This window comes from Streptomyces sp. R818 (genome assembly GCF_056172735.1).
This window is the reverse complement of record NZ_JAOCNE010000002.1, coordinates 1-56745: the sequence shown is the minus strand read 5'-3', so window position 1 is coordinate 56745 and position 56745 is coordinate 1. Positions and strand designations below refer to the sequence as shown.

Below are 56745 nucleotides of genomic sequence, written 5' to 3'. Positions count from 1 at the left end.
CACCCCGAGCGCACCCTGCTGCGCTGGACGTGCGCCGGGCATCCGCGCCCCGTCCTGCTGCGGGACGGCCGCGCCGCACAGCTGCCGGACCCCGAGGGCGGGCCGGGGCTCACGCTCGGCGTCCTGTGCGACATGGAGTATGTCGCCGCCACCGCCACCCTGCGGACCGGCGACATCGTGCTCATGTACTCGGACGGGCTGACCGAGCGCCGCGACTCCGACCCCGACGCGGACACCCGGCGCCTCCTCGACGCCGCCGAGGAGTGTCTGGCCGAGGCGGAGCCCGCCGCCGGGCACGCCGCGCTCCAGGACTTCACGGAGCGGCTCGTCACCCGTCTCGACGGGCCGCACCGCACGGACGACGCGACACTGCTCGCCCTGCGCCGCATCGACACCGGCTGAACTATCCCTGGCTGCCGCTGGGTGCCCGGCTCAGGTCGACGACGCAGAAGATGTTGTCGTCGGGGTCGGCGAGGACCACGAAGTCGGGGTCGGGCGGGTAGGAGTCCCAGTCGACGGCGCGGGCGCCGAGCCCGACGAGCCGCTCGACCTCCGCCCGCTGCTCCTCCGGGGAGTCGGCGAACAGGTCCAGGTGGAGCCGCGGGCGGGGCTCGGCGGGCGAGGCGCTGACCATGAGGCCCAGGGCGCGACCGGAACCGTCGGCGTGGTGCAGGGTCCGCCAGGTGTCGCTCGCCCACTCCCCGGTGTCGACCAGGGGCAGCGCCCGCGTCCAGAAGGCCACCGCGCGGGGCAGGTCCGTGACGCCGATGACGGGATATCCGAGTCGCAACATACCGCGAGCCTACGGGGCGGTCCCTCACTGCGCGTCGGGCTGCGGGGAGTCCAGGGAGTCGTTGCGGGTCTCGTAGATGGCGGTCACCTGCACCAGCTGCTCCTCGCTGAGGCCGCGCAGAAGGTCCCTGTCGGTGAGGAGCTCCTCCCGCTCGGCGACGAGCTGCGCGAGGCGCTCGGGGTCGGGGGCGGCGGCGGCGCGCTGCCGCTCGATCCGCTCGGCATAGCGGGCCAGCAGACTGTCCAGCGCGCCCTCGGCCCGCACCAGGGGAGCCGGCAGCTCTTCTTCGTAGGTCACATCCATGTGATCCATCATCACCGGCCGGGCGACGGAAGGGCGAGCACGTCCGACATGCGGCGTATGCGGCGAGCCGGTTCAATGAGGGGCGTGCGTGCCGCCCGTACGGCTGTGCGAGCCGCGGCATGCTGTCCCCCACCCGCCGACCGGCGAGGAGAACATCGTGCCCATCTGCAAGACCCGTGACGGTGTGGAGATCTTCTACAAGGACTGGGGAAGCGGCCGTCCGGTCGTCTTCATCCACGGCTGGCCGCTCAACGGCGACGCCTGGCAGGACCAGCTCAAAGCGGTCGCCGACGCCGGCTTCCGCGGCATCGCGCACGACCGCCGGGGCCACGGCCGCTCGACCCCGGTCTTCGACGGCTACGACTTCGACACCTTCGCCGACGACCTGAACGACCTCATCACCGGCCTCGACCTGCGGGACGTCACCCTGGTCGCGCACTCCATGGGCGGCGGCGAACTCGCCCGCTACATCGGGCGCCACGGCACGTCCCGGATCAGGTCCGCGGTGCTGCTGTCCGCGATCCCGCCGCTCATGGTGCAGGGCCCGGACAACCCGGAAGGCGTCCCGGAGAGCGTCTTCGACGACCTCAAGGCCGGAATCCTGAAGGAACGCTCGCAGTTCTGGAAGGACACCGCCGTCGGCTTCTTCTCCGCCAACCGGCCCGGCAACAAGGTCACCGAAGGCAACAAGGACGCCTTCTGGTACATGGCGATGGCCGAGACCATCGAGGGCGGAGTGGCCTGCGTGGACGCCTTCGCGTACACCGACTTCCACGACGACCTGCGGAAGTTCGACATCCCGCTCCTGGTGGTGCACGGCGACGACGACCAGGTCGTGCCCATCGACGCCACCGGCCGCAAGACCGCCGAGCTGGTGCCCGATGCCCAGCTCAAGGTCTACGAGGGCGGCTCCCACGGCATCGCACTCGTGCCCGGCGACAAGGAGAGGTTCAACAAGGACCTGATCGAGTTCCTCAAGTCCTGATCCGCGCGGTCCTGACCCGCGTCCTCCTGAACCGGGCGGTTCCGAGGCGCACTCCCCTCAACCGGCGTGCGCCTTCTGCCGGTTCCTGCGGCGCGCCTTCAGCAGGGCGGCGCGTTCGGTCTCCGACGTGCCGCCCCAGACCCCGGAGGTCTGCTTCGTGTCCAGGGCCCACTCCAGGCACTGGGCCGTCACCGGGCACCGGTGGCAGATCTCCTTGGCGTCGTGTTCGTCCTGGAGGGCGGGTCCTGAGCCCCCGACCGGGAAGAACAGCTCCGGGTCCTCCCAGACGCACGCCGCCCGGTTCAACCACTCCATCTCGTCCATGTCGCGCCTCCTCATGGGTGTCGGAAGCAGCGCGGGTACCCACAACCCCAGGGACATCAACCGTTCGCGCGCCCGGAATCCGGCGCGGCGTCCGCCGGGTCCTCGAAGGTGACCTCGTCACCCGTGACGACCTGCGCGCCCATGTTCCTGCGCATCATCTCCAGCGCGGCGTCGGCCAGTTCGGGGTGGATGTGGGCGACGGCGTCGGAGACCACCGTCACGTCCAGGTGCCGGATGTGGGCGTCGAGCGCCGAGTACAGCACACACTGCTCGGTGACCTGACCCGTCAGGACGACCTGGCGCACACCCAGTTCCCACAGCAGATACGTCAGCGGGGTCTCGTAGAAGATCGAGTGCCGCGCCTTCACGACGAACAGGGCGTCGTCGTCCGGCCGGATCGGTTCCACCAGCTCCGCGTGCGGTCCCGCGAGCGCCGCGTCGACGAGGGCGCCCTGGTGGGAGCGCCACTGCCCGAAGTTGTCGTTCACGTAGACCACGGGCACGTCCCGCTCCCGCGCCGCGCGGAACAGATCGGCCACCACCGGGACGATCTTGCGGGCCGACGGCAGGAGCGCGTCCGCGTCCGGATGGTCATACGTGTTGATCATGTCGATGACGATGAGCGCACACGGCCGCTTCTCCACCGGTCCTCCGGTCATGGCACGAAACCCTCTTTCCTCGCACTGCGGCCCCTACCAGGCTGGACACACATGTGACGCTCCCGCCACACGGCCACCAGGGCCGGTGACCGCCCCGGGTACCCAGGTGGCGCCCCTGCGATGCATGCGGGCGCACACCGCGTGCGCGGGCCATCGGCGCAGGTCACGATGGAGAAGGCACGGGAAAAGGGTGAGTGCCGTTGACATGTGTGGGAACGCGGGGAGTGCGGGCCCCGCCGGAACGGCCCCAGGGGCCGGGCCCTCGGACCCGTACGCCCGCAGCCGCATCCGCCCGACGACGCCCGCCGACACGGTTCTGGAGCACTCGATGACTACGGCCGACCACGACGCCCCGGTCCTGACCGCCGACGAACTGCGCGAGGTGGACGCCCACTGGCGCGCCGCCAACTACCTGGCCGTGGGCCAGATCTATCTGATGTCCAACCCGCTGCTGCGCGAGCCGCTGCGCCCCGAGCACGTGAAACCGCGCCTGCTCGGCCATTGGGGCACCTCGCCCGGGCTCAACCTCGTGTACACCCACCTGAACCGGGTGATCAAGAAGCGTGAGCTGGAGGCGCTCTGCGTGTGGGGGCCGGGGCACGGCGGCCCGGCCGTGCTCGCGGGCTCCTGGCTGGAGGGCAGCTACAGCGAGATCTACCCGGACGTGGCGCGCGACGCGTCGGGCATGGGCCGGCTGTTCAAACAGTTCTCCTTCCCCGGCGGCGTGCCCAGCCACGTCGCCCCGGAGGTGCCCGGCTCCATCCACGAGGGCGGCGAGCTGGGCTACTCCCTCGCCCACGCCTACGGCGCCGCGTTCGACCACCCGAACCTGCTGGTCGCCTGTGTCGTCGGCGACGGCGAGGCGGAGACAGGACCCCTCGCCGCGTCCTGGCACTCGGGCCGCTTCCTCGACCCCGTCAACGACGGCGCCGTCCTGCCCATCCTGCACCTCAACGGCTACAAGATCGCCAACCCGACGGTCCTCGCCCGGATGCCGCACGACGAGCTCGACGCCCTGCTGCGCGGCTACGGCCACCACCCGCTCTACGTGGAGGGCGACGACCCGGAACGCATCCACCAGGCCCTTGCCGGCGCCCTGGACCAGGCGATCGACCTCATCACCGACCACCAGCGCGCGGCCAGAACGGGTGAGGCGGCGGCGCCCGTCCGCTGGCCCATGATCGTGCTGCGCACTCCCAAGGGCTGGACGGGCCCCGCCGAGGTCGACGGCAAGCCCGTGGAGAACACCTGGCGCGCCCACCAGGTGCCGCTCCCCGAGGTCCGCGAGAACCCGGAGCACCTCGCGCAGCTGGAGAGGTGGCTGCGCTCGTACCGGCCGGACGAGCTGTTCGACGCCGAGGGCCGCCCGAGCGACGCGGTACTGGCCTGTGTGCCGGAGGGTTCGCGGCGCCTCGGCTCGACGACCTACGCCAACGGCGGTCTGCGGCTGCGCGCCCTTCCGCTGGCGCCGCTCGACGACTTCGCCGTGCCCGTCGAGAAGCCCGGCGCCACGCTGCACTCCCCCACCGGGCTCCTCGGCGAGTACCTGGAACGCCTCATGGCGGACACGGCACGGGAGCGGAACTTCCGTCTCGTCGGCCCCGACGAGACGGCCTCCAACCGCTTGCAGGCCGTCTACGGCGCGAGTGGCAAGACCTGGCAGGAAGGCCTGCTGCCGGTCGACGAGAACCTCGACCCGCACGGCCGTGTCATGGAGGTGCTCTCCGAGCACATGTGCCAGGGCTGGCTGGAGGGGTATCTCCTCACCGGGCGGCACGGTCTCTTCTCCTGCTACGAGGCGTTCGTCCACATCGTCGACTCGATGGTCAACCAGCACATCAAGTGGCTGAAGACCTCCCGCGAGCTGCCGTGGCGGGCCCCCGTCGCCTCGCTCAACTACCTGCTCAGCTCACACGTGTGGCGCCAGGACCACAACGGTTTCTCGCACCAGGACCCGGGCTTCATCGACCACGTGCTCAACAAGAGCCCGCAGGTCGTGCAGGTCTTCCTGCCGCCGGACGCCAACACCCTGCTCACGGTCGCCGAGTCCGCGCTGAACAGCCGCGACCATGTCAACGTCATCGTCGCGGGCAAGAACCCGGGGCCCGACTGGCTCCCCCTGGACCAGGCGCGCGCCCACGTCGCGCGCGGCGCCGGGGTGTGGGACTGGGCGGGCACGGAGAGCGGCGAGGGCCCCGACGTGGTGCTGGCCTGCGCGGGCGACATCCCCACCCAGGAGATCCTCGCCGCCGCCGGACTGCTCCGCCGCCACCTGCCCGAGCTGGCCGTGCGCGTCGTCAACGTCGTCGACATGACCACGCTGCTGCCGTCCACGGAGCACCCGAACGGTATGCGCGACGCCGAGTACGAGGGCCTGTTCACCGCCGACAAGCCGGTCATCTTCGGCTACCACGGCTATCCGTGGCTCATCCACCGCCTCACCTACAAGCGGGCGGGCCACGACAACCTCCATGTGCGCGGCTACAAGGAGTCCGGCACCACGACCACGCCCTTCGACATGGTCGTCCGCAACGACCTGGACCGGTACCGCCTGGTCATGGACGTGATCGACCGCGTGCCCGGACTCGCCGTCAAGGCGGCCGCGACCCGGCAGAAGATGGCCGACGCCCGCACCCGGCACCACCGCTGGATCCGCGAGCACGGCACCGACATGCCCGAGGTCACGGAGTGGCAGTGGCCGGGATAGGCAGCGACGGGACGGCGGGGAGGCGGCGCGGCCGGTCGGAGACGGTCGAGGAGAAGGCCGACCGGCAGTGGGCAGAGCTCGTCCAGGAGCTGCGCGTCGCCCTGACCGGTGTGCAGATCCTCCTCGGGTTCCTGCTGACCGTGGTGTTCACGCCGCGCTTCCCCGGCCTGTCCGACACCGACCGCGCCATCTACATCGCCACGGTGATCCTGGGGTCCGCGGCGACAGGGGCCCTGATCGGTCCCGTCGCCGTGCACCGGCAGGTCGCGGGCCGCCGGATCAAGCCGCAGGCGGTGCTCTGGGCCTCCCGGCTCACCTTCACCGGCCTCGTCCTGCTGCTGTGCACGCTGACGTCGGCGCTGCTCCTGATCCTGCGGGTGGCGATGCACGACTCACTCGTCCCGGCGCTCGTGGCGGTGGTCCTCGCCTGGTACCTGCTGTGCTGGTTCGTCCTGCCGGCCTGGGTCCGCAGACGGCACACCGAAGAAGAAGGCACGTAAGAGAACGCGCCAGAGAACGCGCAAGAGAAGGCGCGAGAGTACGCGCAAGAGAACCGATGCGACATGGAGGTGTCCCTCGTGCAGATCGGCTACACGATGATGACCGAACAGGCCGGCCCCCGGGACCTGGTCCGGCACGTCGTGGCGGCGGAGGAGGCCGGCTTCGACTTCTCCGTCACGTCCGACCACTACTCCCCCTGGCTGGCCGAACAGGGCCACTCCCCGTACGCCTGGGCCGTGCTCGGCGCCGCCGCGCAGGCGACCTCGCGGATCCCGCTCATGACGTACGTGACCTGCCCGACGACCCGCTACCACCCCGCGGTGATCGCGCAGAAGGCCGCCACGCTGCAGCTGCTGTCCGAGGGCCGGTTCCGGCTCGGGCTCGGCTCGGGCGAGAACCTCAACGAGCACGTCGTGGGCGGCGGCTGGCCCGCGCCGGGCGTCCGCCTGGAGAAGTTCGAGGAGGCCGTCGGCATCATCCGGGCGCTCTTCGACGGCAAGGAACTCACCCATCGCGGGCGCCACTTCGAGGTCGACCGGGCCCGCCTGTGGGACCTGCCCGACACCCCGCCCCCGATCGGTGTCGCCGTGTCGGGGCCGGTCTCCTGCGCGCTCGCGGGCCGCGTCGCGGACCTGGTCATCGCCACCGAACCGCGCGCTGAGCTGCTCGACGCCTTCGACCGCGCGGGCGGCGCCGGGAAGCCCCGCGTCGGCCAGCTCCCCGTCGCTTACGGCCCCGACCGGGACGCCGCCGTGAAGCGGGCCCACGAGCAGTTCCGCTGGTTCGCGGGCGGCTGGCGGGTCAACGCGGAGCTGCCGCACCCGGTGTCGTTCGCCGGGGCGACCGAGCTGGTCTCCCCCGAGGACGTCGCCAAGTCGATCCCGTGCGGCAACGACGTCCCGGAGTTCGTCGAGGCGCTGCGGCCCTTCGCCGACGCCGGGTTCACCGAGGTCGCCCTCGTCCAGATCGGCGGCGACCACCAGGACTCCTTCTTCCCCTGGGCACAGGACGAACTGCTTCCCGCGCTGCGGGCGGCTCTGTGACGACCGTCCCGTGACCCGCCCCCTCACACCCATCCGCACACACATGCGTACGCGAATCCGTACTCAGATCCAGGAGATGTCCATGACCGACGCCGACCACACCCTCGTCACCGTCAACCTGAGCAACTGCGCGGAGCAGGACGCCCGGCGCGTGCTGTCCTACCTCACCTCGGTCTTCCCCGACCAGGCGCCGACCGACAGCGGGACCGGCTCCGGCGAGCCCACCACGGTGTGGACCGCGCAGCTCGACGTCGGCGCCGGCTCCTCGTCCTCCGGGAACGGCGCAGAGCCGATCGAGGGCGAGGTCACCGTCGGCGCCCAGGGCGTGCCGCACGAGGTCGACGCCGTCCGCAAGGCCCTCGCCGAGGGGTACGACCTCAAGGACGCGGGGTCCGCCTCCGGCGACCAGGAGCTCGACAGCCAGTTCACGCTCACCCCGCGCTGACGCGCACGGCCACCGCGGTCTACCGGGCCCGCCGCTCACGCTCCTCCAGGCGTGCGCGCTGCGGGCCCACCGTGTGTTTCGGGTCCTCCGCCGAGGCGACGCCCGCCCGGAAGATGCCGAACCGGGTGCAGGCCGAGCCCGCGAGCAGCGCGAGGCCCGAGGCGATCGCGGCCGGGCGCCTCCGCCCCAGGACGGCCGCGCCCGCCGCGCCCGTGAGGGTGAGCGCCTGCGCGGTGCGCAGCAGCGTGCCCGCCCTGCCCTGGCGGTAGGTCTCGGCGACCGGGCCGAGCCGCCGCTCGGCCGCCTTCATGGCCGCGGTGTCCGCGAGCGCGGCGAGCACGGCCGCGCACCGTGCGGGCGTGTTCTCGCGCAGAGGAGCGACGACGAGCGCCATGCCGGAGGCCGCCGCCGTCGCCGACGCGGTGAAGAGGTAGGGCAGTTCGCGGTGGGCCCCGTGCCACGCGGGCACGGCGGTGTCGGCCGCGAGGACGGCGGTGTACGAGGCGACCATCGGCCCGAGCAGCGCGGCGGCGCCGGTGGCGACGGCGCCCGCTCTGGGCAGGCGTCCGGTGACGGCGCTGGCCGCGGCGGCTCCGGCGGCGGGCCCGTAGGCGCTCAGCAGCCAGGAGCCCATGCTCATCGGCGAGGTGGGCTTGAAGACGCGGAGCATGTTCACGAAGCGGGCCGGGCGGCCCAGGTCGTGGACGAGGGCCGCGGCCGACAGGGAGATCGTGGCGAGCGAGGAGACCTTCAGGGCGATCTCGGTGCGCCCGCGGCCGGTGCACTGGGCTCCCGCCGCGAACACCGAACCGGCCCCGGCGAGACCGCCGAGGAAGAAGTACCCGGCGATGTCCCGCGCCTCCCACGACGGCGGCTTGATGACCGGGCGCCCGTAGTAGGAGTCGAACTCGGCCTTCGGCACCATCATCTGCTCGCCCTTGCGGCCCTTACGGTCCTTGCGGTCCTTGCGGCCTGTGCGGCGAGAGTCCGTCGTCCGGTCCTGGGTCGTCATCGCTGCCTCCTGGCCGCCATCGCGAAGGACGCCGCGACGCCGCCGAGCAGGGCGAGCGCCGCCCCGCCCGCGTGCTTCCACATCGTCGGCAGGTCACGGGTGGTGACGACGGGGTCGGGTGGCAGTCCGTACACCTCGGGACGGTCCAGGAGCAGGAAGAACGCCCCGTCGCCGCCGACCCCGTCCTCGGGGTCGTTGCCGTACAGGTGTGCCTCCGCGACACCCGCCTTCTGCAGCTCGTCGACGCGGAGCGCCGCCCGTTCGCGGAGTTCGTCGAGCGGGCCGAACTGGATGGAGTCCGTCGGGCACGCCTTGGCGCACGCCGGTTCCTGGCCCGCGCCGAGCCGGTCGTAGCACATGGTGCACTTGAAGACGCGGCCGTCGGTGGGGCGCTGCTCGATGACGCCGTAGGGGCAGGCGGGCACGCAGTAGCCGCAGCCGTTGCACACGTCCTCCTGGACGACGACGGTCCCGAACTCGGTGCGGAACAACGCGCCCGTCGGGCACACGTCGAGGCAGGCGGCGTGTGTGCAGTGTTTGCACACGTCGGAGGACATCAGCCAGCGCATGTCGGAGCCGGTCTTCTGCTGCCCGGAGGCGGGCGACCCGTCCTCCACCAGCGGCAGTTGCGTACGGCCGTCCGGCGACGGCTGCGACGGCTGCGCGGGTTGCGCGGGCTGTTCGATGAACGCGACGTGGCGCCAGGTGGAGGCGCCGAGCGCCTGCGTGTTGTCGTAGGACATGCCGGTCAGCGACAGGCCGTCCTCGGGGATGGCGTTCCACTCCTTGCACGCCACTTCGCAGGCTTTGCAGCCGATGCACACGGAGGTGTCGGTGAAGAAGCCGACCCGCTCCTGTTCCGTCCCGGTGCTCGTGTCCTGGCTCATGCGCGGGTCTCCGTCCCGGTGGTGTCCGTGATGCCCGCACGGCGTCGGTACGCGGCGACCAGGCGCGGCAGTTCGGGTCCGCGGGGGCGGCGGCCCGGCCGGATGTCGGCGGTGAGCGCCTTGTCCTCCTGGATGTGCGCGTTGGGGTCGAGGGTGATGGCCATGAGTTCGTTGGCGGCGTCGCCGGTGACCACGCCGTTGGGGCCCCAGTGGAAGGGCAGGCCGATCTGGTGGACGGTGCGGCCCTGCACGGTCAGCGACTTGATCCGGTCGGTGACCATGACGCGCGCCTCGATGGCGTTGCGCGCGGTGACGATGGTGGCCCAGCCGCCGTGCTCCAGGGAGCGTTCGGCGGCGAGCTGCGGGGACAGCTCGCAGAACAGCTCGGGCTGCAGCTCGGACAGGTACGGGGACCAGCGGCTCATGCCGCCCGCCGTGAAGTGCTCGGTGAGCCGGTGGGTGGTGAGGATGTACGGGTAGACGCCGGCGCCGGGCTCGTCGCCGCTCGGATGGTAGCGGTTGCCCTCGCGCGGGAACGCCTTGCGGACCGGGGAGCGCGGGGTGCTCGGATAGAGCGCGTTGGTGAACGGCGAGTCCTGCGGTTCGTAGTGCGCGGGCAGCGGCCCATCCTCCAGGCCGGCGGGCGCGTACAGCCAGCCCTTGCCGTCGGCCTGCATGATGAACGGGTCGTCGCCGCGCAGCGCGTCAGGACCGCCGGCGTCGTCCTCGGGGACGTGATCCGGGGCGCGGTCGGGTACGAAGTCGGGGATGTCGTAGCCGGTCCAGCGCCCGGCGTCGGCGTCCCACCAGATGTGTGCCTTGCGGTCGCTCCACGGGGTGCCGTCGGGCGCGGCGGAGGCGCGGTTGTAGAGGATGCGCCGGTTGGCGGGCCAGGCCCAGGCCCATTCGGCGGCGACCCAGTCCTGTTCCTGGTGCGGCTTCTTGCGGGCGGCCTGGTTGACGCCGTCGGCGTAGACGCCGCAGTAGATCCAGCAGCCGCAAGCGGTCGAGCCGTCGTCCTTCAGTTCGGTGTACGCGGTGAGCGGGGCGCCGTCGGGGCCGTGGCCGTTGATCTCGGCGAGGACGTGTGCGGCGACCGGCTCCTGGAGCGGGCCCTCGACGGGGTAGTCCCAGGCGAGGTCGCGGACCGGGCGGTCCATCGGGTCGGTGGAGTGGGCGAGGCGCTCCTTGATGCGCCGGCCCAGGTGGTACATGAACCACAGGTCGCTGCGCGCGTCGCCCTCGGGTTCGACGGCCGCGTGGTGCCACTGCACCCAGCGGTTGGTGTTGGTGAAGGAGCCGGACTTCTCGGTGTGCGCGGCGGCGGGGAAGAAGAAGACCTCGGTGCCGATGTCCTCGGTGCGCAGCTCGCCGGTCTCGATCTCCGGGCCGTCCTGCCACCAGGTGGCGGACTCGATGAGGGAGAAGTCGCGGACGACGAGCCAGTCGAGGTTCGCCATGCCCAGGCGCTGCAGCCGGGTGTTGGCCGAGCCGACGGCGGGGTTCTCACCCATCAGGAAGTAGCCCTTGCACTCGCCGTCGAGCTGCGACATCACCGTCTCGTAGGTGGCGTGCGAGCCGGTGAGGCGCGGCAGGTGGTCGAAGCAGAAGTCGTTGTCCGCGGTCGCGGCGTCTCCGTAGTAGGCCTTCAGCAGGGACACGAAGTAGGACCGCATCTCGGCCCAGAAGCCCTTCTCGGTCCGGGACGTCTTGATGAAGTTCTCCAGGCTCATCTCCTTGTGCGCGTGCGGCATCGGGAGGTAGCCGGGGAGCAGGTTGTAGAGGGTGGGGATGTCGCTGGAGCCCTGGATGGAGGCGTGGCCGCGCAGCGCCTGGATGCCACCGCCGGGGCGGCCGATGTTGCCGAGGAGGAGCTGGAGGATGGAGGCGGCGCGGATGTTCTGGGAGCCGGTGGAGTGCTGGGTCCAGCCGACCGCGTAGACGAGGCAACTGGTGCGGTCGCGGCCGGAGTTGGCGGTGAGCGCGTCGCACACGCGGAGAAACGTGTCGCGCGGGACGCCGCACACCTCCTCGACCATCTCGGGTGTGTAGCGGGCGAAGTGCCGCTTGAGGACCTGGTACACGCAGCGCGGATGCTGCAACGTCGGGTCGCTGGGCGCGTCGGGCCTCGTGCGGGCGCCGCCGGAGCCGTGGGTCTCGGAGCGGCCCGCGGACCCGATGCGGTCCTCGTACTGCCGGTCGACGTCGCCGGTCGGCTGCTGGAGCTGGGCGCCCTCGTACTGCCAGCTGTGCGGGTCGTACTGGGGCATGTCCTCGTCGAGCCCGGAGAAGACGCCGTCGAGGTCCTCGGTGTCCTGGAAGTCCTCGCTGACCAACGTAGCCGCGTTGGTGTAGTTGACGACGTACTCGCGGAAGTCCTTCTCCTCGGTCAGGACGTGGTGGATGATCCCGCCGATGAAGGCGATGTCGGTGCCCGCCCGCAGCGGGACGTGGAGGTCGGCGAGAGCGCTCGTCCGGGTGAAGCGGGGGTCGACGTGGATGATGGTCGCGCCGCGCGCCTTGGCCTCCATCACCCACTGGAAGCCGACGGGGTGGGCCTCCGCGTAGTTCGAGCCCTGGATGACGATGCAGTCGGAGTGCTGCTGGTCCTGCATGAACGTGGTGGCGCCGCCGCGGCCGAAGGAGGTGCCGAGCCCGGAGACGGTGGAGCTGTGGCAGACGCGCGCCTGGTTCTCCACCTGGACGACGCCGAGGCCTGTCAGCAACTTCTTGATGAGGTAGTTCTCTTCGTTGTCGAGCGTGGCGCCGCCGAGGCTCGCGATGCCCATGGTGCGGTTGGTGCGGGCGCCGTCCTTCTCCCACTCCCAGGTCTCGCGCCGGGTGCGGATCACTCGTTCGGCCACCATGTCCATGGCGGTCTCGAGGTCGAGCGGTTCCCAGTCGGTGCCGTGCGGGCGCCGGTAGAGCACCTGGTGGTGGCGGGCCGAGCCGGTGGTGAGCTGCAGCGTCGCGGAGCCCTTCGGGCAGAGCCGCCCCCGGCTGACCGGGGAGGCGGGGTCGCCCTCGATCTGGACGACCTTCTCGTCCTTGACGTACACCTGCTGGCCGCAGCCGACGGCGCAGTACGGGCAGATCGACTGCGTCACCCGGTCGGCGCTGTCGGTGCGCGGCCGCAGGTCCGCCGTGTACGGCGACTTGGCGGCGCTCCCCCGGCCGAGGGGGTCGTCACCGGTCAACTGCCGGTAGACGGGCCAGCGGCGGAATCGGTCGGTGACACCCATGCGGACTCCTAGCCGGGGGCGGGATCAGGCGGGCGACTCGTCGGGGTCCGGGTGCTCCGGATGCACGGTGTCCGATCCTTCGGCGCCGCGCCGCCGGGTGCCCGCCTCGTCCGTGTCGGGGACGTCATCGCCGCGCTCCTCGGGGATGTCGAGCCCGTCGTGCGCGTCTTCCTCGCCGGCCTGCTGATCGGGCATGTCCCGGGGGACGGGTGCCTCGTTCCGGTCGTCGAGCCGATGATCAGTCACAGCAGCCTCCATTGTTCGTCACCCGGCACGGGTCCGCACGCGCAGCGCGGACGCTGTACGCGGCGCGGACGCGCACCGGGTACCTGCCCGGCCGGGGCCGAAACGTCACAAGATCCCGGCGGCCGTCACCCCCTCGATAGACTCCGGGTGTGTCAGCCATGGACGAGATCCGTCGCAGCAAATACATCAGCCTCACCACGTACCGGAAGGACGGGACGCCGGTCCCGACACCTGTCTGGCACGTGGTGCGCGACGAGCACACGTTGCTCGTGGTCACACCCGCCGACTCCTGGAAGGTGAAGCGGCTGCGCAACAACAGCGCGGTGACGGTGACCGTGTGCGACCTCCGCGGCCGGACCGCCCCGGACGCCACCCCGGTCCCCGGTACCGCCCGCCTGCTCGACGAGGCGGGTACCGAGGACGCCCAGGCGCTGCTCGCCAAGAGGTACGTGCTCTCCCGGATCGGCAACGGGTTCCTGAAGCTTTTCCGTGTCCGCAGGAAGCCGAACATCGGTATCGCCGTCACCGTGTAGGTACGGGGTCTACTGGCCGACCCTGCCGTCGACGCACTCGCGCAGCAGGTCGGCGTGGCCGCAATGGCGGGCGTACTCCTCGATGCGGTGGACGAGGAGGCTGCGGACCGAGATGCCGTCCTTGCCGAGGCGTGTCCCGAGGTCGGGGTGGGCGGCGAGCGCGGCGTCCGTCGCCGCCTGCTCGCGCTCCAGGTCGGCGAAGGCGGCGTCGACCGCAGACTGTGCGGGGACGACGTCGTCGAAGTCGGCGTCGCGCCGCCCGTACAGCTTGGGGAGCGGGTCGCCGTCGGAGATCCAGTTGCGCCAGTCGCGCTCCACCTCGGCGAGGTGGCGGACGAGGCCGAGCAGCGACATCGTGGAGGGCGGTACCGAACGGCGGGCGAGCTGCTCCGCGTCCAGGCCGTCGCACTTCATGCGGAGGGTCGCGCGGTAGCCGGAGAGATAGTCGTCGAGGGTGGCGGGCTCGCCCTCGGGATCGGGCCCGTCGCTGTCGCGCGGGTCGTCGTCCGGGTCGACCCACATGTCGGGGTACGTGGTCGCGCGGGTCCATCGTGCGGGTTGCTCAGTCATGCGGGCCATGGTCGGCCCCGGGGCCGAGGGCCCGCCACTCGTTTACGCGAAGGGCTTCGCCGCCGGCGTGGACAGCGGGGCGTCGGACACGCCGGCGGCGAAGGTTTCAGGTGCGGGCCGGGATCAGCCCTGCTTGCTTCAGCCTTGCTTCAGCCTTGCTTGATGACGAACTGCGAGCCGGGCTCGGTCAGGATGTCGCCCTGCGCCGAGTTGGTGATGGTCACGTCCTTGAGCGTGGCGCTGCCGCGCGCGCCGGACATGGCCAGGATGCCGGAGCCGTTGTTCGACTTGTCGATGGTCACGTTCGTCACCTGCACATTGGGCATCTCGCCCCCGCCCGTCTTGAACTGGATGCCGTCATAGGTGGAGTCACGGATGTCGGTGTCGCGGATGGTCACACCCGGGATGGGCTGGCCCTGGGCGAACAGGGTGATCGCGCCGAACTCCTGGTCCTCGTTCCAGAAGGCTCCGCCGGTGCGGTACAGGCCGTTGTTGGCGATCAAGGTCGTGCCGGTGAACGGCAGCGGGTCGTGGTCGGTGGCGAGCATGATCCCGGGGTAGTTCATGGTGTCCGAGATCAGGTTGTTCTCGATGGTGTTGCCGTAGCCGCCGTAGATCGCGACGCCGTTGGCCCGCCAGGGCAGCTGGACGGTGTTGTTGCGGAAGTGGTTGTCGTGGCCGACGTCGACGGACGTGTCCTTCACGTACTTGTTGGCCCAGACGGCCATGGCGTCGTCGCCGGTGTTGCGGAAGGTGGAGTTGTAGACGGTCGAGTTGCGGGTGCCGTTGGAGAAGTTGACGCCGTCGGCATACGTGTCGCGGATGCGGACGCCGTTGAACTCGACGCCGTCGCCGGGGTTCCACAGCTCGGGGATGTTGGAGTAGTCGCGGCCGACCCAGGCTGCCACGTTGGCGTGCTCGATCCACACGTTGGTGATTTTCGTGTTCTTGCCGAAGCGGCCGTTGAGCGCGACGCCGCCCTCCGCGTTGCCGTCACCGCCCCGGATGGTGCCGGAGCCGAAGATGGCGATGTCGGAGATCTTGGTGTTGTCGTCGATGTCGAAGCCGAAGTTGCCCTCGTGCGGGTGGTTGATGCCGCCCGCGTCCTGCGGGGCGATGAGGGAGTACAGCTGCGAGTGCCACATGCCGGCGCCCTTGACGGTGACGTCGCGGATGCCGACCTGGTTGTACTGGCCGCGGTTGAGCGGGTCGTCGGTGAGGATCTTCTTCTCCTGGCGCCACTGGCCGGCGGGGATCCACACGCACGGGATCTGTCCGGTCTGGTCGGCGCTGACGGCCCGCTGGATGGCGTCGGCGTCGTCGATGCCGTCGTTGGGCACGGCCCCGTACTGGGTGATGGAGACGCAGTCGGCGGGCTTGGCGGCCGGTGCGGCGACCTGCTCCAGGTCGATCAGGTCGACGATGTAGAAGGCGGCCGTGTCCCCGCTGTCGCGCTGGAGCCGGAACGTGGTGCCCTCGGGGTAGGTGTCGGTGAGCAGCGTGTGGGCCTCGTCGAAGAGGCGCCGCGCGTCGCCGCCGGGACGGTTGGTGAGCCCCTCGGGATCGTCGGTGGTGCCGTAGAGCCAGCTGTGCTTGGACGACAGGTTGAGCTTGCGGACGAAGGTGCCGTTGGCGTAGAGGCTGAGGGTCGCCTCCTGGCCGCCGCCCGCCGCCGCGTCCGGGATCGAGTTGCGCACGACGAGGGAGTTGGTCGGCGTCGTGGAGGTGAACTCGACGTACTGGCCGGTCGAGTTGAGGCGGACCGACTTGCGGCCCGAGGACTCGGTGGCGAAGTTGGTGTGGCCGAAGGTGCGCTTGGCGTCCGTCGTGAGGACGGTGCCGTTGGTCCTGCCGTCCTCGGCCTCGTACTCGGTGTAGGGCACGGCGGCGCCGCGTCCGACGACGAGGGTGCGGGCGTAGGTGTTGTTGTTCTCGTTGGTCTCGGTCAGCTTGTTCGTCGCGTCGGCGGTGGCGGTGAGCGCGCCGCCGCCGTTGGTGGCGGTCCAGGTGCCGCCGATGGCGACGGTGGTGGAGGCGCCCGCGGCGACGGCGTCGGTCGTGCCGGTCAGGGTGGTGCCGCCGACGGTGAGCTGGGTGACGGTCCCGGCCGCCGCCTGGCTCGTGCCCCGGTTGCGGACGGTGACGCCGAAGGAGACCTTCGCGCCGACGGCGGGGTTGGCCGGGTTGGCGGTGATGCCGGTGACTTCGAGGTCCGGGCCCGGCGCCTGGGCGATGACCAGCTTGGAGTCGGCGTTGCGGCTGTTGTTGCTGTTGTCCAGTTCGGCGACGGCGTCCGTCGGGTCCACGACGGCGGAGACGGTGTAGCTGCCCGTCGGGTGGGTGCCGGCCTTGACGGGCACCTTCGCCGAGGCGCCCGCGGCGAGCGCGCCGACGGAGGCGCTGCCCGCGACGGCGCCTTCGAGGCTGACGTCGACCGTGGTGGCGGGGGACGCGGCGGTCCCGGCGTTGCGGACGGTCGCCTCGACGGTGACCGGGTCGGCCTCGGACGGGGAGCTGGGCGACCAGGTCAGCCCGGTGACGGTCAGGTCGGGGGCGGGCGCCGCCGCGCCGACGACCTCGAACTCGGCGATCTGCCCGCCGCCCGCCCCGGTGTTCCCGGAGAACTGCAGGCGTACGTCGGCGTAGCGGCCGGTGACGGGGATCGTGACCGTGTTCTTGTTGGTGGCCGGGTTGAAGGTGTACTGGGCGCTCGCCTTCAGCGACGTGAAGTCGGTGGCGCCCGCCTTGCGGCCGAGGACCTGGAGGGTCTGTGTGCGGGTGCCCCACGCGGCGTTCGGGTTGAGCTTGAGGACGACACCGCTGAGGTCGGCGTCGGCGCCGAGCTTCACGGTCAGGGAGGAGGACTGACCGCTCGCCTCCCAGTAGGTGTCGGTGCTGCCGTCGTTGGCGTTGGGCGCGACGTAGTTCTGGGTGACCGAGGTCGCCTCGATCGGCTTGCGCAGGGCCAGGTTGGTCCCGGCGGGCGGCTCCTGCGGGTCCTCGCCTCCGTCGTCGGGCGCGCCGAGGACCTCGACCTCGGACAACTGGGCGGCGTTCCAGCCGGTGTTGTCACTGACCTGCACCCGCACGTAACGGGTCTCGGCGGTGACGCCCACGGCGACGCTGTTGCCGGAGCCGGGCGCGAAGCTCCGCTTCGCCGCCGCCGACAGCGTGCTGAACGTGCCCCCGTCGGTGCTGCCCTGGACCGCGACGGTCTCGGTGCGGGCCTCCCAGGACGCGGGCAGCTTCAGGACGACGCCGCTGACGTCGACCGCGCGGCCGAGGTCGATCTGCACCCACTGCGGGAACGAGCCGGCCGGCCCCTCCCAGTACGTGGCCTGGTTGCCGTCGGTCAGGTTGGTGGCGGGGTAGCCGTCGTGGGCGCCGCCGGTCGTGACCGGTCTGCCCAGCGCCACGTTCTCGTCGGCCGCCGCGGCGTGGGCCGCGACCGGCACGAGGCCGACGGTCAGCAGCCCCGCCGTCACCGTGCCCGCGAGCCATCGCCATCTATGACGTGCCCCTGACATATGCAGCATGACGCTCCCGTCGTCCAGCTATTGAGTTGCTCTGTCAACTTTTTGCGTTCATTCGGTGGACAGATTCGCGTCACGGGTAAGGGCTGTCAACGGTTACGACAGATTTTGCCGACACGGCGCTGCCGCGGAACTGGCGCGGGGCGCGACACGGGCCCCTAGAGGTTCGGCGCCCGGGAGACAAGGAGAACAAGGTCACACCCGCCCCACCTGCTGCGCGCCCGCCGGTCTGCCCTAGCATCCCGACCATGACGGTCCTGCCTGACGACGGGCTTTCCCTCGCAGCCGAGTTCCCTGACGCGACACATGAGCAGTGGCAGCACCTGGTCGCGGGTGTGCTGCGCAAGTCGGGCAAGGAAGTCACGGCCGACGAGGCGGAAGACGCCCTGTCCACCGCGTTGGAGGACGGGCTGCGCGCCCGCCCCTTGTACACGGCCCACGACACCGCCGCCCCCGCCGGGCTGCCCGGCTTCGCCCCCTTCGTCAGAGGCGGCCGGGCCGAGGGCAACACCGCCGGCGGCTGGGACGTACGCCAGCGCCACACGGTCGCCGACTCCGGCCAGCTCCTCGCGGATCTGGAGAACGGCGTCACCTCCCTGTGGCTGACGACCGGCGACGACACCCTCTTCCCCGTCTCCGCGCTGCCCGCAGCCCTCGACGGCGTCCTGCTCGACCTGGCCCCCGTCGTGCTCGACGCGGGCGCCGAAGTCGACGCCGCCGCACGCGCGTTGCTCGCCCTGTACGAGGAGAAGGGCGTCGCCGCCGACGCGGTCCGGGGCAACCTGGGCGCGGACCCGCTCGGCCACGAGGCCCGCACCGGCGAGACGTACGTCACCGCGCCGGTACGGGACCTCGCCCGGCTGTGCGCGCAGCGGTACCCGGGGCTGCGCGCGCTGACCGTGGACGCGCTCCCCTACCACGAGGCCGGCGCCTCGGCCGCGCAGGAGCTGGGCTGCTCCCTCGCCACCGGAGTCGCCTACCTGCGCGAGCTGACCGACGCGGGCCTGAGCACCGAACAGGCCCTCGCGCAGCTCGAGTTCCGCTACGCGGCGGGCGCCGACCAGTTCCTCACCATCGCCACCTTCCGCGCCGCGCGCCGCCTCTGGGCCCGCGTCGCCGAGGTGTGCGGGGCGCCCCGGGCGGGCGCGCAGGTGCAGCACGCCGTGACCTCGCCGGTGATGATGACGCGCCGCGACCCGTGGGTGAACATGCTGCGCACGACGATCGCGACGCTCGCCGCCGGGGTGGGCGGCGCCGACTCGGTGACGGTGCTCCCCTTCGACCACGCGCTCGGCCTGCCCGACGCGTTCGCCCGGCGCATCGCCCGCAACACCTCCGGCATCCTCATCGAGGAGTCGCATCTCGCCCGCGTCATCGACCCGGCGGGCGGCTCCTGGTACGTGGAGCGGCTGACCGACGAACTCGCCCATGCGGGCTGGGCGTTCTTCCAGGAGATCGAGCGCGCGGGCGGCCAGGCCGCCGCCCTGCGCTCGGGTCTGATCCACGACCGGCTCGCCGCCACCTGGGCCGCGCGGAGCAAGAAGCTCGCCACGCGCCGCGAACCGGTCACGGGGGTCAGCGAGTTCCCGCACCTGGCCGAGAAGCCGGTGGAGCGTGAGCCGGTGCCCGCACCGCAGTCCGGGGGTCTGCCCCGGGTACGCAGGGACGAGGCGTTCGAGGAGCTGCGGGCCCGCTCCGACACGTATCTCGCCGAGACCGGGGCGCGCCCGCGCGTGTATCTGGCCGCGCTCGGCTCCGCCTCCGCGCACACCGCCCGCCTCACCTTCGCGGCCAACCTGTTCCAGGCGGGCGGCGTCGAACCCGTCACCGAGGGCGGGTTCGCGGAGAGCGGCGCCCAGGACGTGTGCCTGTGCTCCAGCGACGCGGTCTACGAGGAACAGGCCGAGGCCGCCGTCCAGGAGCTGCGGGCCGCAGGTGCCCGGCATGTGTTCCTCGCGGGCCGCCCGCACACGTATGCCGGTGTCGACACCTATGTCTACGCTGGCTGTGACGCCGTGGCCGTGCTCACCGCCACGCTCGACCGTTTGGGAGTCTCCTCATGACCGGGCCCCGCATCCCCGACTTCTCCGCGATCGACCTCGGCACCCCGGCGCCCGACACCGGGACCGACGAGTGGAGCGCCGCCGTGAAGGGCGCCGCCGACGGCGCCGACCTGCTGTGGGAGACCCCCGAGGGCATCCCGGTCAAGCCGCTCTACACCGGGCAGGACCTGGAGGGCCTCGACTTCCTGCACACCTACCCGGGCACGGCCCCCTACCTGCGTGGCCCGTACCCGACGATGTACGTGAACCAGCCCTGGACGATCCGGCAGTACGCGGGTTTCTCCACGGCCGAGGAGTCCAACGCCTTCTACCGGCGCAACCTCGCGGCGGGCCAGAAGGGCCTGTCGGTCGCCTTCGACCTGCCGACCCACCGCGGCTACGACAGCGACCACCCGCGTGTGACCGGTGACGTGGGCATGGCGGGCGTGGCCATCGACTCCCTCTACGACATGCGGCAGCTCTTCGACGGCATCCCGCTGGACCGGATGTCGGTGTCGATGACGATGAACGGCGCCGTCCTTCCCGTCCTCGCCCTGTACATCGTGGCGGCGGAGGAGCAGGGCGTACCGCCCGAGAAGCTGGCCGGGACCATCCAGAACGACATCCTCAAGGAGTTCATGGTCCGCAACACCTACATCTATCCGCCGAAGCCGTCGATGCGGATCATCTCCGACATCTTCGCCTTCACCTCGCAGCGGATGCCGCGCTACAACTCGATCTCCATCTCCGGCTACCACATCCAGGAGGCGGGCGCGACGGCCGACCTGGAGCTGGCCTACACGCTGGCCGACGGGGTCGAGTACATCCGCGCGGGGCGCGAGGCGGGGCTCGACGTGGACGCGTTCGCGCCGCGCCTGTCGTTCTTCTGGGCGATCGGCATGAACTTCTTCATGGAGATCGCCAAGCTGCGCGCGGCCCGGCTCCTGTGGGCGAAGCTGGTCAAGCAGTTCGACCCGCGGAACGCCAAGTCCCTGTCGCTGCGCACCCATTCGCAGACGTCGGGCTGGTCGCTGACGGCGCAGGACGTGTTCAACAACGTCACCCGTACGTGTGTGGAAGCGATGGCGGCGACGCAGGGCCACACCCAGTCGCTGCACACCAACGCGCTCGACGAGGCGCTCGCCCTGCCCACCGACTTCTCCGCCCGCATCGCCCGCAACACGCAGCTGCTGCTCCAGCAGGAGTCCGGCACGGCCCGGGTGATCGACCCGTGGGGCGGCAGCGCGTACGTGGAGAAGCTGACGTACGACCTCGCGCGCCGCGCCTGGCAGCACATCCAGGAGGTCGAGCAGGCGGGCGGCATGGCCAAGGCCATCGACGCGGGCATCCCGAAGCTCCGCATCGAGGAGGCGGCGGCCCGCACCCAGGCCCGTATCGACTCCGGGCGGCAGCCGGTCATCGGCGTCAACAAGTACCGGGTCGACTCCGACGAGCAGATCGACGTGCTCAAGGTCGACAACTCCTCGGTGCGCGCCCAGCAGATCGCCAAGCTGCGGCGCCTGCGCGAGGAGCGTGACGACAGCGCATGCCGGGCCGCTCTGGAAGCCCTGACCCGCGCCGCCGACGGCGAGGGCAACCTCCTCGAACTCGCCGTGCGCGCCGCCCGCGCGAAGGCGACCGTCGGGGAGATCTCCGACGCCCTGGAGAAGGTGTACGGGCGCCACGCCGGGCAGATCCGTACGATCTCCGGCGTGTACCGCAACGAAGCAGGTGAGTCCGGGGCAGTGGAGCGCACACGGAGCCGCGTCGAGGAGTTCGCCGAGGCGGAGGGGCGCCGGCCGCGCATCCTCGTCGCCAAGATGGGCCAGGACGGGCACGACCGGGGGCAGAAGGTGATCGCGACCGCCTTCGCCGACCTGGGCTTCGACGTGGACGTCGGCCCGCTGTTCCAGACCCCGGGCGAGGTGGCGCGGCAAGCCGTCGAGGCGGACGTGCACATCGTCGGGGTGTCCTCGCTGGCCGCCGGGCACCTCACCCTCGTACCGGCGCTGCGCGAGGCGCTCGCCGAGGAGGGGCGCGAGGACATCATGGTCGTGGTCGGCGGGGTGATCCCGCCGCAGGACGTGACCACGCTCCTGGAGATGGGCGCCGCCGCGGTCTTCCCGCCCGGCACCGTGATCCCGGACGCCGCCCACGACCTGGTGGAACGCCTCGCGGCCGACCTCGGGCACCACTGAGGCGCGGACACGATGGCCATCGACCTCGACACGTATGTCAAAGGTGTGCTCGACGGGAAGCGGGCGGTCGTCGCCCGCGCGATCACTCTCGTCGAGTCCACCCGGCCCCAGCACCGGGCGCTCGCCCAGCAGTTGCTGACCGAACTCCTTCCGCACAGCGGGCAGGCGCGGCGCATCGGTGTCAGTGGCGTACCCGGCGTCGGCAAGTCGACGTTCATCGACGCCTTCGGCACGATGCTGACCGGGCTCGGGCACCGGGTGGCGGTGCTCGCCGTCGACCCGTCGTCCAGCAGGACCGGCGGGTCGATCCTGGGCGACAAGACGCGGATGGAGCGGCTCGCCGTCGACCCGGCGGCGTTCGTGCGGCCCTCCCCGACCGCCGGGACGCTCGGCGGTGTCGCGAAGGCCACGCGCGAGTCGATCGTCGTCATGGAGGCGGCCGGGTACGACGTGGTGCTCGTGGAGACCGTCGGCGTCGGGCAGTCCGAGACGGCCGTCGCCAACATGGTCGACTCGTTCCTGCTGCTCACGCTGGCGCGGACCGGCGACCAGCTGCAGGGCATCAAGAAGGGCGTCCTGGAACTGGCCGACGTGGTCAGCGTCAACAAGGCCGACGGTCCGCACGAGCGCGACGCCCGCGCCGCCGCCCGGGAGCTCTCGGGCGCCCTGCGCCTCATGCACGGCAAGGACGCGTTCTGGACACCGCCCGTCCTGAGCTGCAGCGCCCGCGAATCGACCGGGCTCGACGCGGTGTGGGAGCGCCTCGAACAGCACCGGACGCTGCTCGACTCCACGGGGCGGCTCACGGAGCGGCGCCGGGAGCAGCAGGTCGACTGGGCCTGGACGATGGTCCGTGACGAGCTGCTCGGCAGCCTGCGCGCGGACCCCGGGGTGCGCGCGCTCGCGCCCGACCTTGAGCGGCGGGTACGGGACGGTGAGCTCACCGCGACCCTGGCGGCCGAACGCATCCTGGACGCCTTCAGAGGCGGCTGAGCGCACGTCGCTCTGTGTTACTCTCAGCCGTTTGTGCGGTCGGCCGGGCCTTCCCTCGGTACGTTCCTCCTTACGGAAGGCTCCTCCCTATGAACGTCTCCTTCGCCGACCTCGGCCTGCCCGCCGACGTCCTGCGCACCCTCACCGAGCAGGGGGTGAGCGAGCCGTTCCCGATCCAGGCGGCGACGATCCCCGACGCGCTGGCCGGACGCGACGTCCTGGGGCGCGGGCGCACCGGCTCCGGCAAGACCCTCGCGTTCGGGCTCCCGCTGCTCGCGCGGACGGCCGGGCGGCGTGCGGAGGCGAAGCAGCCGCTCGCGCTGGTCCTCGTACCGACGCGGGAGCTGGCGCAGCAGGTGACCGAGGCGCTCGCGCCGTACGCGCGGGCGCTGCGGCTGCGGATGGCCACCGTCGTGGGCGGTATGTCGATCGGTCGACAAATCGCCGAGCTGCGGGACGGTGCCGAGGTCGTCGTCGCCACCCCGGGCCGGCTGCACGACCTGATCGAGCGCAAGGCGTGCCGTCTCGGCCGGGTCCGGATCACCGTCCTCGACGAGGCGGACCAGATGTGCGACATGGGCTTCCTGCCGCAGGTCACGGAGGCGCTGGACCAGGTCCACGCCGACGGGCAGCGCATGCTGTTCTCGGCGACCCTGGACCGCGACGTCGAGCGGCTGGTCGGCGCCTACCTGCACTCCCCCGTCGTGCACAGCGCCGATCCGGCGACGAGTGCCGTCACGACGATGGACCACCACGTGCTCGTCGTCCACGGGCCCGACCGGTGGGCCGTCACCACCGAGATCGCCGCCCGTGACGGCCGCGTCCTGCTGTTCCTGGACACCAAGCACGGCGTCGACCAGCTCACCCGGCATCTGCGGGCCAGCGGTGTGGACGCGGCCGGGCTGCACAGCGGCAAGTCGCAGCCGCAGCGGACACGGACCCTCGCCCAGTTCAAGAGCGGCAAGGTGCCCGTCCTCGTGGCGACCAATGTCGCGGCGCGCGGCCTGCACGTCGACGACCTCGACCTCGTGGTCAACGTCGACCCGCCCACCGACCCCAAGGACTATCTGCACCGCGCGGGGCGCACGGCGCGGGCCGGGGAGTCCGGCCGGGTCGTCACCCTGGTCCTCTCCGGGCAGCGCCGTGAACTGTCCAAGGTCATGGCGGACGCCGGGATCGAGGCGAAGGTCAGCAAGGTCCGCTCGGGCGAGGCCGAGCTGAGCCGCGTCACCGGCGCGAAGGCGCCTTCGGGCAAGCCGCTCGACGGCGGCCCCGCGGCCAAGCCCGCCCACCCGAACAAGCCGTTCCGCGGCATCGGCACCACCAAGGACACGGCGTCGCGCGGCACGTCCCGCAAGTCCACCGAGGCCCGCAAGCTCGCCGAGGCGCGGAAGGCGGCGCGGGTGCGGCGCGGGCAGTAGCCGGCCTGCCTCAGCCGCGTACGCCGAGCCCTTCGAGGAGCATCGGCAGCGAGGCGTGCAGCTCTCGCTGCCAGTACGCCCAGGTGTGGGTGCCCGCGCCGTAGAAGTGGGTGGTCAGGCGGCGGGCGCCGAGGCGGTGCAGTGCGTCGGCGAGGGCGTGGTTCTGCCGGTTGAAGTCCGCTTCCAGGGCGTCGGTGGCACCCGGCTGGTCAAGAGGCCCCGCGGTGCCGTCGCCGCACGAGAGGTAGACGGGCAAGGGCGTGAGGCGCCGGGCCAGGTGGTACGGGTCGTGGGCGGCCCAGATGCCGCGTTGCGCGACGGGGTCGCCCCACACCTTGCGCGGGTCGTCGCCCTGACCCGCGAAGAAGCCCATGATCCGGTCGACCGACTCGTCGTTCAGGAGCGGGTGCACGGACCCGGAGTAGGCCGCGGCGGCCCGGAACATGCCCGGGTGCCGGGCCGCGTACAGGAGGGCGCCCTGGCCGCCCATGGACAGGCCCGCGACGACGCGGCGGCCGCCCGCGCCCCAGTCGCTCTCCAGGAGATGGCGCAGCTCCTTGGTGTGGAACGTCTCCCAGGCCGGGGCGCCGCCCTCGCCGTAGTTCCACCAGTCGCTGTACCAGCCGTTCCAGCCCGCCTCCGGCATGACGACGAGGACGTTCCGCAGATCCTCGATCCCGGCGACGTCGGTCCGGCTCGTCCAGGACGTGTAGTCGCCGCAGCAGCCGTGCAGCAGCCACAGCGTCGGCCAGTGCCGCTTGCGGTCCCGCGGGTTCCAGCCGTCCGGCGTGAGCAGGCGGACCTTGACCGTCCGGTCGCCGAGCGCCGATGACCGTACGGACAGGTCCACCTGCCGCTCGGCGACCTGCGTGACGCCGACGACCTCGGCGCCGCCCCGGTCCTTCGCGACGACGGCCGGTGCGGTGGGCAGGAGGGTGCACAGCAGGGCGGCGAGGACGAGCAGCAGAGATCTGGTGCGCGTGCGGGTGCGGCGGTACGGGGTGGCGGTCATGGCGGCTCCCGTCGGAGGTCACATGGGTCGGCCAGAGGCCACGTGGGTCGGCGGGGGGGGCACTCGGGTCGGCCGGGGGTTACTCGGGTCGGCCGGGGGTGACCAGCAGGGCGTCACCCACGGGGCGTTCGCCCGTCGCGTCGGACGGGTCGTTGATGACACCGCCGTCGGCGACCATCGTCGTGGAGCCGCCGCCGTCGAGGTTGATCGCGTCGCGCAGGCCGAGCGACTTCGCGACCGCGGCGCTCTCCGGGATGCTCAGCCCGAGCGCGTCGGTGCCGCGCCCGTCGGCGGTGACGAGCACGGTCCGGCCGCGGCCGTCCACGCCCGCCAGGGTGCGCGGGTTCCGCTTGTGCACCCAGCCGTAGTAGAAGCTCGGGTTGCCGGGCTGGACCATGCCGTCGGCGCCCGGGGTGACGTGGAGGCGGCCGTCGCGGACCAGTTCGGGACCGCCGTTGAGGATGCTGGTGGAGCGTGTGGCGACCGGGCGGCCCTTGCCGTCACGCAGGCCGCTCTCGACGCACAACGGCCGGCCGGCCTTCGCGACGGCCGCGAGCCGGTTCGCCTCCTTGCCCGTGGCCTGTACGGAACTGCCGCCGCTCGGCAGCGTGCCGCCGCGCGGGGAGCGCACGTCGAGAACGCGCCCGCGCCGGTCGAGGACGGCCTCGACACCGTCGCCCCGCGGGGTGGACGCGCCGAACTCCGGAGTGAAGGCGACCAGTTCGTCCGGGTCGGTGCACGTCGTGTCGTGCAGGGGCAGGGAGGTGGGGCTGTCGTCGGCCGTGCCGCCACAGTTTCGGATCAGGCCGGGCACGCGGTCGACGCCGTCGAGCGGGAGGGTGCGGCCCGCGCCCGAGACGCTGCCGCGCCAGGTGAAGCGCTCGACGGCGGTGCCGCGCGCGGAGTCCCGGACCACCAGTCCCGGGCGCCCGTTCACGGCCTCGCTCAGCAGGCGGCCGTCGTAGACCCCGACACCGGCCGGATCGCCCGGGGCGCCCGCCTTCGGGTCGAGAACGAAGAAACCGGCGTTGATCCCGGCGCTCGCACCGGCCGCCGCCGCGAGCGCGCTGGTCGTCTCGCGCCGCTCCAGGTCGGGCCCGTACGACGCCTTGAGCGCGCCGCGGAACGTCCTCGGGTCGATGGTGAGCACGTCGATCCGCCACGGTCCGCGGTCGGAGGCGCCCCCGTCCCAGCCGGTGTACGTGGCCGAGCCGGTGTACCCGGCGGCGGCCAGCCGGGCCCGTTCCGCCGTCGCCTCGGCCTGCGACGGGTAGTTGCCGACCCGGACGCGCCAGCCCAGCGAGCCGCCCGCGAAGTCGGCGACGGCTGGGGTGGTGACGTCCTCGGCGCGCGCGTCGAACCCGTCCGCCCGCAGCTCCGCGGTCAGTTCGGCGGCGCTGGCCCGGTCCTTCAGGGCGGCCGGGGGCGCGTCGGGGTCGGGTGAGGTGGCGCCGCCCGGGATGGACATCTCGACCGTCCACGCGAGGGCGGGCGCGTCGGCGCCGCGCACGATCCGGGTCAGCGTGACGCCCGGCTGGAGCGTGCGCGTGGTGCGGGTCTCGGTGAGATCGGCGGCGCCGAGCGGGAGGCCGTGGCGCGGCGCGGAGGACGCCGGGGCGGTTCCGGCGCCCATCACGGCGAGGACACACAAAGCCGCGCCGACACCGAACACTCTGCTGTTCACGAACCCCCCACGGGACACACTCGGGACACCGCTCGACGGACGACTCGGAAGTCTCCGCAACGGTGCGGGGGGTCGAGACCACCCGTCAAGGCATGTACACGCAATTCATGCACCCGTCGCGCGCCCGCCCCCGAGGAGTTCCCCGGCGCCTGTCCTAGCCCGCGGGCGGCGCCGTGCTCTTCCGCACGACCAGGCTCGTCGCCAGTTCGAGCCGCGTCGTCACCGGTTCCCGTACGCGCAGCCGCATCAGCATCTGCACCGCCTCCTCGGCCATCTGCCGCAGCGGCTGGTGGACCGTGGTCAGGGCCGGGCTCGACCACTGGGCCAGGGGCACGTCGTCGTAGCCGACGATCGACAGGTCCTCCGGGACGCGCAGGCCGCGCAGGCGGGCGGCTTCCAGGGCGCCGAGCGCCTGGAGGTCGCTGCCCGCGAAGATCGCGGTCGGCGGGTCGGCCAGGTCGAGCAGGTCCACGGCGCGCTCACGGCCGCCCTCGACGTGGAAGTCGCCGTAGCGGACGAGCGCGGGGTCGGCCGCGAGGCCGGCCATGCTCAGCGCCGAGCGGTAGCCGTCGAGGCGGGCCAGGGAGCAGAGCATGTCGCCGGGTCCGGTGATGATGCCGATGCGGCGGTGGCCCAGCTCGATCAGGTGCCGGGTCGCGACCAGGCCGCCGTTCCAGTTGGCCGAGCCGACCGAGGGCACGTCCGGGTCGGGGTCGCCCGCCGGGTCGACGATGACGAACGGGATGGAGCGCGAGCGCAGCCGCTGCTTGACCTCGGTGGGCAGCGCCGAGAAGACCAGGACGACCCCGCGCGGCCTGCGCTGGAGCACCCCCTCGATCCACTCGGGGCCCGGCGCCTGCCGCGTCCCGCTCTCGGTCAGGACCACGCTCGCCTGATGGGCCTTGGCGACCTTCTCCACACCGCGGATCAGCTCCAGCGCCCACACGCTCTCCAGCTCGTGGAAGACCAGCTCGATGAGCGGGGCCTCGCGGGCGGCGCGGGTCGTGCGCCGGTAGGCGTGCTCCTCCAGGAGGCGCTCCACCTTCACACGTGTCTGCCCGGCGACGTCCTGGCGCCCGTTGAGCACTTTCGAAACTGTCGAAATGGAGACCCCCGCCTCCTGGGCCACTTGCGCCAGGGTGATGCGGCCCAGCTCTTCGTCCTCTCGCATGGTGAGGAGCATAAGGCACCGCCAACTTCCCCCGCCTCGTAACGCTTTGATAACTCGCCGACGCGGGGTTGACCCCTCTATGGGCGCCACCTAGCGTCCCGGCGTGTGAACTTTCGGCGCTGAGGCCGAAAGAGTTTCGAGAGGCGAAACCATGACTCCACGCGTACGGTTGCCGAGAACTGCTCTCGCCGGCGGTGCCGCTCTGGCCCTGCTGCTCACGCTCGCCGGGTGCGGCGGCTCCGACTCGGTCGGTGACGGCGACGGGAAGATCCACGTCCTGGTGTACGGGGACGCGGCCAACAAGGTCGAGAAGCAGATGATCGCCGACTTCAACAAGAAGTCGGACGTCAAGGCGGTCCTGGACACCATCCCCGGCGCCGAGTACCAGGCGAAGCTGCAGACGATCATCAGCAGCAAGCAGGCCCCCGACGTCTTCTTCAACTGGGGCGGCGGCTCCATCAAGCCGTTCGTCGATGCCGGTCTGCTGCTGCCCCTGGACGACTTCATCGCCAAGGACCCGAAGCTCAAGTCCGACTTCCTGCCGTCGGTGTTCAACAGCGCCGTGGTCGACGGCAAGCCGTACGGCATCCCCATGCGCGGCACCCAGCCGGTGCTGCTCTTCCACAACAAGAAGGTCCTCGACGAGGCGGGCGTCGCCCCGCCCAAGACGTGGGACGAACTGCTCACGACGGTCAAGAAGCTCAAGTCCGAGGGCGTCACGCCGATCGCCCTCGGCGGCGGCGACCAGTGGCCGACCCTCATGTGGTTCGAGTACCTCTACGACCGCATCGCCGGACCCGGCCTGTTCGACAAGGCCCTCAAGGGCGACAAGTCGGCCTGGGGAAGCGCCGACAGCAAGAAGGCGCTCTCGATGATCCGCGAACTGGTCGACGCCGGGGCGTTCGGCAAGAACTACGACTCCGTGAAGTTCACCGACCAGGGCTCGCCCACCCTGCTCGCCACGGGCAAGGCCGGGTTCGAGCTGATGGGCTCGTGGGAGTACTCGACGCAGCAGGAGGCGCACCCGGAGTTCGCGAAGAAGGACTTCGGCTACACCGCGTTCCCGACCGTCCCCGGCGGCAAGGGCGAGCAGGACAACCTCGTCGGCAACACCAACAACTTCTACTCGGTGCTGAAGAAGACGAAGCACCCCGAGGCCGTCGCCGAGTTCCTGAAGCTGCAGTACTCCGAGGAGTTCGTGAAGGCCCACCTCGGCATCGGCAACCTGCCGACCACCACCAACACCGCCGACCACCTGGACGAGGCCACCAGCCCCGAGTACGCGAAGTTCCAGTACGACCTGGTGAAGAAGGCGCCGTCCTTCCAGCTGTCGTGGGACCAGGCCTATCCGCAGTCCGCGTCGACCGCCATGCACCAGGCCGTGCAGCAGTTCTTCAACGGCTCCATCGACGAGGACGGCTTCGTCAAGGCGATGCAGGCCCTGCCCACGTCATGACCAGCGACCTCATCACCGAGACCGAGCGGCGCCCGGCCCGCAGACGCGCGGGCGCCCCCGCGACGCCGCCGCGCCGGGCCAGGGGCCACGGCGCGGGGGTGGGCCGGCCCGGCGTCGGCTGGGCCGTCCCCGCCGCGGTCTTCTTCGGCCTGTTCGCGCTCGTCCCGCTCATCCTGGTCGCCGTCCTGTCCTTCGCGAGCTGGAACGGTCTGACCGACCCGGAGTTCGTCGGCCTCGACAACTGGCGCAAGATCTTCGACGACCCGGTACTGCTCCAGAGCCTCTGGCTGAGCGTGCTGCTCACCGTCCTCGGCGTCGTCGTGCAGACACCGCTCAGCCTGCTGCTCGGCGTCTGGGCGGCGGGCCACCAGCGCAACCGGGCCGTCCTGTCCGCGATCTACTTCGTGCCGCTGCTCCTGTCGGCCGCCGCCGTGTCCGTCCTGTGGCGGGCCGTCCTCGACCCGAACTTCGGCGTACCGGCCCAGGCCACCTGGCTGTTCGGCGACGGCAACCTCTTCGGCCACCAGGCCAGCGCCATCGGCGTCCTGGTCTTCGTCAGCACCTGGCAGTTCACACCGCTGCACACGCTGATCTACCAGGGCGCGGCCCGCGCGGTGCCGCCGGTGCTCTACCAGGCGGCGCAGATCGACGGCGCGGGCACGGTGCGCCAGTTCTTCTCCATCACCCTGCCGCAGCTGCGCAACTCCATCATCACCTCGGGAATCCTGATGGTGGTCGGCGGCCTCACCACGTTCGACACGGTGCTGATCTTGACCCAGGGCGGCCCCGGCACGGACACCACCATCAGCGCGTACTACATGTACCAGAAGGCGTTCAAGAGCTTCGACTACGGCTCCGCCTCCGCGGTCGGCCTCCTCCTGGTCCTCGTCGCCACGCTCGTCTCGCTCGTCATGGTGCGGCTGTCCGGCTACGACAAGATGCGCAGCCAGATGGAGGGCCTGTGACCACTGTCCTTACGGGAAAGAAGCGGACGCAGGGCCGTCGCCGGCGGCCCAACTACCTTGCCGGTCTCGGCTCGTTGGTCTGGCTGTTCCTGGTCGGGCTTCCGCTGTACGTGATGCTGGTGGCCACGTTCCAGTCGCGGGCCGACTACGGCGCGAGCGGGCCGCTCTCCCTGCCGCACCACTTCACGTTCGACAACTACACCGCCAATTTCAGCAGCGGTTTCGGGCAGTACTTCTTCAACACGTTCGTCGTCACGCTCTGCGTGGTCGGCATCGTGCTGCTGCTCGTGCCGCCGCTCGCGTACGCCATCGTGCGCGGCACGGGGCGGCTGACCGGCGGGGTGTTCCGGCTGTTCCTGCTCGGCCTGGCGATCCCCGCGCAGGCCGTCATCGTGCCGATGTTCTACGTGATCAGCGAGGCGGGGCTCTACGACAACCTCATCGGTGTCATCCTGCCGACGGCCGCGTTCGCCATGCCCGTGTGCACGCTGATCCTCACGGGCGCCATGCGCGACATCACGCCGGAGCTGTACGAGGCCATGACCGTGGACGGCGCGACACCGTGGCGGATCTTCTTCCGGCTGGTCCTCCCGCTCTCCCGCGGCGGGCTCTCGACCATCACCGTCTACTCCGCGCTCCAGGCGTGGAACGGCTTCCTCTTCCCGCTGGTCCTCACGCAGTCCGCGGACACCAAGGTCATCACCATGGGTCTCTTCGACTTCCAGACCGAGCACGGTGTCGACATCCCGGGCCTGCTCTCCGCGGTCGTGCTGTCCATGCTCCCCATCCTGATCGTCTACCTGTTCGCCCGTCGTGCCCTGGTCCAGGGGCTGATGGGAGTCGGAGGAAAGTGACCGACCACATGACCCGAGCGGCCCAGGAACCCGGCCAGTCCGCCACCCCGCTGTGGCGCGACCCCGGCGCCGACCCCGGCGACCGGGCCGACGCCCTGCTCGCCGAGATGTCCCTCGACGAGAAGATCGCCCAGCTCTACGGCGTCTGGGTGGGCGCCTCCGCGGAGGGCGGCGACGTCGCCCCGCACCAGCACGACATGGAGGAGCCCGTCGACCTCGACGAACTCCTTCCGCAGGGGCTCGGCCAGTTGACCCGCCCGTTCGGCTCCGCCCCCGTCGACCCGGCCCTCGGCGCGCTCTCCCTCGCCCGCACCCAGCGCCGGATCGCCGCCGCCAACCGGTTCGGCATCCCCGCGCTCGCCCACGAGGAGTGCCTGTCCGGGTTCGCCGCCTGGGGCGCGACCGCGTACCCGGTGCCGCTGTCCTGGGGCGCCACGTTCGACCCGGCCCTCGTCCGGGAGATGGCGGCGGCGATCGGCCGCGACCTGCGCGCGGTCGGCGTCCACCAGGGGCTCGCCCCGGTCCTGGACGTCGTACGGGACATGCGCTGGGGCCGCGTCGAGGAGACGATCGGCGAGGACCCGTACCTCGTCGGCACCGTCGCCACCGCTTATGTCCAGGGCCTGGAGTCGGCGGGTGTCGTCGCCACGCTGAAGCACTTCGCGGGGTACTCGGCGTCGCGGGCCGGGCGCAACCTGGCGCCGGTGTCGATGGGGCCGCGCGAGTTCGCGGACGTGGTGCTCGCCCCGTTCGAGATGGCGGTGCGGGAGAGCGGTGTGCGGTCGGTGATGCACGCCTACACCGACACGGACGGCATGCCCTCGGCCGCCGACGAAGCGCTCCTGACCGGGCTGCTCCGCGACACGTGGGGGTTTGCCGGGACGGTCGTCGCCGACTACTTCGGCGTCGCGTTCCTGCAGACCCTGCACGGGGTGGCCGGTTCGCTCGGCGAGGCGGCCGGTACGGCGCTCGCGGCCGGTGTCGACGTGGAGCTGCCGACGGTCAAGGCGTTCGGCGAGCCGCTGCGCAAGGCGATCGCCGACGGGCTCGTGCCCGAGCACCTGGTGGACCGCGCGGCGCGCCGGGTCCTCGCGCAGAAGGCCGAGCTCGGCCTCCTCGACCCGGACTGGGACCCCACCCCGGCGGCCCTCGCGGGGGTGGAGGCGGAGCACGCGCGCGGGACGGTCGACCTGGACCCCGCGGGCAACCGGGACCTGGCGCGCCGGGTCGCGGAGGAGGCGGTGGTCCTGGTGACCAACGACGGGACGCTCCCCCTCGCCCCGGCCGCGGCACCCCGCGTCGCCGTGATCGGCCCGCTCGCGGACGTCCCCAGGGCGGTCCTGGGCTGCTACTCGTTCCCCGTGCACGTCGGCAGCCGTACGCCCGGCACGCCGGACGGCATCGAACTGCCCACGCTGTACGAGGCGTTGGCGGCGGAGTTCCCCGGAGCCGAGATCGTCACGGCGCCCGGGCTCGACGCGGTGGACGCCGAACGCGGGGACGGTTTCGCCGCGGCCGTCGACCTGGCGCGGGGCGCCGACATCGTCGTCGCCGCGCTGGGCGACCGGGCCGGGCTGTTCGGGCGCGGCACCAGCGGCGAGGGCTGCGACGTCGCCTCGCTCGCCCTGCCCGGGGCGCAGCAGGAGCTGCTCGACGCCCTCCTGGACACCGGCACCCCCGTGGTCCTGACGCTGCTCGCGGGGCGCCCCTACGTGCTCGGCCGGGCGGTGGAGGAGGCCGCCGCCGTCGTGCAGACCTTCTTCCCCGGCGAGGAGGGGACCCGCGCGATCGCCGGTGTCCTCAGCGGCCGGGTGCGTCCGTCGGGGCGGCTGCCGGTCGGTGTGCCCCGGCGGTCCGGGGCGCAGCCCGCGACGTATCTCGCGGCACGCCTCGGGCACGCCTCCGAGGTGTCCAACCTGGACCCGGGCCCGGCGTTCGGCTTCGGACACGGCCTGACGTACACGACCTTCGCGTGGACGGACCTGGAGGTGCCCGCGCACGTGGCGGCGACCGACGGGGAGTTCGAGGTGGCGTGCACGGTCCGCAACACCGGCTCGCGGCCCGGCACCGAGGTCGTGCAGCTCTACGTGCACGATCCTGTCGCCTCGGTCGTGCAGCCCGTGCAGCGGCTCATCGGCTATCTGCGCCTCGGCGAACTGGCGCCGGGCGAGGCGGTCCGCGTCCGCGCGCGGGTCCCCGCCGACCTGGCCTCGTTCACGGGCCGCGCGGGGCGGCGCATCGTCGAACCCGGCGATCTGGAGCTGCGCCTGAGCGCGTCGAGCACGCGCCCGCTGCTCACGGCGCGGGTGACGCTGACGGGCGCGGTGCGGGAGGTCGGCCACGGGCGGGAGCTGCACGCCCGCCTCACGGCGGAGAGGGTGCCCGGGGTCTGAGCCGACATGTGTGCCCCGGCGTTCTCCCGTACCGGGGAACAGCCGGGGCACACGTGTGTGTCTCAGCCCGTGCCCTCGACGTACCGGGCCAGTTTCGCCAGCGCCATCCGGGTCCCCGTCTCGTTGTCGGCGGCGGGGACCGCGTCGGGGACGCCCGTGTGGACGAGGAGGACGTCGGTGCCGCCGCCGGCCGGGGTCAGGGTGGTGGTCATGGTCATGGTGGAGCCGAGCGCCGGGTCGTCGGTCTCGAAGGCCAGCTCCTCGACGACCAGCTCGTCCGCCACGAGCCGGACGAACGTGCCGGAGTAGGTGTCGGTGTGCGCGTCCGACTTCCCGGTGGCCGTGGGTGTGTCGTAGGTGAGCGAGATCCGGAACCGGCCGCCCTCGCGCGCCTCGAAGGTGTGGACCCGGCCGCGCATCCCGTCCGGCGTCCGCCACGCGGCGACCGCGTCGGCGTCGAGGAGCGCGCGGTAGACGGCGGCGGGAGCGGCCTCGACGTGCCGGGACATGCGCGTCTCGTACATGGCGCAAGGCTAGCGGCGTCAGTAGCGCTCCGCCGTGCCCAGATACTGCTCGGCGAACGCGGCGGCTGCGTGGCGCGAGGTGAACAGGCGGCGCAGCCTGGCCAGTGTGGTGCCCGTGCGGAACGGGTCGCCCGTGGCCGTGCCGTGGTACAGCTCCGAGAGCCACTGCGAGAACTCCTGGTAGTCCCAGACGCGGCGCAGACAGGCTTGCGAGTAGCCGGCCAGCAGGTCCTCGGCGTCCGGCGCTCCGTGGACGTGGGCGGTGAGGGCGTCGCCGAGGAGGAACGCGTCGTGCAGGGCCAGGTTCATGCCCTTGGCGGCGATGGGGGCGACCAGGTGTGCGGCGTCACCGGCGAGGAAGAGGCGGCCGTGGCGCATCGGCTCGACGACGTAGTCGTGCATGTCGAGGACGCGTTTCTCGAGGAGCGGGCCCTGGACGAGGGGCGCGGCGCCGTCCGCCGCGAGGCGCCGGTGGAGCTGGTCCCAGACGCGCTCCTCGGACCAGCCGTCCGGGTCGTCGCCGGGCGGGCACTGGAGGTAGTAGCGGGTGACCTCGGGGCTGCGCGGCATCTGGCCCGCGAACCCGTCGGGGTGCATGCCGAAAAGGACGCGGTCCGCCGAGGGCGGCGCCTGCGCGAGCAACGCCAGCCAGCCGATGCCGTAGTCGTGGCGCGCGATCCGGACCCGGCTCGCGGGGAGCGCGGCCCGGGTCGCCCCGCGCGCGCCGTCGCACCCGGCGACGACGTCGCAGCGCAGCACTTCGCGGCGGCCGGTGTCGGGGCAGGTGTACGAGACCGAGGGGCGGCCGGTGTCGAGGGCGTGCAGCTGTACGTCGCGGACCGCGAAGCGGATGTCGCCGCCGCGCACATCGGCGTACTCGCGCACGAGGTCGGTGACGAGGAGCGGCTGGGGGTAGACGAAGTGGTGACTGCCTGTCAGTTCGCCGTAGGGGAAGGGGTGCCGCTCGCCCTCGAAGCGGAACTCGCACGCGGTGTGGCGCTCCGCGCGCGCGAGCAGGTTCTCGGCGAGGCCGCGCCGGTCCAGGCCGCGTACCGCCCACTCCTCGATGACGCCCGCGCGTGGCCGCCGCTCGATGAAGGCGCGGGTCTCGCACTCCAGGATCGCGCAGGGGATCCCTGCGGCGCGCAGGATGTTGCCGACGGTGAGCCCGGCCGGACCGGCTCCCACGATCACGACCGGGATGTGGTGCCCGTGCTTCTCGTGCTTCTCCGAGAGGGTCACGCGGCCATTATGGCGACGCGCCCGGTCCGCGCCAGGCCCCTCGTTCAGGGGTTCACGGGCTGTCGCCCTGCCAGACGAATCGGCGCGCGTCCGTGGCGAGGGGCTTGTACGTCGCGCGGCCTCCCGGGCCGAACGCGGCCAGTTCGGTCGGCAGGGCGACGGCGGCGGGCTCCGCCTCGGCGGGCCGGTCCGTGACGTCAAGGAGCAGCCCGTCCAGCGGGCCGCCGATCAACTGCGCGTAGGCACGCCCCGGGCGCGGGCCCGCGTCCTCGTGGTCGGCGCCGTACACCCTGCCGCGCAGGAACTCCTGTTCGTCCATGCCCCCACCCTCGCAGCCACCACTGACAACGGCCGATGAGGCAGACTCCCGGCATGACTGAGATCGGACAGAAGGATGACCTGCTGCTCTACCTCCAGCAGGCCCGCGACGCCTTGCTGTGGAAGCTCGAAGGGCTGTCGGAGTACGACGTCCGGCGCCCGCTGACGCCGACGGGGACGAACCTGCTCGGCCTGGTCAAGCACGCGACCATGGTGGAGCTGGGGTACCTCTGCGACATCTTCGGCAGGCCGCACGACGTGCCGGTGCCGGACCCGGAGGAGGACATGTACGCCACCGCCGACGAGCCGCGCGAACTGATCGTCGACTGCTACCGGCGGGCCTGGGCGCACGCCGACGCCTCGGTGCGCGAGCTGCCCCTCGACACGGTCGGCTCGGTGCCGTGGTGGCAGGAGGGCAAGCGGGAGACGACGCTCCACCACCTCCTGGTCCGGGTGCTCGGCGACACCCAGCGCCACGCCGGGCACGCCGACATCCTGCGGGAGGGCCTGGACGGGGCGGTGGGCTGGCGCGCGGACAACGACAGCCTGCCCTCGCGCGATCCGGCGTACTGGCGGGAGTACCACGACCGGCTCCAGACCCTGGCCGAGCAGGCCAAGGACCGGTAGAGCCGGGTCAGCCCGCGCGGTGGCGGAGGAGCAGCATCGCCGCGTCGTCGTGCAGCGGCCCCTTCGCGTGGTCCACGAGGTCGGTGCGCAGCCGTTCGATGGCGGCCTCCGCGTCGGGGTCCTTGAGCAGGGCCACGCGCTCGGCGAGCGGGTAGAAGTCCCCGGCGCCGTCGCGGGCCTCGCTCACCCCGTCCGTGTAGAGCAGGAGCTGGTCGCCGGGGGCGAAGTCGACGGAGTACGGGGCGGGCTGCTCGCCGCCGTCCACACCGATGCCGAGCGGCAGCGCGTAGGCGGGCGGTGCCGGGAAGAGGGTGGAGCCGTCGGCGCGGACGATGAGCGGTGCCGGGTGGCCGAAGTTGAGGAACGTGACGTGACGGCCGCCCACCGGGACCTCGACGAGGAGGGCGCTGACGAACCGCTCGCCCTCCAGCTCCCGGTCGACGGCGCGGGCCAACCGGCGCCCGAGCCCGGCCAGTTCGGGTTCGTCGTGGGCGGCCTCGCGGAAGGCGCCGAGGACGAGCGCCGCCGTCTCCACGGCTTCGAGACCCTTGCCCTGGACGTCGCCGATGAGGGCCCGCGTCGCACCGGCGGCGACCACGACCTCGTACAGGTCGCCGCCGATGCGGGCCTGGGCGACGGCGGAGGTGTAGGAGACGGCGACGCGCAGTTCGCCCGCGACGCGGGGCACGGGCCGCAGGAGGACGCGCTGGGCGACCTCGGCGATGGAGCGGACGCTGGCCAGTTCGGCGTCGCGCCGCTCCCGTAACGCGACGGCGACGAGGCCCGCCGCGGTGACGCCCGCGATGCTGATCGACGCGATGTAGACGCGCCGCCTGCCGAGTTCGCCCTCGCAGGCGGCGAGCATGACGCAGAGCAGGACGGCGAGGGCTCCGATGCGGGCGGTGCGCCGCTTGCTGCCGACGAGGCCCGCGAAGGCGGGGCCGAGCGACATCAGGGGCATGAGGCCGAATCCGGCGGGTGTGACCATTTCGACGACGGCGACCAGCGCCATCACGTAGTACGGCAGGGCGGGCAGCACCCGCCCGTCACGGCTTGTCGGCACGTTCATCGCATCGCTCCCCCGCCCGGACGCCTGGTCAATCGCTTCCGTCGGTTCCTGAGCGTATGCGTGTTTTCTTGGGGCTTGATGAGTCTCGCGCGATGTCGTTATCCGATCGCAGTGCGGGGTGCCTTTTCGGCCGCCGTGTCGGTGTGCTCACGCTCGTCGAGATCGTCGAGGTCCAGTCGCCTGATGTCCTTGACGATGACGGCGTAGCTGACGACGGCGAGCGCGGCGCAGACGCTGACGAAGGCGAGCGCGAGGTCGAAGGAGCCGGTGGCGTCGATGAGGTAGCCGACGACGAGCGGGGTGACGATTCCGGCGACGGCGCCGAAGGCGTTGAAGACGCCGCCCGCGAGGCCCGCGATCTGCTTCGGCGCGACGTCGCCGACGACGGCCCAGCCGAGGGCGCCGAGCCCCTTGCCGAAGAAGGCGACCGACATGATGAGGACGACCAGCCAGGACGCGGTCACGACGTTGCAGACCATGATGGTCGTGGAGAGCAGCAGGCCGGTGATGATGGGGATCTTCCGGGCGACGGTGAGGCGCACGCCGCGCCGGGCGAGCAGGTCGGAGAGGTAGCCGCCGAGCACGCCGCCGGTGAAGCCGCACAGGGCGGGCAGCGAGGCCACGAAGCCCGCTTCGAGGATGCTCATGCCGCGCTCCTGGACCAGGTAGACGGGGAACCAGGTCAGGAAGAACCACGTGATGGTGTTGATGAAGTACTGGCCGACGAAGATGCCGAGCATGGTGCGGTTCTTCAGCAGCGTCTTGAGGTGGCGCAGGCCGCCGTCGCGGTCGGCCGGGGCTGCGGCCGGGCCGGCCGGGTTGTCCAGGTCGATGAGCGCGCCGCCCGCGCCTATGTGGTCGAGTTCGGCGGCGGTCATCCTCGGGTGGCTGCGCGGCGGGTGGATGACACGGGTCCAGATCAGCGCGAGGACGACGCCGACGCCGCCGATCACGGTGAAGACGTGCTCCCAGCCGAGCGCCGTCACGAGCCAGCCCATCAGCGGGGCGAAGGCGACGGTCGCGAAGTACTGGGCGGAGTTGAACAGCGCGGAGGCGAAGCCGCGCTCCTTCGTCGGGAACCAGGCGGCGACGATACGGGAGTTGCCGGGGAAGGACGGCGCCTCGGCGAAGCCGACGACGAACCGCAGGACGAACAGGAGGACGACGGCGGCGCCCGCGAAGAAGCCGATGGCGCCCTGCGCCATGGTGAACACCGACCACAGGAAGATGGCCAGGCCGTAGACCTTCTTCGAGCCGAACCGGTCGAGCAGCCAGCCGCCGGGGATCTGCGCGATCAGGTACGACCAGGAGAACGCGGAGAACAGCACGCCCAGCTCGCCCGAACTGATGCCGAGGTCCTTCTGCATGGTGTCGCCGGCGATGGAGAGGGTCGAGCGGTCCGCGTAGTTGATGGTGGTGACCACGAAGAGCATGGCCAGGATCGCGTACCTGAGACGAGGGAGACGGTGGGGCGCTGTCATGTGCGGTCGATCTCCTGAACCTGGAGGGCGGCGGCTCTGCCGCGTGTGGTCCGAGCCACATGACCTGTGGCTGGAGACGACCGTAGGTTCAGCGCCCATTCCCGTCTAGATCGATTTTTGTTGGCTGCGATACCTTCCGAGCATGGCCGCCGCGGCGTCACAGGTGCTGGAGCAGGGCGTGCAGCGCGGGGTTGTCGTTGTTGCGCCGCCATGCCAGATGCAGCTCGACCGGGGCCGGGTCGGGCAGTTCCAGCGTGCGGAAGGTGATGCCGGAGAAGCGCATCTGCGCCGCCGCCTCGGGGACGAAGGCGATGCCCCAGCCAGCGTTGACCATGGCGAGCAGGCTGTGCACCTGGCTGAGGTACTGGGTGAAGCGGGGCGTGACCCGCGCCGTGCGGAAGACGCTGACGAGCAGCTCGTGGAAGTAGCGGGCCTCGACGGGCGAGTACATGAGCACGTCCTGCCCGCCGAAGTCGCTCATCAGGAGCGGCCCTTCGCCCTCGGCCAGCGCATGGTCCATCGGGACGGCGGCGAGCAGCCCTTCCCTGATCGCGGGCCGGGTCACGAGGTCGGGTCCCGTACTGGAGGGGCGGATCATGCCGAGGTCCAGGGAGCCGTCGGCGATGGCCTCCAGCTGGTCGCGGGTGACCTTCTCGCGCAGCACGATCTCGGTGCCGGGCATGACGGAACGGGCCACGTCGAGGAGGGTGCCGAGGGAGGAGTAGGCGCTGGCCGCGGTGAAGCCGACGGCGATGGCGCCCGCCTCCCCCGCCGACACCTGCTGGGCGGCGAGGGTGGCGGCCTCGGTCTGGCGGAGGATGGTGCGGGCCTCGTGGAGGAAAGCGCGGCCCGCCGGGGTGAGCCGGACCGTGCGATTGGTGCGGTCGAGGAGCTGCACGCCCAACTCGTGCTCCAGGAGCTGGATCTGGCGGCTCAGCGGCGGCTGGGTCATCCGCAGCCGCTCGGCGGCCCGGGTGAAGTGCAGTTCTTCGGCGACGGCCACGAAACTCACGAGCTGGGCGAGCGTGAACAATGATGCCCTCCGGGTATCAACGCATCCAAAAACAGTGTTTGACGTGGATCAATCGCCGACTTTAGCGTCAACGCCATGACGACCAAGCACGCAGCCACCCCCGTCACCGGCCTCCGCGGCGAAGCCACGCTCGACTCGATCGCCTGGATCAGCCTGTCCTCGGTCGCCCTGCCGCTGGCCACGCCGATCAGCGACGCCAAGGTGCTCACCGGACGGCAGAAGCCGATGACCGAGGTCGCCTTCCTGTTCGTGGAGATCGAGACGGCGCAGGGCCATACGGGGATCGGCTTCGGCTACTCCAAGCGCGCGGGCGGCCCCGCCCAGTTCGCGCACGCCAAGGAGATCGCCGACAACCTCATCGGTGAGGACCCCAGTGACATCGGCCGGCTGTGGACCAAGCTGGTGTGGGCGGGCGCGTCCGTGGGCCGCAGCGGTGTCGCCACCCAGGCCATCGCCGCGCTCGACATCGCCCTGTGGGACCTGAAGGCCAAGCGCGCCGGTCTGCCGCTCGCCAAACTCCTCGGCGCCCACCGCGACTCGGTCCGCTGCTACAACACGTCCGGCGGCTTCCTGCACACCCCGACCGAGCAGGTCCTGGACAACGCGACCGCGTCGCTCGCGCACGGCATCGGCGGCATCAAGATCAAGGTCGGCCACCCGGAGGGCAGGCAGGACCTGCGCCGCCTGACCGCCGTGCGCGAACACATCGGCGACGACGTGCCGTTGATGGTCGACGCCAACCAGCAGTGGGACCGGCCGACCGCCCAGCGGATGGGCCGTGCCATGGAGGAGTTCGGCCTCGGCTGGATCGAGGAGCCGCTCGACGCCTACGACGCGCAAGGGCACGCGGCGCTCGCCGCCTCCCTGGACACACCCGTCGCCACCGGCGAGATGCTGGCCTCCGTCGCCGAGCACGTCGAACTCATCAAGGCGAACGCCTGCGACATCATCCAGCCCGACGCCCCGCGCATCGGCGGCATCACCCAGTTCCTCAAGCTGGCCGCGCTCGCCGAACACCACCACCTGCAGCTCGCCCCGCACTTCGCCATGGAGATCCACCTCCACCTGGCCGCCGCCTACCCGATCGAGCCCTGGGTCGAGCACTTCGACTGGCTGGAGCCGCTGTTCGAGGAACGGCTCACGATCAGCGAGGGCCGGATGCACGTGCCCTCCCGGCCCGGACTCGGCGTCACCCTCACCGACCAGGCCCGCGCCTGGACCCAGGCCACCCATGAGGTCGGCAAGCGCGCCTGACCGGCCCGTCCCTCTCTCTCATCGCACCGGAGCAGGAGCACTCCAGCCATGACGTCCTTCACCCCCGCAGAGCTCGGCCGCCGCATCGGCTCGGGCCTGCTCTCCTTCCCCGTCACCCACTTCGACGCCGACGACCTCTCCTTCGCCGAGGACGCCTACCGGGCCAACATCGAGCGGCTCTCCGGCTACGAGGTCGGCGGCCTCTTCGCCGCGGGCGGCACCGGTGAGTTCTTCTCACTGACCGCCGCCGAGACCGAGCAGGCCGTACGGGCGGCGGTCCAGGCCGCGCCCGGATCCACCCCGATCCTGGCCCCGGCCGGATACGGCACGCGTACGGCGATCGAGTACGCGCGGGCCGCCGAACGCGCGGACGCCGACGGCCTGCTGCTCTTCCCGCCCTACCTCACCGAGGCGTCGCAGGACGGGCTCGCCCGGCACGTCGAGGCGGTCTGCCGCGCCACGAAGCTGGGGGTGATCGTGTACGGCCGCGCCAACGCCGTCTACACCGCCGACACCCTCGCCCGCCTCGCCGACTCCTGCCCGAACCTCATCGGCTACAAGGACGGCATCGGCGACATCGACGCCATGACCCGCATCTACACCCGCCTCGGCGACCGTCTCACCTACATCGGCGGCCTGCCGACCGCCGAGACCTTCGCCCTGCCCTACCTCGAACTCGGCGTGACCACCTACTCGTCGGCCATCTTCAACTTCCTGCCCGACTTCGCCCTCGACTTCTACGGGGCCGTGCGCGAGCGGCGCCACGACACGGTCCTCAAGCTCCTGAACGACTTCGTCCTGCCGTACACCGAGATCCGCAACCGGCGCGGCGGCTACGCGGTCAGCATCGTCAAGGCGGGCATGACGGCCACCGGGCACAGCGCGGGACCGGTGCGGCCCCCGCTGACCGACCTGACCCCCGTCGAACTCGCCGAACTGACGGCGCTGATCAAGGGCGTACCCGCTCCGACGGCGGCCTGACGGCGCGCGCCGCCGAGTGCAGGGACTTCAGCGCGACGAGGAGGATCCCGATGTCGTCGAGGTAGATGGGGTCGGGAAGCAGGTCGACCGGGGAGATCGTGTAGATCACGGCGGTCCAGAACAGGGCCTTGCTGCGCAACGGGATCCCCGCGTCGAGCAGTAGCTTGCGCGCCTGGAAGACCCGTACGAGCAGATAGAGCGCGGCGATCAGCATCACCACGGCCGCCACCGTCGCGATGACGAACCACGTGTTGCCGTCCATCAGTCACCCACCCCTGTCACCCCAGTTCCGGTCCCGCTTCGGACACCTTCCTCACGGCAGGATGGAGTCCACGTACCCGCCGTCGACCCGGACCGCACCTCCGGTCGTCGCCGAAGCCTGGTCGGAGCTGAGGTAGACGACCATGTTGGCGATCTCCTCGGGCTCGATCAGGCGCTGGAGCAGCGACTGCGGGCGGTGCTCGCGCATGAAGGCCCGCTGCGCCTCGTCCCAGGGCAGGTCCTTGTCGACGAGTTCGTGGACGAAGTCCTCGACGCCGCCGGTGTGGGTGGGGCCCGCGAGCACCGAGTTCACCGTGACGCCCGTGCCCGCGGCCCGCTTGGCGAAGCCTCGGCTCACCGAGAGCAGGGCCGTCTTGGACATGCCGTAGTGGATCATCTCGGCGGGGACCACGACCGCGGAGTCGCTGGCGATGTACTGCACCCGGCCCCAGCCGCGCTCCATCATGCCGGGCAGGAACATCCGGGTGAGGCGGACGCCCGCGAGGACGTTGACCTCGAAGTAGCGCCGCCACTCGTCGTCGCTGATCTCCAGGGGTTCGGCGGAGCCGAAGATGCCCAGGTTGTTGACCAGGATGTCGACCTCGGGCAGTGCCTCGGCGACTCTCCGGGCGCCCTCCTCGGTGGCGACGTCCGCGACGACCGGCACCAGGTCCGCGCCGGGTGTCCGCGCGGCCAGTTCGGCGACGGCCTCCTCCACCCGTCCGGCCGAACGCCCGTTGACGCCGACGCGCGCCCCGGCCCGCGCCAGACCCGTGGCGATGGCCGCGCCGATCCCCTGGGTGGAGCCGGTGACCAGGGCGGTGCGCCCCTTGAGATCGATCCGCATGTTCCGTGTCCTTTGTTCGTCCTTCGTCCCGTCGCCTCTGCGTGGCGTGGGGTGCGGTGGCGGGCGAGGATGTGGACCTGACGGGGGCGCAACCGACCGAGGAGGCCGACGCCGTGCTCATCATCGCCGCGATGGTCCTGGGCGCGCTCAGCCTGGTGTGCGTGGGCGTCATCGTCCGCCAGTGCGCGACGGACGACATCACCCTCGGCCCGCCGGTCCTCGCGCTCGTGACGGCCTTCACCTCGGTCGCCCTGATGCTGACCGCCACCGCGTACGGGCACTGAGGCCCGGCTAGAGCCGGTCGGGACTCTCCGGGTCCTCATCGACCACGTGCACCGCCGCCTCCTCGGCCGACGCCGCGCCGCCGTCGATGCCGACGTCCTCGGCCAGCATGTCCTTCTCGGCGTCCTCGTGGGCGCCCTCGTCCGGGGCCAGGAGGCGGCCCGCGCGGTCCTCGCCGACCTCGTCGTCGAGGGGCTCGCCCTCGCCGCCCTCCAGGTCGCCGATCTCGTCGTCCTCCTCGTCGCCGGACTCCAGGGCCTCGTACTCGTCCACGACGGGGTCGGGGCGCTCCTCGGCGAGGCGCTCGTCGAGGGTCTCGCCCTCGCGCTGCTCGGCGGCCGTGGTGCCCTTGTGGTCGACGCCCAGCGGCCGCTCCGGCGGCGAGTAGCCCTCGTCGTGCGGGTCGACGCCGCGGTCGAGGAGGGTGTCCTCCGCCTCAAGGTTGCCCTCGTCGTCGAACGCCTCCGGCTCGTCGCTCGGCTGGTAGACCTCGTCGCCCATGAGCGCGTCGTCGTTCCCGTCGGTCATGCCGTGTCACCTCGTCTCTTTCCGCCCCGTAGGACTGCGTCCCCCGTTCCGGTCACGTAACCAGCCTGCGCCAGGTCACGCATGTCGGCCGCTTATCCGCTCATCCGGGGCGCAATCACCTCACGTCACATCAGGCTCGGCGCGCGTGCGGCACGACGACTATCTGCACGTCGTCCTCGTAGACGACGCGGCCGGGGTCGGCCGAGACCGCGCGGTGCCAGGCGACGCCGTGCGCGTCGAGGATCTCCAGATATCCGGGGAGCCGTGCGAAGAGGTGCGTGGCCGTCGGCTTGAACCAGGCGGCGGCGTTCGGGTTGACCGCAGGGTCGTAGACGGTCGGGTCGACGGAGGAGGGGTCCGTGTACGCGGCGTCGTACCAGGAGTTGTTCTCGCGCCGGAACCGCTCCTGCTCAGGGGTGAGCCGACCGGCCCGGCCGAGGTTGTTGACCAGGCCGAACACCCCTTTGTGGTGGCCGTGTTCGTCGGGCGTGGCGGCTTCGTAGCGCGCGTACTCGGTCGTCATCGGGAGATCTTTTCACGTCCGCCTCATTGACAGGCTCATGCAGGGTGGGGAAATTGGCTGAGCCACTCGACCAATCCGGAGTCGCCGATGTCCGCAGAGCTGCTCTCCATCCTCGTCCTGGCCGTCATCTTCGTCATCGCCACCACCCGCTCCGTCAACATGGGAGCCCTCGCCTTCGCCGCCGCGTTCGCCGTGGGCGGGCTCGCCGCCGATCTCGACGCGGACGCCGTCTTCGCGGGGTTCCCCGGGGACCTGTTCGTCGTCCTCGCCGGGGTCACGTACCTCTTCGCCATCGCCCGCGCCAACGGCACGACCGAGTGGCTGGTGCACGCCTCGGTCCGCATGGTCGGCGGCCGGGTCGCGCTCATCCCCTGGGTCATGTTCGCCGTCACCGCCGCGCTCACCGCGATCGGCGCCGTCAGCCCCGGCGCGGTCGCGATCGTGGCGCCGCTCGCGCTCGGCTTCGCCGCGCAGTACGGGATCAGCCCGCTGCTCATGGGGATCATGGTGGTGCACGGGGCGCAGGCGGGTGGTTTCTCGCCGACCAGCGTCTACGGCTCGACGGTCAACAGCATCGTCGCCCGCGAGCACCTGCCCGGCAACGAGGGCGCCCTCTTCCTCGCCAGCCTCGTCGTGAACACGGTCGTGGCGGGGATCGTGTACGTGGTCCTGATGCGGCGCGGGGGCGTTCCCGCGCGGGCGCCGGAGCGGGCGGCGGTGGCGGTGGGCGGTGCCGGTGGCGGGTCGGGCGGCCCGGAAGAGGTCGGCCCGGCGGACCAGCCGCATCAGTCGGACCAGCCGGACCAGCCGGACCAGCCGGACCAGCCGCATGAGCACCTACGGGAGCTGCCCGACGTCCCGCGGCTGGACGGCCCCCGCATCGCCACCCTCACGGGCCTGGTCGCACTCGTCGTCGGCGCGCTGGTGTTCGACCTCGACGTCGGTCTGACGGCCATCACGATCGCCGTGATCCTCAGCGTCGTATGGCCCGCGACCAGCAAGACGGCGGTCGCCGACATCTCCTGGACCACCGTCTTCCTGATCTGCGGTGTCCTCACCTACGTCGGCGTGCTCGACGAGATGGGCACGATCAAGTGGGCCGGCGAGGGCGTGAGCGACATCGGCGTGCCGCTGCTCGCGGCGCTGCTGCTCTGCTACATCGGCGCGATCGTCTCCGCGTTCGCCTCGTCCGTCGGCATCATGGGCGCGCTGATCCCGCTGGCGGTGCCGTTCCTCGCGGCGGGCGAGGTCGGCGCGGTGGGCATGGTGGCGGCGCTCGCCGTCTCGGCGACGGTGGTCGACGTCAGCCCGTTCTCCACCAATGGGGCGCTGGTCCTGGCCAACGCGGAGGACGTCGACCGGGACCGGTTCTTCCGGCAGCTGATGCTCTACGGCGCGGTCGTCGTGATCGTGGCCCCGGTGGCGGTGTGGCTGGCGTTCGTGGTGCCGGGCCTCGGCTGAGACCCGGCACCGAGCCGCCTCGCTACGACGTCGCCGCGTTGCGCCAGACCGTCAGGTCGAGCGACATGTACTTGCTCGGCGAGTCCTTGGCCGAGAAGCCCTGCACCGTCACCAGGCCGATGTGCCCGGTGCCGGTGAAGACACAGACCTGCCGGCCCTTCGACAGATGGACGTCGTAGATGCTGTCGGCGAAGCGCGTGTCCTTGCGGCAGGTGTCGAGGGAGCCCTCCTGGCCCGGGTCGAGCAGCACCAGCTTCCCGCCCTCGGCCTCGGCCTTGAGGAAGTCCCCGTTGACGTACGTCAGCTCTCCGCCGCCGTTCTCCGCCTCCTGCGGGCGGACCGGGTCGTCGCCCAGGGTCAGGTGGTATCCGGCCGTGAGATCGATGCCCTTGTACGTGACCGGTTCGGGGTCGGCGACGGGTTCCTGGCCGCCACCGTCGCCGCCGCCGCTACCGCTGCCGCTGCCGCTGCCGCTGCCGCCCGGGGAGGCGGTGTCCTTCTGCCCGCCCTGCGCGGCATCCGCGCCGTTGCTCCTGCCTCCGCCGTCGCCGCTGTTCCTACCCGCGTTGTACGCGGTCGCGCCGAGAACGCCGAGGACCAGGGCGGCGGCGAGCACCAGCAGGACGGTCTTGCGGCCCGACTTCTTCGGCGGCGCGGGCGGCATCGTCCGCTGGTGCGGGGCGTACTGCGGGTATGCCACCTGGGGCGCGGGCCCGGCCGAAGGCGCCGTCGGCGTGTACGCGGCGGGCGGGGGTGTCCGCGCGGGCGCCGGGGCGGCGGTCCGCACGGTGATGTCGGCGGCGACGGCGCCGGGCAGCCAGTCCTCGGGGCGGCGCAGCACGGTCTGGGAGTTGGCCGACTGGCACAGGCCGATGACGTCCGCCAGGGACGGCCGCCCGGCCGGGTCCTTGGCGAGGCAGCGCGTGACGAGTTCCCGCAACTCTGCCGGGATCGCACCCAGTTGGGGCTCCTCGTGCACGATGCGGTAGAGCACGCCGTGTCCTGTGCCCTCGCCGAAGGCCGGGGTGCCGGTCGCGGCGTACGCGGCGATCTGGCCGAGCGCGAAGATGTCGGTGGCCGGGGTGACCGGGCGGGCCGCCGCCTGCTCGGGCGCCATGAACGAGGGCGTGCCGACGGTGACGCCGCTGCCGGTCAGGGAGGTGGAGTCGGCGGCGCGTGCGATGCCGAAGTCGATGACGCGGGGGCCGTCGACGGCGAGCAGCACGTTCGACGGCTTGAGGTCGCGGTGCACGATGCCCGCGCCGTGGATGACGTGCAGCGCCTCCGCCATGCCCGCGACGAGCAGCAGCACCGTCTCGACGGGCAGGGCGCCGTGCGCCGTGACCGCGTCGGCGAGCGAGGGTCCGGGGACGTACGCGGTGGCGAGCCAGGGGTGCTCCCCCTCGGTGTCGGCGTCGATGACCGGCGCCGTGTAGAGGCCCTGCACGCGCTGCGCGGCCCTGACCTCCTGGGCGAAGCGCCGCCGGAACTCGGCGTCCTCGGCGAACTCGGGCCTGATCACCTTGATGGCGACGGGCCGGCCGCCGGGCGTGTACGACAGGTACACCTTGCCCATGCCCCCGGCGCCGAGCCGAGCGGCGATCCGGTACCCGGCGACGGTCGCCGGGTCGCCGGTGCCGAGCGGCTGGAAGATGTCGGGCGCCGGGCGCCGCTCCGGCCGCTGACCACTGTTCACCTTGCGTCTCCCCACGTCATCGCAACGGAGGAACCTTAATCCACGTCAGACACGTCAGATCCGGGCGCCCGCCCCCAGTTCCACATCGTGGCGCACCGTCCCCGACGGGCCCGCGACGGTGACGAGTTCGGCGCGCGGCGTGTGCCGGGAGCCGGAGATCACCAGGGTGTGCGTGCCCGGGGGCAGCCCCTCCACCGCGTAACGTCCGTCTGTCACCGGCGACTTGGCGAGGCGCTTGCCCCGGGTGCTGATGACCGTCACCCAGGCGGGGCAGCCGTCGGGGTGCGCCGCGCAGTGGGCGTCGCCCTCGATGCGGGCGGCGCCGGTGCGGGCGGGTTCGCGGTGCTGCGGCTCGTTCCAGGCGGCCATGAGGGAGCGGGTGCGCCGCTGCATCGGGGTGGCCGGGGCCTGCGCGGTGCGGCCCTCCGCGGCGACGGGAAGGCCGGCTTGCTCGGCGTAGGCGGCGAGGGTCTCGTCGAGGGCGTCGAGCTCGCGCAGCGCGGTGGCGAGGCGGCGGGCACGGGGGCCGGGCGCGGCCGGGGCGAGTTCGGCCTCCAGCTCACGGACGAGCGGGCCGATGCGCCGCCAGGCGCCGGAGGTGGTGCCGGTACCCGTACGAGCACCGGCATCCGCAGCGGTGTCCGCCCCTTCCTGCTCGCCGCTCGCGAAGAACCGGTCCAGCTCCCTGAGGGACGCGGTGAGGGTCGTGGTGATCAGCCGGGCGCGTTCGGCGAGCCGGGGCGCCAGGTCCACGTCGATGTCGGCGGCGACGGCCAGCGCCCTGGCGTGGCCGGTCGCGGTGGCCAGGAGCGCGGCGCGGTGCTCGGCGGCGGGCCCGCGCACGCCGAGCGGCATCCGCACGAGGGGCCGTACGACGCTCTGGACCTGGCTCAGCGCGGCGTCCACCGCGCGGGCGGCGCCGCGAAGGCGGACCGGCTCGTCGGGCTGGGCCCAGCGCTGTTCCACCTGCATGATCACTTGGGCGAGGGCATCGACGTAGCCGCGTTCGGCCTCCTTGACGACGGTGCGGCGGGACAGCGGGAAGATCAGGGCGGCGCAGGCGGTGGCGACGAGTATGCCGATGCCGTTGTCGAGGAGCCGCTCGCCGAGCAGGTGGTTCATGCCGCTGTCGGGTGTGGTCAGGGCGTAGAGCTGGACGAGCGCGACGACGAGGCCGACGACCCAGCAGGCGTAGGCGCGCTGCATGCCCCAGGCGCCGAAGGTGAGCCCGGCGACGATGACGGCGAGGGTGGCGTAGACGTGGTCGCGGCCGATGAGGTGCAGGACGACGACGCCGAGGACGGCGCCGATGGCGGTGCCGACCATGCGGTGGCCGAACTTGCGCAGGCGTTCGTGCGTGGTGTTGGTGCCGAACAGCGTGATCATGACGCCGACCAGGCCCCAGTAGAAGCGGTGCGGGTCGATGGCGTCGGCGATCGGGCAGACGACGGCCGCGGCCACGGCGGCGTGCGCGGGGACGCGGACGAACGGGATGGCGCGGCGCCAGCCGGTCTCCGAGCCCGCGGCGAGGACGCGCCGGGCGGGGCCCGCCGAGCCGGGCAGCCGGTTGTTCTCCAGGGCGACGGTCGGCTGGAAGGGGACGTCGGCGGCGCTCGTGGAGGTGGCGTGGCCGACGGTGAGCCAGTTGCGCAGCGAGTCGGCGAGCGACTCCAGGAGGTGGCCGATGCGGCGGGCGAGGACGGCGGCCTCGACGGCGTCGGCCGGTGCGGCGGCGTCGCGCAGGATGGCCTCGGCGCCGTCCTGGATGCGGGCCGCGACCGGGCGGAGCCCCTCGGCCTGGCCGAGCGGGGTGTCACGGGCAAGCACGAGGCCGACGGCGAGGGCTTCGCGCAGGGGCTCGGGGACGGGGCGCCGGGTCAGTTCGGTGGTGGCCTGGCCGATGCCGCGCAGGGCGAGTTCGGCGTCGAAGAGGTGGCGGTGCAGGAGTTCGGCGGCGGCCGGGTCGGCGGCGACCTCGGGCTGGGCGAGGCGGCCGTCGATGGTGACGGTCGTGATGTTCAGGCGGCGCAGCGAGCGGTCCATGCGGCGCACGGCGCGCTCGGGGTCGGCGTCGGGGTCGAGCGCGTCCACGGCGGCGTCGGCGACCCGGCGCGCCTCCACGACGAACGCCCGCTGCGTACGGAGCAGGTCCTCGCGGGGCATCGGGTAGCAGAGCAGGAGCCGGGTCACGAGGACGGCGGCGGCGGAGACCAGGGCGACCGCGAACGCCTTGCCGACGAGCGCGGCGGGGATGCCCGCGAGCATGCCGACCATCAGGCCGTTGAACAGCATCATGCCGGTGAGCAGGGCCAGCGGCCCGAAGCGGGCGAGGAAGAAGGTCAGCGCGAGGGCGCTGATCATGAGGACCATCTGCGCGGTGCGCTGCCCGTTCAGGCTCGCGCACAGCCACAGCACGGCGGTGTACGGGAACGGCATCCAGAGGATGGCGCGGGCGAGCCGGTCCCAGGTGTTCTCGGCGACGGCGAACGCGCTCATCAGGCCCATCATCCCGGCGACCATCATGCCGATCATGTCGGGGATGTGCAGCGCCTCGGCCATGGCGTAGCCGACGGCGAGGGAGGTGACCATGGCGACAAGGGACCGCCAGCCGGCCTGGAGCTGGCCGAGCCCGGGGTCGGCCGCGAGCACCCAGTCCCACCATCTGCGCGGGCCCGCGACCCGGTGGGGGGCGAGGTCCACGGCGGGGACGGGGTGCGGGCTGGTGGCGGTCTCCGGCAGGGTGTCCGGGGTGGTCAACTGGTCTCCGATTCCATGGCGTTCACGAGTGTGGCGATGGCTTCCCGCGCGGTGCGGACCGCGCGCTCCGAGTCGTCGATGCCGCCGTCGAGGGCGGTGAGCAGGGCCCGCGCCATGCGCTGGCGGCCCTGTTCGAGCACGTCGCGGCCCGCGGACGTGAGCGAGGTCCGCACCGCGCGCCGGTCGTCGGGGCAGCGCTGCCGCTCGACGTGGCCGGTCTCTTCGAGCTTCTGCAGGATCACGGTGACCCGGGGCTGCGCCATGCCGGTCGCGGCGGCCAGCTCGGTCACCCGGCGCGGGCCCGCTTCGAGTGTGTCGAGGAGGGCGACCTGGCTGCGGGTGAGCCCGTAGTCCCCGGCCCTGAAGAGGGTCTGGGTGAGGTGTCCGATCCCGCGCAGCAGACCACGGGCGGCGCCCTCGATGCGCAGCGCCTCGGCGGGCTCCGAGGATAGATGCATACGGAAATTATATACATGCCAGGTACAAATACTTTCCGTGGGTCCGGCCGCGCCCGCGACGAGCGGCCGACCACTCCCCCGGCCGCCCCCACGGTGGGAGAATCCCGGCGTGGACGGAGGGATCCTCGAACGGGATCTCGAACTGGACCGGCTGGCGCGCGCCGTGCGGGACGCCACGGCCGGTGCGGGCTCCGTCGTGCTCGTCCTCGGCGAGGCCGGGATAGGCAAGTCGTCCCTGGTGCGGGCGGTGCCCGGGGTGCTGCCGCCCGGCGCGAGGTTCCTGGTCGGCCAGTGCGACGATCTGGCCACGGGCCGCCCCCTCGGACCCCTGCGCGACCTCGTCGGCAGCGTGGGCACCGAGCTGGCCCGGGCGCTGCGCGACGCCGGCGACCGGCACCGGGTGCACGAGGCGCTCCGCGCCGAGCTGGCCGGCGCCCCGCACCCGGCCGTCCTCGTCGTCGAGGACGTGCACTGGGCGGACGAGGCGTCCCTGGACGCCCTGCGCTATCTGGTGCGCCGCGTCGAGAAACTGCCCGCCGTGCTCGTCCTCACCTACCGCGACGACCAGCTGGGCCGCGGCCATCCGCTGCGCCAGCTCCTCGGGCTCGTCTCGGGGGCGGCCCGGGTGCACCGGCTGCCGCTGGCCCCGCTCTCGCCCGACGCCGTACGCGTCCTGAGCACGGCGGCCGACCTCGATCCGGCCCACGTCTACACGGTGACCTCGGGCAATCCGTTCTTCGTCGCCGAGGTGATCGCGGCGGGCGACACGGGCGACGTGCCGCCGACCGTCGTCGACGCCGTCCTGGCCCGCCTTCGCGGCCTCACCGACGCCACCAGGGACACCCTCGAACAGCTCGCCGTGGTGCCGTCCGCGGTGGAGCGCCCGCTCGTGGACACCCTGCTCGCCCGCCACGACGGCGACGACGCGCTCGCGGCGGCCGAGCAGGCCGGCCTGCTCGTCGTGGCCGTGGACCGGGTGGCGTTCCGGCACGAGATCATCCGGCGCGCGATCGTCGACTCGCTGCCCACCGCGCGGCGCATCGCCCTCGACCGGGCCGTGCTCGCCGCGCTGGCCGCGACCCCGGGCGCCGACCCGTCGCGGATCGTGCACCACGCGGCGGCGGCCGGGGACGCCGAGGCGGTGACGCGGTTCGGCCCGGGAGCCGCCCGCGACGCCACCCGGGCGGGCGCGCACCGGGAGGCCGCCGCCCATCTGCGGCTCGTCCTGCGCCACCGGCACCGCTTCGGCCCGGCCGAGCGGGCGAGCCTCCTGGAGCAGTTCGCGGTGGAGAGCTACACCATCGGGGACTCGGAGGCCGCCGTCTCCGCGCAGCGCGACGCCGTCGCGCTCCGCCGCGAACAGGGTGACCTGCGGGCGCTCGGCGCGGATCTGCGCTGGCTGTCGCGCATCCACTGGTGGGCGGGAAACGCCGCCGCGGCGGAGTCCGCCGCGCGCGAGGCGCTCGACGTACTGGAACAGGCGGGCGACAAGCGGCTGTTGGCGCTCGCCCTGAGCAACACGGCCCAGTTGCGGATGCTGGCCGATGAGTACGCGCAGGCCGTCGACTACGGCGAGCGGGCCATGGCGCTCGCCCGCTCGGTCGACGACAGGCCGATCCTCACGCACGCGCTCAACAATGTCGGCAGCGCCCGCTGGCGCTCGGGCGACCCGTCGGGGCAGCGGCAGCTGGAGGAGAGCCTGCGGGTGGCGCTGGCCGCCGGTGAGGTGGACCACGCGTGCCGCGCGTACGCCAACATCGTCTGGTTCCTTCTCGACGATCTGCGTCTCGCCGACGCCGACCGGTTCCTGACGCCCGCGATCGACCTCGCGGACCGCGCCGAGCACCTGGGCTTCCTCACCTACTTCGAGGTCGAGCGGGCGCTGCACCGGTTCGCGGCGGGCGACTGGGCGGCGGCCGAACGGTTCGCGCTGCTCGGCACCGACGTGTTCCCGCCCGCCCGCTGCCCCGCGCTCACCGTGCTCGCCCGCATCCGGATCCGGCGCGGCACACCGGGCGGTGACGACCTGCTCGACAAGGCGTGGCGGATCGCCGTCGGCACCCGGGAGCTGCAGCGCACCGCGCCGGTGGCTGCGGCGCGCGCGGAGGCCGCCTGGCTGCGCGGCGACCCGGCGGGCGTCGTCGAGGCCGTCGAACCGGTCCGCGCCGACGCCAGGCGGCTGCCCGCCCCGCCGCACCTTCCCGAACTCGGCTACTGGCTCACCAAGGCGGGCCGGAGCGTGGCGCCCAGCGGGTCGCGGCACCCGTACGCGCTCCAGGCCGCGGGCCAGTGGGACAAGGCGGCCCGGCTCTGGCAGGAGGCAGGCTGCCCGTACGAGCACGCGGCGGCCCTCGCGGAGAGCCCGGACCCGGCGGACAAGCTGAGCGCGCTCGCGACGCTGGACACGCTCGGCGCGCTGCCGCTCGCCCGCCGCATCAGGGCCGAGCTGCGCGGGCTCGGGGTGCGGCACGTGCCGCGCGGCCCGCACGCGGCGACGCGGCGCAACCCGGCGGGGCTGACGGCGCGGCAGCTCCAGGTCGTCCGGTTCCTGGCCGAGGGGCTCACCAACCAGGAGATCGCGGACCGGCTCGTCGTCTCGGTCCGCACGGTCGACAACCACGTCCGCGCGGTCCTGGAGAAGCTCGACGCGCCCACCCGGCACCGGGCCGCCGCCCGCGCACGGGAGCTCGGGCTGCTCGACGCGGACAGAACCTAGGCAGCCGGTACGTCAGAAGTGAGTACCCGGCGCGCATGCCGGGCCGCGGTCCACGCCCGTAGAACGGGCGCACCACACTCAACGTCTCCCGGGGGCCCGCATGACCATCACACCCGCACAGGCAGCGGAACGCGAACTCACGGATTTCGGCGGCCAGTTGATCGGGCCGCAGGACTCCGCGTACGAGGAGGCGCGCGCCGTCTACAACGCCATGATCGACCGGCGCCCTGCGCTCGTCGCACGCTGCGCCGACGCCGGTGACGTCGCCCGCACCATCGGCTTCGCCCGCCGCCACGGCCTTCCGCTCGCCGTGCGCGGCGGCGGCCACCACGGCGCGGGGCTCGGCACCTGTGACGGCGGGGTCGTCGCGGACCTGTCGCCGATGGACTCCGTCGAGGTCGACGCCGCCGCCCGCACCGTCCGGGTCGGCGGCGGCGCCACCTGGGGGCAGGTCGACGCGGCCACGCACGCGCACGGGCTCGCCACGCCCAGCGGCATCATCTCCACCACCGGCGTCGGCGGGCTCGCGCTCGGCGGCGGCCTCGGCCACCTCACCCGCCGCTTCGGCCTGACCGTCGACAACATCCTCGCCGTGGACGTCGTCCTCGCCGACGGCGCCCAGGTGCGCGCCGACGCCGACGAGAACACGGACCTGTACTGGGCAATCCGGGGCGGCGGCGGCAACTTCGGCGCCGTCACCGCGTTCACGTTCCGGCTGCACGAGCTGGCCACGGTCGTCGCGGGGCCCACCTTCTGGCCTGCCGAACAGGGCGCCGAAGTCCTCGCCGCCCACCGGGACTTCATCCCGTCCCAGCCGCGTGACGTCAACGGCTTCTTCATGTACGCGACGGTGCCGCCCGCGCCGCCGTTCCCCGAGGAGCTGCACCTGCGCAAGGTGTGCGCGGTCGTCTGGTGCCACACGCACGACGACGCCGAGGCGGCGAACCAGGCGATGGCCCCGCTCCTCGACGCGGTTCCGGATCCGCTGCTGCACGCCGTCGCACCCATGCCGCACCCGGCGCTGCAGTCGATGTTCGACGGGCTCTACCCGCCCGGCGACCAGTGGTACTGGCGGGCCGACTTCGTGCGGGACATCCCGGACGAGGCGGTGGCGCTGCACGCCAAGTTCGGGCCCGAGGTACCGAGCATGCAGTCCACGATGCACCTCTATCCGATCGACGGCGCCGTCCACGACCGCGCCGCCTCCGACACCGCCTTCCACTACCGGGACTCCCGGTGGGCGAGCGTCTACGCGGGCGTCGACCCGGACCCGGCCAACGCCGCCCTGATCAAGCGCTGGACCGTGGACTACTTCGAGGCGCTGCACCCGTTCTCGGCGGGCGGTGCCTACGTGAACATGATGATGGACGAGGGGCAGGAGCGCGTACGGGCGAGCTACCGGGGCAACTACGCCCGCCTCGCCCGTATCAAGGCGGCGTACGACCCGGAGAACGTGTTCCGCCTCAACCAGAACATCGAGCCGGATCCGTCTCCCCGCCCCTGACCGGAGAGGTCCGGCCGCCGACGCGCCGGGCGGGCCCCGGACACGTAGCGTGGCCCGCATGTGCTGGAGCGCGACGGCCGACCTCGTGGCGGGGAGCGCGATCACCGCGGTGGGGGTCGCCTGTGTGACGCGGGCCGCCCGCACCCGGCCGCGCGCCCTGCCGCTCGCGGCGCTCCCGCTGCTGCTGGGCGCCCACCAGATCATCGAGGCGGTGATCTGGAACGACAGCGGCGGGCACGGCCCCGCCGTCACCGCCTGGGCGGTGATCGCCCTGCCGCTGCTCCCGCTCTGGATCCCTGCGGGGGTGCTGTGCGTGGCGCGGCCCGGGGCCCGTCGGCGGCTGTGGCCCCTGCTCGCGTGCGGGGTCGCGACGTCGGCCGCGCTCGCGTACGCCCTGGCGACGAGGACCGTCACCGCCACCGTCCGCGGCCACACCATGGCCTACGCGATCGGCCTGCCGCACGCGGGCATCCTCGTCGCCGGTTACCTCCTGGCCACGATCGGCTCCCTGCTCCTGTCCGGCGAGAAGGGCCTGGTCCTGCTCGGCGGGCTGGTCGGGGCCGCCGCCGCGGTGTGCGCGGCGCTGTGGCGCTGGGAGTTCGTGTCGACGTGGTGCGCGGCGGCGGCGGTGTGCTCGCTGGTGCTGCTGGCGTGGACGCGCCGCGCGGCAGCGGCGCCGGTCGCGCGCTGACGGGGCCCCTCATGGAGCAGCCCCTTGATAGACCCCTGCGCGAGGGTTAGAGTCTCTAACAGACGCAAGCAGCAATCACGTTCCGGCCGTCAGGCCATCTTCAGGGGGTCCACCATGACCAGCGCTCCATCACTGCACGTCGTCCTCGGCTCCGGCCCCGCCGGAACCGCCCTCGCCGAGGAGTTGGTGCGCCGCGGGCACCCCGTACGGCTCGTCGACCGCAAGGGCGAGGGGGCCGAGCGGGCGGGCGTCGAGCGGTTCGCCGCGGACGTCGGCACCGCGGCGGGCGCACGGGCCGCGGTGGCGGGCGCCGCCGTCGTGTACCACTGCGTCAACGTCGCCTATCACCTTCAGGTCGCGGCGATGCCGGGCATCCAGGAGGCGGTCCTCGGCGCCGTCGAGGAGAGCGGGGCGCGCCTCGTCGTCCTCGACACGCTGTACCCGTACGGCGAGACCGGCGGCGCCGTGATGACGGAGGACTCGCCCTGGAACGCCACGTCCCGCAAGGGCCGGATGCGGG

General features: G+C 72.2%; 50 protein-coding genes (1 of these 50 only partly in view). 24 read left to right on the top strand and 26 right to left on the bottom strand.

Annotated features, from left to right (window positions below; genetic code table 11):
- A protein-coding gene (locus N5I75_RS03010) for a PP2C family protein-serine/threonine phosphatase (protein WP_476673974.1) crosses the window boundary here: on the top strand, nucleotides 1-402 show its end. The gene continues 1320 nt to the left of window position 1, outside the view; only the last 402 of its 1722 coding nucleotides appear in the window; its start codon lies beyond the left edge, outside the window; its stop codon occupies nucleotides 400-402.
- A 1-nt stretch (nucleotide 403) separates the two neighbouring features.
- Here the strand turns inward: N5I75_RS03010 and N5I75_RS03005 are convergent, their stop codons facing one another.
- Nucleotides 404-793: a VOC family protein gene (locus N5I75_RS03005; RefSeq protein WP_476673972.1), complete on the bottom strand. Its 390-nt coding sequence runs from the start codon at nucleotides 791-793 to the stop codon at nucleotides 404-406.
- A gap of 24 nt (nucleotides 794-817) precedes the next feature.
- Nucleotides 818-1096: a hypothetical protein gene (locus N5I75_RS03000; RefSeq protein WP_476673970.1), complete on the bottom strand. Its 279-nt coding sequence runs from the start codon at nucleotides 1094-1096 to the stop codon at nucleotides 818-820.
- 157 nt (nucleotides 1097-1253) lie between these two features.
- On the opposite strand from N5I75_RS03000, the gene N5I75_RS02995 reads away from it, so the two are divergent.
- A complete protein-coding gene (locus N5I75_RS02995) occupies nucleotides 1254-2081 on the top strand; it encodes an alpha/beta fold hydrolase (protein ID WP_476673968.1) in 828 nt (275 codons plus the stop codon).
- Between the two features lie 57 nt (nucleotides 2082-2138).
- Here the strand turns inward: N5I75_RS02995 and N5I75_RS02990 are convergent, their stop codons facing one another.
- Together N5I75_RS02990 and N5I75_RS02985 are read right to left on the bottom strand one after the other, a co-directional pair.
- Nucleotides 2139-2396, bottom strand: coding sequence for a WhiB family transcriptional regulator (locus N5I75_RS02990; protein WP_476674716.1), 258 nt, complete (start codon nucleotides 2394-2396; stop codon nucleotides 2139-2141).
- A gap of 65 nt (nucleotides 2397-2461) precedes the next feature.
- Nucleotides 2462-3064: a cysteine hydrolase family protein gene (locus N5I75_RS02985; protein ID WP_476673966.1), complete on the bottom strand. Its 603-nt coding sequence runs from the start codon at nucleotides 3062-3064 to the stop codon at nucleotides 2462-2464.
- Nucleotides 3065-3392: 328 nt separating this feature from the next.
- Here N5I75_RS02985 and N5I75_RS02980 point away from each other — a divergent pair, with 328 nt between their 5' ends.
- The 4 genes from N5I75_RS02980 (at nucleotide 3393) to N5I75_RS02965 (ending at nucleotide 7760) form a co-directional block, all read left to right on the top strand.
- Nucleotides 3393-5771 carry a phosphoketolase family protein gene (locus tag N5I75_RS02980; RefSeq protein ID WP_476673964.1) on the top strand — a complete coding sequence of 793 codons (2379 nt, stop codon included), beginning with the start codon at nucleotides 3393-3395 and terminating at the stop codon, nucleotides 5769-5771.
- Complete coding sequence (locus tag N5I75_RS02975) at nucleotides 5759-6271, top strand: DUF6328 family protein (RefSeq protein WP_476673962.1); 513 nt, start codon at nucleotides 5759-5761, stop codon at nucleotides 6269-6271. Before N5I75_RS02980 ends, N5I75_RS02975 begins: the two co-directional genes overlap by 13 nt.
- Before the next feature lie 63 nt (nucleotides 6272-6334).
- Nucleotides 6335-7315 carry an LLM class F420-dependent oxidoreductase gene (locus N5I75_RS02970; RefSeq protein ID WP_476673960.1) on the top strand — a complete coding sequence of 327 codons (981 nt, stop codon included), beginning with the start codon at nucleotides 6335-6337 and terminating at the stop codon, nucleotides 7313-7315.
- Nucleotides 7316-7397: 82 nt separating this feature from the next.
- Nucleotides 7398-7760, top strand: coding sequence for a hypothetical protein (locus N5I75_RS02965; RefSeq protein WP_476673958.1), 363 nt, complete (start codon nucleotides 7398-7400; stop codon nucleotides 7758-7760).
- A 19-nt stretch (nucleotides 7761-7779) separates the two neighbouring features.
- Here the strand turns inward: N5I75_RS02965 and nrfD are convergent, their stop codons facing one another.
- The 4 genes from nrfD to N5I75_RS02945 are packed head-to-tail and all read right to left on the bottom strand — an operon-like array spanning nucleotide 7780 to nucleotide 13147.
- Nucleotides 7780-8772 carry an NrfD/PsrC family molybdoenzyme membrane anchor subunit gene (nrfD, locus tag N5I75_RS02960; RefSeq protein WP_476673956.1) on the bottom strand — a complete coding sequence of 331 codons (993 nt, stop codon included), beginning with the start codon at nucleotides 8770-8772 and terminating at the stop codon, nucleotides 7780-7782.
- Entirely contained in the window at nucleotides 8769-9659 is an 891-nt protein-coding gene (locus N5I75_RS02955; protein WP_476673954.1) for a 4Fe-4S dicluster domain-containing protein, read from the bottom strand. Before N5I75_RS02955 ends, nrfD begins: the two co-directional genes overlap by 4 nt.
- Nucleotides 9656-12901, bottom strand: coding sequence for a formate dehydrogenase (fdh, locus tag N5I75_RS02950; protein ID WP_476673952.1), 3246 nt, complete (start codon nucleotides 12899-12901; stop codon nucleotides 9656-9658). Before fdh ends, N5I75_RS02955 begins: the two co-directional genes overlap by 4 nt.
- 24 nt (nucleotides 12902-12925) lie before the next feature.
- Nucleotides 12926-13147, bottom strand: coding sequence for a hypothetical protein (locus N5I75_RS02945; protein ID WP_476673950.1), 222 nt, complete (start codon nucleotides 13145-13147; stop codon nucleotides 12926-12928).
- A 158-nt stretch (nucleotides 13148-13305) separates the two neighbouring features.
- Here N5I75_RS02945 and N5I75_RS02940 point away from each other — a divergent pair, with 158 nt between their 5' ends.
- A complete protein-coding gene (locus tag N5I75_RS02940) occupies nucleotides 13306-13680 on the top strand; it encodes a PPOX class F420-dependent oxidoreductase (protein WP_476674714.1) in 375 nt (124 codons plus the stop codon).
- 9 nt (nucleotides 13681-13689) lie between these two features.
- Here N5I75_RS02940 and N5I75_RS02935 read toward each other — a convergent pair whose 3' ends face one another.
- Both N5I75_RS02935 and N5I75_RS02930 read right to left on the bottom strand, forming a co-directional pair.
- The gene (locus N5I75_RS02935) at nucleotides 13690-14250 is read right to left on the bottom strand and encodes a mycothiol transferase (RefSeq protein ID WP_476673948.1); all 561 of its coding nucleotides are present in this window, start codon (nucleotides 14248-14250) and stop codon (nucleotides 13690-13692) included.
- A 149-nt stretch (nucleotides 14251-14399) separates the two neighbouring features.
- On the bottom strand, nucleotides 14400-17777 hold the full coding sequence (locus N5I75_RS02930) for a CARDB domain-containing protein (protein WP_476674712.1): 3378 nt from the start codon (nucleotides 17775-17777) through the stop codon (nucleotides 14400-14402).
- 254 nt (nucleotides 17778-18031) lie between these two features.
- Between N5I75_RS02930 and N5I75_RS02925 the strand changes: the two genes are divergently transcribed.
- The 4 genes from N5I75_RS02925 (at nucleotide 18032) to N5I75_RS02910 (ending at nucleotide 24437) form a co-directional block, all read left to right on the top strand.
- Nucleotides 18032-19846 (top strand): methylmalonyl-CoA mutase family protein, encoded by a 1815-nt coding sequence (locus N5I75_RS02925; protein WP_476673946.1) that lies wholly within the window; start codon nucleotides 18032-18034, stop codon nucleotides 19844-19846.
- Nucleotides 19843-22023: a methylmalonyl-CoA mutase gene (gene scpA, locus N5I75_RS02920; protein ID WP_476673944.1), complete on the top strand. Its 2181-nt coding sequence runs from the start codon at nucleotides 19843-19845 to the stop codon at nucleotides 22021-22023. The genes N5I75_RS02925 and scpA overlap by 4 nt, the downstream gene beginning before the upstream one ends.
- Before the next feature lie 12 nt (nucleotides 22024-22035).
- A complete protein-coding gene (gene meaB, locus N5I75_RS02915) occupies nucleotides 22036-23016 on the top strand; it encodes a methylmalonyl Co-A mutase-associated GTPase MeaB (protein ID WP_476673942.1) in 981 nt (326 codons plus the stop codon).
- Between the two features lie 89 nt (nucleotides 23017-23105).
- A complete protein-coding gene (locus tag N5I75_RS02910; RefSeq protein WP_476673940.1) occupies nucleotides 23106-24437 on the top strand; it encodes a DEAD/DEAH box helicase in 1332 nt (443 codons plus the stop codon).
- A gap of 10 nt (nucleotides 24438-24447) precedes the next feature.
- On the opposite strand, the gene N5I75_RS02905 is transcribed toward N5I75_RS02910, so the two are convergent.
- From N5I75_RS02905 to N5I75_RS02895, 3 genes are all read right to left on the bottom strand, one after another.
- Nucleotides 24448-25449 (bottom strand): alpha/beta hydrolase, encoded by a 1002-nt coding sequence (locus N5I75_RS02905; RefSeq protein ID WP_476673938.1) that lies wholly within the window; start codon nucleotides 25447-25449, stop codon nucleotides 24448-24450.
- 79 nt (nucleotides 25450-25528) lie between these two features.
- Nucleotides 25529-27133, bottom strand: coding sequence for a phosphodiester glycosidase family protein (locus tag N5I75_RS02900; protein ID WP_476673936.1), 1605 nt, complete (start codon nucleotides 27131-27133; stop codon nucleotides 25529-25531).
- 154 nt (nucleotides 27134-27287) lie between these two features.
- The gene (locus tag N5I75_RS02895) at nucleotides 27288-28316 is read right to left on the bottom strand and encodes a LacI family DNA-binding transcriptional regulator (protein ID WP_476673934.1); all 1029 of its coding nucleotides are present in this window, start codon (nucleotides 28314-28316) and stop codon (nucleotides 27288-27290) included.
- A 139-nt stretch (nucleotides 28317-28455) separates the two neighbouring features.
- Between N5I75_RS02895 and N5I75_RS02890 the strand changes: the two genes are divergently transcribed.
- From N5I75_RS02890 to N5I75_RS02875, 4 genes are read left to right on the top strand one after another with little or no spacing between them, the layout of a single operon-like run.
- Nucleotides 28456-29760 (top strand): ABC transporter substrate-binding protein, encoded by a 1305-nt coding sequence (locus N5I75_RS02890; protein ID WP_476673932.1) that lies wholly within the window; start codon nucleotides 28456-28458, stop codon nucleotides 29758-29760.
- Nucleotides 29757-30725 (top strand): carbohydrate ABC transporter permease, encoded by a 969-nt coding sequence (locus N5I75_RS02885; protein WP_476673930.1) that lies wholly within the window; start codon nucleotides 29757-29759, stop codon nucleotides 30723-30725. Before N5I75_RS02890 ends, N5I75_RS02885 begins: the two co-directional genes overlap by 4 nt.
- Nucleotides 30722-31579, top strand: coding sequence for a carbohydrate ABC transporter permease (locus tag N5I75_RS02880; RefSeq protein WP_476673928.1), 858 nt, complete (start codon nucleotides 30722-30724; stop codon nucleotides 31577-31579). The genes N5I75_RS02885 and N5I75_RS02880 overlap by 4 nt, the downstream gene beginning before the upstream one ends.
- A gap of 8 nt (nucleotides 31580-31587) precedes the next feature.
- Nucleotides 31588-33972, top strand: coding sequence for a beta-xylosidase/alpha-l-arabinosidase (locus N5I75_RS02875; protein ID WP_476673926.1), 2385 nt, complete (start codon nucleotides 31588-31590; stop codon nucleotides 33970-33972).
- 62 nt (nucleotides 33973-34034) lie between these two features.
- On the opposite strand, the gene N5I75_RS02870 is transcribed toward N5I75_RS02875, so the two are convergent.
- The 3 genes from N5I75_RS02870 to N5I75_RS02860 are packed head-to-tail and all read right to left on the bottom strand — an operon-like array spanning nucleotide 34035 to nucleotide 36057.
- Nucleotides 34035-34496: an SRPBCC domain-containing protein gene (locus N5I75_RS02870; RefSeq protein ID WP_476673924.1), complete on the bottom strand. Its 462-nt coding sequence runs from the start codon at nucleotides 34494-34496 to the stop codon at nucleotides 34035-34037.
- An 18-nt stretch (nucleotides 34497-34514) separates the two neighbouring features.
- Nucleotides 34515-35738 carry a 4-hydroxybenzoate 3-monooxygenase gene (locus N5I75_RS02865; RefSeq protein WP_476673922.1) on the bottom strand — a complete coding sequence of 408 codons (1224 nt, stop codon included), beginning with the start codon at nucleotides 35736-35738 and terminating at the stop codon, nucleotides 34515-34517.
- A gap of 52 nt (nucleotides 35739-35790) precedes the next feature.
- Entirely contained in the window at nucleotides 35791-36057 is a 267-nt protein-coding gene (locus N5I75_RS02860; protein ID WP_476673920.1) for a hypothetical protein, read from the bottom strand.
- Nucleotides 36058-36110: 53 nt separating this feature from the next.
- Here N5I75_RS02860 and N5I75_RS02855 point away from each other — a divergent pair, with 53 nt between their 5' ends.
- Nucleotides 36111-36683, top strand: coding sequence for a DinB family protein (locus N5I75_RS02855; RefSeq protein WP_476673918.1), 573 nt, complete (start codon nucleotides 36111-36113; stop codon nucleotides 36681-36683).
- Nucleotides 36684-36690: 7 nt separating this feature from the next.
- Here N5I75_RS02855 and N5I75_RS02850 read toward each other — a convergent pair whose 3' ends face one another.
- From N5I75_RS02850 to N5I75_RS02840, 3 genes are all read right to left on the bottom strand, one after another.
- On the bottom strand, nucleotides 36691-37752 hold the full coding sequence (locus tag N5I75_RS02850; protein WP_476673916.1) for a PP2C family protein-serine/threonine phosphatase: 1062 nt from the start codon (nucleotides 37750-37752) through the stop codon (nucleotides 36691-36693).
- A gap of 98 nt (nucleotides 37753-37850) precedes the next feature.
- Nucleotides 37851-39233 (bottom strand): MFS transporter, encoded by a 1383-nt coding sequence (locus N5I75_RS02845; RefSeq protein ID WP_476673914.1) that lies wholly within the window; start codon nucleotides 39231-39233, stop codon nucleotides 37851-37853.
- A gap of 157 nt (nucleotides 39234-39390) precedes the next feature.
- The gene (locus N5I75_RS02840; protein ID WP_476673912.1) at nucleotides 39391-40266 is read right to left on the bottom strand and encodes a LysR substrate-binding domain-containing protein; all 876 of its coding nucleotides are present in this window, start codon (nucleotides 40264-40266) and stop codon (nucleotides 39391-39393) included.
- A gap of 75 nt (nucleotides 40267-40341) precedes the next feature.
- On the opposite strand from N5I75_RS02840, the gene N5I75_RS02835 reads away from it, so the two are divergent.
- Both N5I75_RS02835 and kdgD read left to right on the top strand, forming a co-directional pair.
- Nucleotides 40342-41520, top strand: coding sequence for an L-talarate/galactarate dehydratase (locus N5I75_RS02835; RefSeq protein ID WP_476673910.1), 1179 nt, complete (start codon nucleotides 40342-40344; stop codon nucleotides 41518-41520).
- A 48-nt stretch (nucleotides 41521-41568) separates the two neighbouring features.
- Complete coding sequence (gene kdgD, locus N5I75_RS02830; protein WP_476673908.1) at nucleotides 41569-42501, top strand: 5-dehydro-4-deoxyglucarate dehydratase; 933 nt, start codon at nucleotides 41569-41571, stop codon at nucleotides 42499-42501.
- Here kdgD and N5I75_RS02825 read toward each other — a convergent pair.
- Together N5I75_RS02825 and N5I75_RS02820 are read right to left on the bottom strand one after the other, a co-directional pair.
- Complete coding sequence (locus N5I75_RS02825) at nucleotides 42470-42763, bottom strand: YkvA family protein (protein WP_476673906.1); 294 nt, start codon at nucleotides 42761-42763, stop codon at nucleotides 42470-42472. The two genes, kdgD and N5I75_RS02825, sit on opposite strands and share 32 nt — an antisense overlap.
- 51 nt (nucleotides 42764-42814) lie before the next feature.
- Complete coding sequence (locus N5I75_RS02820) at nucleotides 42815-43609, bottom strand: SDR family NAD(P)-dependent oxidoreductase (protein WP_476673904.1); 795 nt, start codon at nucleotides 43607-43609, stop codon at nucleotides 42815-42817.
- Between the two features lie 41 nt (nucleotides 43610-43650).
- On the opposite strand from N5I75_RS02820, the gene N5I75_RS02815 reads away from it, so the two are divergent.
- Complete coding sequence (locus N5I75_RS02815; RefSeq protein ID WP_476673902.1) at nucleotides 43651-43893, top strand: hypothetical protein; 243 nt, start codon at nucleotides 43651-43653, stop codon at nucleotides 43891-43893.
- A gap of 7 nt (nucleotides 43894-43900) precedes the next feature.
- Here the strand turns inward: N5I75_RS02815 and N5I75_RS02810 are convergent, their stop codons facing one another.
- A complete protein-coding gene (locus N5I75_RS02810) occupies nucleotides 43901-44419 on the bottom strand; it encodes a DUF5709 domain-containing protein (protein WP_476673900.1) in 519 nt (172 codons plus the stop codon).
- A 130-nt stretch (nucleotides 44420-44549) separates the two neighbouring features.
- Nucleotides 44550-44942: a hypothetical protein gene (locus N5I75_RS02805; RefSeq protein ID WP_476673898.1), complete on the bottom strand. Its 393-nt coding sequence runs from the start codon at nucleotides 44940-44942 to the stop codon at nucleotides 44550-44552.
- 87 nt (nucleotides 44943-45029) lie between these two features.
- On the opposite strand from N5I75_RS02805, the gene N5I75_RS02800 reads away from it, so the two are divergent.
- Nucleotides 45030-46403, top strand: a complete 1374-nt coding sequence (locus N5I75_RS02800; protein WP_476673896.1) for an SLC13 family permease — start codon at nucleotides 45030-45032, stop codon at nucleotides 46401-46403.
- Between the two features lie 22 nt (nucleotides 46404-46425).
- On the opposite strand, the gene N5I75_RS02795 is transcribed toward N5I75_RS02800, so the two are convergent.
- From N5I75_RS02795 to N5I75_RS02785, 3 genes are read right to left on the bottom strand one after another with little or no spacing between them, the layout of a single operon-like run.
- A complete protein-coding gene (locus N5I75_RS02795; RefSeq protein ID WP_476673894.1) occupies nucleotides 46426-48099 on the bottom strand; it encodes a serine/threonine-protein kinase in 1674 nt (557 codons plus the stop codon).
- A 54-nt stretch (nucleotides 48100-48153) separates the two neighbouring features.
- Nucleotides 48154-50856: an FUSC family protein gene (locus tag N5I75_RS02790; protein WP_476673893.1), complete on the bottom strand. Its 2703-nt coding sequence runs from the start codon at nucleotides 50854-50856 to the stop codon at nucleotides 48154-48156.
- Nucleotides 50853-51314 (bottom strand): MarR family winged helix-turn-helix transcriptional regulator, encoded by a 462-nt coding sequence (locus tag N5I75_RS02785; protein ID WP_476673891.1) that lies wholly within the window; start codon nucleotides 51312-51314, stop codon nucleotides 50853-50855. Before N5I75_RS02785 ends, N5I75_RS02790 begins: the two co-directional genes overlap by 4 nt.
- 109 nt (nucleotides 51315-51423) lie before the next feature.
- Here N5I75_RS02785 and N5I75_RS02780 point away from each other — a divergent pair, with 109 nt between their 5' ends.
- The 4 genes from N5I75_RS02780 to N5I75_RS02765 form a co-directional block, all read left to right on the top strand.
- Nucleotides 51424-54030 (top strand): ATP-binding protein, encoded by a 2607-nt coding sequence (locus N5I75_RS02780; protein WP_476673889.1) that lies wholly within the window; start codon nucleotides 51424-51426, stop codon nucleotides 54028-54030.
- Nucleotides 54031-54130: 100 nt separating this feature from the next.
- Nucleotides 54131-55534: an FAD-binding oxidoreductase gene (locus N5I75_RS02775; RefSeq protein WP_476673887.1), complete on the top strand. Its 1404-nt coding sequence runs from the start codon at nucleotides 54131-54133 to the stop codon at nucleotides 55532-55534.
- A 58-nt stretch (nucleotides 55535-55592) separates the two neighbouring features.
- Nucleotides 55593-56225 (top strand): DUF6629 family protein, encoded by a 633-nt coding sequence (locus tag N5I75_RS02770; protein WP_476673885.1) that lies wholly within the window; start codon nucleotides 55593-55595, stop codon nucleotides 56223-56225.
- Nucleotides 56226-56339: 114 nt separating this feature from the next.
- Nucleotides 56340-56745: NAD(P)H-binding protein (locus tag N5I75_RS02765; protein WP_476673883.1), on the top strand; the 406-nt coding region annotated here is incomplete at its 3' end.

Coding starts and splice junctions, on each gene's coding strand:
- N5I75_RS03005 (WP_476673972.1), bottom strand. CDS start 793: ATGTTGCGACTCGGATATCCCGTCATCGGCGTCACGGACCTGCCCCGC.
- N5I75_RS03000 (WP_476673970.1), bottom strand. CDS start 1,096: ATGGATGTGACCTACGAAGAAGAGCTGCCGGCTCCCCTGGTGCGGGCC.
- N5I75_RS02990 (WP_476674716.1), bottom strand. CDS start 2,396: ATGGAGTGGTTGAACCGGGCGGCGTGCGTCTGGGAGGACCCGGAGCTG.
- N5I75_RS02985 (WP_476673966.1), bottom strand. CDS start 3,064: ATGACCGGAGGACCGGTGGAGAAGCGGCCGTGTGCGCTCATCGTCATC.
- N5I75_RS02980 (WP_476673964.1), top strand. CDS start 3,393: ATGACTACGGCCGACCACGACGCCCCGGTCCTGACCGCCGACGAACTG.
- N5I75_RS02970 (WP_476673960.1), top strand. CDS start 6,335: ATGGAGGTGTCCCTCGTGCAGATCGGCTACACGATGATGACCGAACAG.
- N5I75_RS02965 (WP_476673958.1), top strand. CDS start 7,398: ATGACCGACGCCGACCACACCCTCGTCACCGTCAACCTGAGCAACTGC.
- nrfD (WP_476673956.1), bottom strand. CDS start 8,772: ATGACGACCCAGGACCGGACGACGGACTCTCGCCGCACAGGCCGCAAG.
- N5I75_RS02955 (WP_476673954.1), bottom strand. CDS start 9,659: ATGAGCCAGGACACGAGCACCGGGACGGAACAGGAGCGGGTCGGCTTC.
- fdh (WP_476673952.1), bottom strand. CDS start 12,901: ATGGGTGTCACCGACCGATTCCGCCGCTGGCCCGTCTACCGGCAGTTG.
- N5I75_RS02940 (WP_476674714.1), top strand. CDS start 13,306: ATGGACGAGATCCGTCGCAGCAAATACATCAGCCTCACCACGTACCGG.
- N5I75_RS02935 (WP_476673948.1), bottom strand. CDS start 14,250: ATGACTGAGCAACCCGCACGATGGACCCGCGCGACCACGTACCCCGAC.
- N5I75_RS02930 (WP_476674712.1), bottom strand. CDS start 17,777: ATGTCAGGGGCACGTCATAGATGGCGATGGCTCGCGGGCACGGTGACG.
- N5I75_RS02925 (WP_476673946.1), top strand. CDS start 18,032: ATGACGGTCCTGCCTGACGACGGGCTTTCCCTCGCAGCCGAGTTCCCT.
- scpA (WP_476673944.1), top strand. CDS start 19,843: ATGACCGGGCCCCGCATCCCCGACTTCTCCGCGATCGACCTCGGCACC.
- meaB (WP_476673942.1), top strand. CDS start 22,036: ATGGCCATCGACCTCGACACGTATGTCAAAGGTGTGCTCGACGGGAAG.
- N5I75_RS02910 (WP_476673940.1), top strand. CDS start 23,106: ATGAACGTCTCCTTCGCCGACCTCGGCCTGCCCGCCGACGTCCTGCGC.
- N5I75_RS02905 (WP_476673938.1), bottom strand. CDS start 25,449: ATGACCGCCACCCCGTACCGCCGCACCCGCACGCGCACCAGATCTCTG.
- N5I75_RS02895 (WP_476673934.1), bottom strand. CDS start 28,316: ATGCTCCTCACCATGCGAGAGGACGAAGAGCTGGGCCGCATCACCCTG.
- N5I75_RS02890 (WP_476673932.1), top strand. CDS start 28,456: ATGACTCCACGCGTACGGTTGCCGAGAACTGCTCTCGCCGGCGGTGCC.
- N5I75_RS02885 (WP_476673930.1), top strand. CDS start 29,757: ATGACCAGCGACCTCATCACCGAGACCGAGCGGCGCCCGGCCCGCAGA.
- N5I75_RS02875 (WP_476673926.1), top strand. CDS start 31,588: ATGACCCGAGCGGCCCAGGAACCCGGCCAGTCCGCCACCCCGCTGTGG.
- N5I75_RS02870 (WP_476673924.1), bottom strand. CDS start 34,496: ATGTACGAGACGCGCATGTCCCGGCACGTCGAGGCCGCTCCCGCCGCC.
- N5I75_RS02860 (WP_476673920.1), bottom strand. CDS start 36,057: ATGGACGAACAGGAGTTCCTGCGCGGCAGGGTGTACGGCGCCGACCAC.
- N5I75_RS02855 (WP_476673918.1), top strand. CDS start 36,111: ATGACTGAGATCGGACAGAAGGATGACCTGCTGCTCTACCTCCAGCAG.
- N5I75_RS02850 (WP_476673916.1), bottom strand. CDS start 37,752: ATGAACGTGCCGACAAGCCGTGACGGGCGGGTGCTGCCCGCCCTGCCG.
- N5I75_RS02845 (WP_476673914.1), bottom strand. CDS start 39,233: ATGACAGCGCCCCACCGTCTCCCTCGTCTCAGGTACGCGATCCTGGCC.
- N5I75_RS02835 (WP_476673910.1), top strand. CDS start 40,342: ATGACGACCAAGCACGCAGCCACCCCCGTCACCGGCCTCCGCGGCGAA.
- kdgD (WP_476673908.1), top strand. CDS start 41,569: ATGACGTCCTTCACCCCCGCAGAGCTCGGCCGCCGCATCGGCTCGGGC.
- N5I75_RS02825 (WP_476673906.1), bottom strand. CDS start 42,763: ATGGACGGCAACACGTGGTTCGTCATCGCGACGGTGGCGGCCGTGGTG.
- N5I75_RS02820 (WP_476673904.1), bottom strand. CDS start 43,609: ATGCGGATCGATCTCAAGGGGCGCACCGCCCTGGTCACCGGCTCCACC.
- N5I75_RS02810 (WP_476673900.1), bottom strand. CDS start 44,419: ATGACCGACGGGAACGACGACGCGCTCATGGGCGACGAGGTCTACCAG.
- N5I75_RS02805 (WP_476673898.1), bottom strand. CDS start 44,942: ATGACGACCGAGTACGCGCGCTACGAAGCCGCCACGCCCGACGAACAC.
- N5I75_RS02800 (WP_476673896.1), top strand. CDS start 45,030: ATGTCCGCAGAGCTGCTCTCCATCCTCGTCCTGGCCGTCATCTTCGTC.
- N5I75_RS02785 (WP_476673891.1), bottom strand. CDS start 51,314: ATGCATCTATCCTCGGAGCCCGCCGAGGCGCTGCGCATCGAGGGCGCC.
- N5I75_RS02775 (WP_476673887.1), top strand. CDS start 54,131: ATGACCATCACACCCGCACAGGCAGCGGAACGCGAACTCACGGATTTC.
- N5I75_RS02770 (WP_476673885.1), top strand. CDS start 55,593: ATGTGCTGGAGCGCGACGGCCGACCTCGTGGCGGGGAGCGCGATCACC.